The organism is Stutzerimonas nosocomialis (assembly GCF_005876855.1).
GTDB lineage: Bacteria > Pseudomonadota > Gammaproteobacteria > Pseudomonadales > Pseudomonadaceae > Stutzerimonas > Stutzerimonas nosocomialis.
Window position 1 is genome coordinate 53,594 of sequence record NZ_QLAE01000005.1, and the last position, 54,779, is coordinate 108,372.

Here is a 54,779-nt window from a genome sequence, read left to right on the forward strand (position 1 = left end):
TGCATGCCATGGGGCCCAATGTCGCGGGTGTGCTTGGCTCCGCCGTGGCGGCGGGGGTGCTGCTGAACTTCGTGGGTTAGGGTGCGATTGCCCCGCAAAAACTGCACAAAACAAAAAGCCGGCTGCAAAGCCGGCTTTTGACTTCTAACCGATGCTCAGTCTTCTGCAGAAGCCATCTCTGCGTCGTGAGCGATCAGGGCAACCAGTGCGTTTTGCTGTCGGCGGGTGAGCTGGCGGAAACGCTGCAGCAGCTCTCGCTCATGCAGGGACAACTCCGGGCTATCCAGACGCAAGCTCAGCTCATCGTCCAGTACGCCTTCCTGGAAAAGTGTCTGCTCCAGGCGAGCGATGATTTCAGAGTTCATGCTGCGATGATGGTTGCGCGCGACTTCCGCAATACGTTCGCGCATGCCGTCAGGTAGCCGGACCACAAACTTGTCAGCCGTACGGCTGGAATAAACTGCCTGTTTCATAGGGCGCATACTTAACCGGTTAGTCAGAGGGGGCGATGCTGGCGTAGTGCTGCATGTTGTCACGTGTCTGACAATCGATTGCATCCGCCGTTCCGTGCAGCCACGCAAATAACGCAACGCAAACGATTTGCTGGCGTCAATTGTGCGTCAAATACAGCCAGAGTAAAGGCTTTTTGCTATTACTCGTATTTGCCTGTGACCCGATTGGCATCGGGGCTATGAACGACTACGCGATATGCCTCCTGACTCGTCCTGCCATCAACGCAGGACGGGGTCGAACTTGATGCGACGTCCCATGACCATCGAGACGAAAGACAGAACGCCAAACAGGCCCAGTCCGAATTTGACCAAGCCCGACCATGCAGCCTGCTCGGGGCCGAGAAGCGTCAGAACGGCACAGGCGATCGTGAGGGCGAGAAAGCTAAAACCGAGTCGTGACATTTGAAGTCTCCTTTTCGAATGCTTGGCGCTGCTGGTGGTTGCGGTTAGAAAACCCAACGCTGGGTTTGCGCTGGGCGGGATATCTCGACTTCGCTCGTTGTCAGTATCTGAGCGCGTGCGGTGTGCACGGTGCGTTCTGCGAACTGGTGATGGGAAGTTCCCTGCACGGCACTGGTAGATTGTTCCTGCGTCGGCGCATGGAAGACGGCTGCGGCCGTTAGAAGAACAGCTCCGAAAATGTACGGTGAACTCGGCATGGGCGTCTCCGTCGCTCAAATTTGCAATACCGGTGATATTGCAGGCTGCATGCCAGGTCTATTCGTAAAAAAATTCCTTATTTTTCAACAAGTTAGCTCTTATATGGGGCTGGTGCGCATTGCGGTTTGCATGACTGCCTTATTCGGCTCATGCATTTTGCAATGACGGTCGGGCGTGCTGCCCTGGGGAAGGCGAGGAGAGGGCTGACAAAAAAAGTCGGGGCCGTTAACATGCCCGCCGCGTCATGTCCCAGTAGCTCAATTGGATAGAGCATCCCCCTCCTAAGGGGAAGGTTGGAGGTTCGACCCCTCTCTGGGACACCAGTTCGAAAAAAGCCCGTATCAGCGGGCTTTGTCGTTTCTAGAAGTCGTCTTGTCGCGCTTCGCGCTGCAGCTGGTTGACCAGCCGTTCGACCTGCCGTTGGAGCAGCCCGTTCATGCGATAGAAGCGTGCGCCGCACAGGGTGACGGAGCGCTTCTCGTCGAAGTGTACGTGGCGCATCTCGATGGCCGTTTCCATTCGCCCGATCGGCAGCTGTGCCGACAGGCTCTCATACACCTGGCCGGTCTGCAGGTAGCTGTAATCACCTTGTATCGACAGGCGGCAGCCTGTGGCCGAGATGTCCAGGACTCGGCACTGCAGGCCGGCTTTCAGGGTCTTTCCTGACAAGGTGCCGTTGACCGGTTGCCCTTTGAGAATCGCCCGGTAGGCGTTGCGTCGCTGGTGATAGATCGCCTGTTTCGGGATGGGACTCCAGAAGCAGCGCGCGCCCTCCAGTTCGCCGGCCCGTATGGGTTGGTCGTTTTCCCAGGCGATTCGGACCCCTTCGTAATAGCCTTCGATCTCGAACGCTTCGCCATTGGCCATGAAGCGCTCGCCGTCGTTGGGGATCAGCTCATCCAGAGCGATCCAGCCGCTCTCGCGGTTGAGCTCGACGAGAAACGTCTGAAAGCACTGGCTGCGCTCCTTGAAGCGCATGATCAGAGGGATGCGGTTATCTTTCAGCACCTTGAGATTGGCGCAGATTTCCACCGGGGCCTTGAGCACGCGTGGCGGCTGTGGGCCTTCTTCATCGGCAAAGGGGTTGGACACGTTTCTGGCTCTCCGACGCGAACGCGACGCGCAAGCATAATGCCATATCGCCAGTATGTCCTGGCGTTTATGCCTGAGTCAGGGGGCGTTGATAGGCGCTCTTCGCAGCGGTGCCGCGGCTGTCGTAAAGCCCTGGCGCCTCGTTGCCCCGCAGGACTCCAAGCATGCCCTTGACGGCGGTCTGGTTGGCTCGAATCAGCCGGCCGTTGCGCAGGTTGGCGCGTTGGCACTCGTCGAGGATCTGGCCGAGCTCGTCGGACTTCGCCAGGATGGCGTCGCGCAACCCCGACGCCGAGACCAGGCTCTCCAGCCCTGCGCGGCTGCTGGGCAGGTTCTGCGAGGACAGCAGCTTGCCTCGTTGCGCGCCGTGCTGCCCGAGCAGGGCAAGCAAGGGTTGTTTGCGAGCCAGTATTCCTTCCAGCGCCGCGAGATCGCGCTCGCCGAGCGAGCGGAATTCTTCATCGGTGAGTTCGCACAGCTGGTGCGCCAGTGCGATGTCGCCGGTCAGTTGTTCAAGCAGCGCGGTATCCTGCATATCGACCTCTTATCAGGCGCGCAGCTTTCTGAGCGCGCCGTTAACGCTGGGATTCGAAGGCGAGCAGCTTTGAGGCAACGCGCTGGCTGTCCACCTGGTAACTACCGTCAGCGATCGCCTGCTTGAGCTTGGCAACCCGCTCCTGGTCGACTGTGGGCAGATCACGCAATTTGTCGTTCACCTGCTGCATTTTCTGAGCCTCGTCGCTCAGTTGGACGCTTTCTCCAGCCTGGGCGGTCGGCTTGGCCGCCTCGGTGCTGGCCGTTGCCTGGGTGGCCCCAGGGCGTTCGCTGGGCTGAACGCCGCTGCTGCGTCCGGCGCTCGCCGGAGTAGCTGCGTTGTTCGGCCGGTTGAAGTCGATGACCATGTGCAAAACCTCAAAGGAATCAGGACGCTTGCCATGTTTACGGCGCTACCGGGCAAAACTTTAGCTTTTTTTGACGGCTATCGTTTCGCTTGGCCGAATAAGCGCGTGATGGGGAGCTCCAGTCGCGACTGTGCGAGCAGACCGGTATGTCCGAACGGGCTCGTTGACCCTTACACGATCGTATACGGTGCGCTTTTTTCCTCTGGATTTCAATTCGACCCAACCGGCTCGCTGCATTACATGGCGACCTCCACCTGACCGGGGCCGAGCACCCTGGCCCGGACCACGCGCCCGGAGCTCAGATTCTTCACTCTGATCTGCTGGCCCGGGGCACCATCGGCCAGGGCTTCGCCCGGCATGCGGACATTGATCGACGTAGCCCTGGCGCTGATCACCACCTGGTCGCCCTTGCGCACCACCTCGGCCAGTTCCAGGTGTTGAGGTGTCAGCACCTGATCGGGCAGTACGTTGCGGGTCACCTTGGTGCCTATCACCTGGTCCAGGGAACTGAGATACCCTTGCGACAGCAAGCCGACGTCCCGCTCGACCAGGGCGACGTCAGCCAGCGTGACCTCGCCCTGGCGGGTGAGGGGGCGGGTGACCACGACGACATCGCGATAGAGCTTCACCCGCGCCGGTACGAACACGGTCCAGGGCGTGGCGCCGGGGCAGCTGACCCTCACCGTGACGCGGCCCACCGGCTGCGCCGGGCTTTCCAGCCGGGTGGCGAGAGGCTCGGGGCATGACGCCAGCCGCAGGCGTGGGTCGAGCCGGTTCACTTCGACCTCATGGCGCGCAACGATCGCACTGCGCTGCAAATAGTCCGTCACCGCATCCTCAAGAAACAGCTGGGTCGCGTCGATAAGCTGCTCAGGTAGTGTATTGGCGGCGACCGAGCAGGCATGACCGGCCCAGCAGAGGGCTGACAGGGTCAGGCCTTTGCGCAGCACGTGGCGCAGGTGTCGGAAAACAGTCGTTCGATCGTTCATGGCTTCCATCCAAGCAAGGCGCGTGCCGCCTGCTAGGCTGATGGTTGCCCTCGTTTTTTCAACAAGAGGAATACTGGCATGGCCGGTGTATTGGATTCGGTTAACCAGCGTACGCAACTGGTCGGGCAGAACCGGCTCGAGCTATTGCTGTTCCGTCTCGAGGGCAAGCAGCTCTACGGAATCAACGTGTTCAAGGTCAAGGAAGTGCTGCAGTGCCCGCGCCTGACGGTGATGCCGAAGTCCAGCCGGGTCGTGCGTGGCGTCGCCAATATCCGGGGCGGCACCTTGCCGATCCTCGATCTGTCGATCGCCATCGGCAAGTACGAGCTCAACGACCTGTCCAACAGCTTCGTGATCATCACCGAGTACAACACCAAGGTGCTGGGTTTCCTGGTTCGCTCCGTCGAGCGCATCGTCAACATGAACTGGGAAGAGATCCTGCCGCCGCCCAAGGGCACCGGGCGCGACCACTACCTGACCGCCGTGACCCATGTGGATGGCCAGCTCGTCGAAATCATCGACGTGGAGAAGGTGCTCGCCGAAGTCACCCCCGTTTCGGAGGAAATATCCGAAGGCGTGCTCGACGCCGAGACCCGGGTCAAGGCCGTGTCCACCCGCGTGTTGATCGTCGATGACTCCTCGGTGGCCCGCAAACAGGTCACGCGCTGCCTGCAGAACATCGGGGTGGAAGTGACGGCGCTCAACGATGGTCGCGAGGCGCTGACGTTCCTCAAGGCGCTTGCCGACGAGGGCAAGTCGCCAGCACAAGAATTTCTCATGATCATCTCCGACATTGAAATGCCGGAGATGGACGGCTACACCCTAACTGCGGAGATTCGACAGGACCCGCGTATGCATAAAATGCATGTACTCCTGCATACTTCGCTTTCCGGCGTGTTCAACCAGGCGATGGTCAAAAAGGTGGGGGCAGATGATTTCCTCGCCAAATTCCAACCGGACGATCTGGCTGCGCGTGTTGTCGAACTTATCAGGCAGGCGGACGCAAACTGAGGCGAAGCCTCTTTTTCCATCCTTGGCGAGGCGAATCAGTGTCAGGTAATTTGGATTTCGAGCAGTTCCGTATATTCCTGGAAAAGACCTGCGGGATTCTGCTGGGTGCCAACAAGCAGTACCTGGTGTCCAGCCGACTGAACAAGCTGATGGAACAGCAGAAAATCACTACCCTGGGAGAACTGGTCAGTCGTATCCAGACGCAGCCGCGCAGCGGCCTGCGCGAGCAGGTCGTCGATGCGATGACCACCAACGAAACGCTCTGGTTTCGTGATACCTATCCCTTCGAAGTGCTCAAGAGCCGCGTGCTGCCGGAGATGATCAAGGCCTACCCGGCGCAGCGTCTGCGCATCTGGTCGGCCGCCTGCTCGTCCGGGCAGGAGCCGTATTCCCTGGCCATGACGCTCGATGAATTCGAGCGCAGCAACCCCGGGCAGCTCAAGGGCGGCGCGCAGATCGTGGCGACGGACCTCTCCGGCTCGATGCTGACCGCCTGCAAGGCGGCCGAGTACGACAGCCTGGCCATCGGCCGTGGTCTTTCGCCGGATCGTCTGCAGCGTTATTTCGATTCCAAGGGAACCGGGCGCTGGGCCGTCAAGGCGCCGATCAGGAACCGCGTGGAGTTTCGCCCGCTCAACCTGCTGGACAGCTATGCGGCGCTCGGCAAGTTCGACATCGTGTTCTGCCGCAACGTCCTGATCTACTTCTCGGCCGAGGTGAAGAAGGACATCCTCAAGCGTATCCATGCCACGCTCAAGCCGGGCGGTTACCTGTTTCTCGGTGCGTCCGAGGCGCTCAACGGGCTCCCCGAGCTCTATCAGATGGTGCAGTGCAGCCCCGGGATCATCTACAAGGCCAAATGACCTGCGTGCCGGTCGAGTCGTTGCCAGGCAGCGGCAAAAAACCGGCACTCGCGCTTGCCGCTTGCCTTCGAAAGCGGAAAAGCGTTGCCGTTTCTGGCACATCCTTTCGCTTCCTCTGAATAATTTCCTATAAAAACAATGACTTAATCATTTGGCACGTCCTTTGCTGAAGTGGGGTTACGCAGACCCGTAACAGGACGGTCCAGATCATGAGCATCAGTTTCGACAGCGCACTCGGTATCCACGAGAAGGCACTCGGCTTCCGCGCCCAGCGCGCCGAAGTGCTGGCCAACAATATCGCCAACGCCGACACGCCTAACTACAAGGCGCGTGATCTGGACTTCGCCACGGTGCTCGCCGAGCAGAACAATCGCCAAGGCAGCGGTTCGTTCAGCGCGACCCGGACCAGCGCCAGGCACATCGCCGCCGAGGCGATGGACATCGCCGATCCGTCCCTGCGCTTTCGTACCCCCCTGCATGCCTCGCTCGACCAGAACACCGTCGATCTGCAGATCGAGCAATCCAACTACGCCCAGAACGCCATCGACTTCCAGGCCAGCTTCACGCTGCTCAACGGCAAGTTCCGTGGCCTGATGAGTGCCCTGCGCGGCGAATAAGGAGAACAGCCATGTCCCTCAGCAATGTATTCAACATCGCCGGCTCCGGCATGAGCGCGCAGAGCACGCGCCTGAACACCATCTCCAGCAACATCGCCAACGCCGAGACGGTGTCGTCCAGCGTGGACCAGACCTACCGGGCACGCCATCCGGTTTTCGCCACCGTCTTTCAGCAGGCCAGCGGCACCACCAATGGTTCGCTGTTCGCCGAGCAGGACAGCGCCGGCGCCGGGGTCCAGGTGCTGGGCGTGGTCGAGGACAAGAGCGAGCTGATGCCGCGCTACGAGCCCAATCACCCGGCTGCGGACGAGCAGGGCTACGTCTACTACCCCAACGTGAATGTGGTCGAGGAGATGGCCGACATGATCTCGGCCAGCCGCTCGTTCCAGACCAACGCCGAGTTGATGAACACGGCCAAGACCATGCTGCAGAAGGTACTGACCCTGGGTCAGTAATCCGGACGGAAACTCATCATGAGCACTACAGGCAACGTCAGCGGTACCGGGTCGGTTCTCGATCAGTACCAGTTCAACGAAGAACGCACCGTCAAGAAGGACCTCGGCAAGAACGAGTTCCTGGAACTGCTGGTCGCTCAGCTCAACAACCAGAACCCGCTCGACCCGCAGGACAACGGTGACTTCATCGCCCAGCTGGCGCAGTTCAGTACCGTCGAGGGGGTGGAGAAGCTCAACTCCAGCATGGAGACCATCCTGTCCGGCTACCAGTCGTCGCAGGCGCTGCAGGCCTCGTCTCTGGTGGGGCGCAAGGTCATCGTGCCGAGCGACAAGGCGGTGGTCGACACCAGTGAAACCTTCAAGGCCAGCCTGGTGTTGCCGGTGTCCAGCAGCAACGTCTACGTCAACGTCTATGACAGCACGGGCGCGGTGGTCAGCCGCGTCGACATGGGCCAGCAGGAAGCCGGGAACATTTCCTTCATGTGGGACGGCAAGGACAGCAGCGGCAATGTCGCGCCGCCCGGCACCTACCGATTCGAGGCCCAGGCGACCTATGCCGATGGCACCAAGGGGCTCTACACCCTGCTGCCCGCCAACGTCGACAGCGTCACCCTCGGGCAGAACGGCGGAGAGCTCATGCTCAACCTCGCCGGTGTCGGCAGCGTTCCGCTTTCCCAGGTTCAGATCATCGGTCAGTAATCCGCCGGCACTCGGCAAAGGAGCAACCAAATGTCGTTCAACATCGGCCTCAGCGGCATGCGTGCCGCGAGCAAAGACCTCAACGTGACCGGTAACAACATCGCCAACGCCGGCACCGTGGGCTTCAAGCAGTCCCGTGCGGAGTTCGCGGACGTCTACGCGGCCTCCGTGCTGGGTACCGGCAAGATGCCCCAGGGCAGCGGCGTGCTGCTGGCCAACGTGTCTCAGCAGTTCAACCAGGGCAACATCAACTACACCCAGAACGCGCTGGACCTGGCGATCAACGGAAACGGCTTCTTCCAGGTCAGCAACAATGGCGCGGTCAGCTACACCCGCGCCGGTTATTTCGGTACCGATCGCAGCGGCTTTCTGGTCGACAACTTCGGCTACAAGCTGCAGGGCTATTCGGTCGACGGCAACGGCAACCTGCAGAACGGCGTGGTCGGAGACCTGCAGATCCAGACCACCAACCAGGCGCCGAAAGCCACCAGCAAGATCGAAACGGCGTTCAACCTGAACTCCACGCAGAAGGCGCCGACCAGCTGGCAGGCCGCCTACGATGCCGTGGCGAAGACCGCCTACGACCAGGCATACAACGCGGGCGTAAGCGACTACTACGCCTCCCAGGGTATCGATCCGGCGACCGCGACCGAGGCCGAGATGGCGGCGGCCCAGGCCTATGCGACGCCGCTGGCGACCGCGGCGGCCAGCGCGCCGGCGGTGGTGGCCGACGCGACGGCGGCGGGTAACGCCACCTTCAACCCGGCCGACCCGACCAGCTACAACAGCTCGACCTCGCTGAACATCTACGACTCGCAGGGCAACGCCCATGTCATGACGCAGTACTTCGTCAAGACCAGCGCCAATACCTGGGACATGAAGGTGCTGATCGACGGACGCAACCCCGCCGACCCCGCGCAGGAGCCGCCGGAGCCTTATGTCATGGGGCTGACGTTCAACTCGTCCGGCGCACTGACCGACGTGACCAGTTCGGATCCGACCCTGTTCACCGTTGCCCCGGACCTGAAGGTGACCTTGAACGGCGCGGCGGCCGGCGGTACCGGCGGCTGGGTGCCGGCCATCTCCAACGGCGGGACGCCGGCGACCTGGTCGCCCAACGGGGCGCTGGCCAATGCCGAGGGCATCGTCTTCGATTTCACCAAGTCGAGCCAGTTCGCCAGCTCGTTCGCGGTCAACAGCGTGTCCCAGGACGGCTATACCACCGGTGAACTGGCCGGCCTGGAAATCGACGACACCGGCGTGATTTTCGCGCGCTACACCAACGGCCAATCCAAGGTGCAGGGCCAGATCGTCCTGGCCAACTTCGCCAACGTGCAGGGCCTGACGCCGGTCGGCAAGACGCAGTGGGTGCAGTCGTTCGAGTCGGGCGAGCCCATCGTGGGCACGCCGCGCTCGGGTACCCTCGGCGCGTTGCAGGCCGGTGCGCTGGAAGACTCGAACGTCGAGCTGTCCGACCAGCTGGTCAACCTGATCGTGGCGCAGCGCAACTACCAGGCCAACGCGAAGACCATCGAGACCGAAAGCGCCATCACCCAGACGATCATCAACCTGCGTTAACGCTTGAGGCCAGCGGCAACGATTTTTGCCGCTGGCGGCAGTATCCCGCCGTCTTTCTCCTTTCAGGGCCCCTTCGGGGCCTTCTTTTTTATCAAAGCTCTTTCATATCAGTGGCTTGCGTTCTCTGTTTTCGCTTGGCATGCCGCTTGCTAACTACCTCTGCAACAGACCCTTAGCGTCAAACTCGCGTCTGCGGAGGAATTCGATGGACAAGATGCTTTATGTAGCCATGACCGGTGCCAGCCAGAACACGCGGGCACAGCAGGCGCATGCCAACAACCTGGCCAACATATCCACCACGGGTTTTCGCCGCGATTTCGAGCAGGCGCGGTCGATGCAGGTCTTCGGTGACAGTTTTCCGGCGCGCGTCTACGCCATGTCCGAGCGACCCGGGACCGACTTCACGGCCGGTGCCCTGCAGGAGACCGGGCGCGACCTGGACGTCGCGGTCGAAGGGCAGGGCTGGCTCGCCGTGCAGGCGCCCGATGGCAGCGAAGCCTACGTGCGCACCGGCAGCCTGCGCATCGATGCGCTGGGCATGCTGCGCACCGGCGACGGCATGCCGGTACTGGGCAACGGCGGCCCGATCGCGATTCCGCCGGAAGAAAAGATCGACGTGGGCCAGGACGGCACCATCAGCATTCGTGCGCTCGGCGAAAACCCCAACGTCGTGGTGAATGTCGACCGGCTCAAGCTGGTCAATCCCGACCCTGCGCAGCTCGAGAAAGGCCGCGACGGCCTGATCCGCATGAAAGACGGGCAGCCCCTCGAGGCCGACGCCAACGTGCGGGTCACCTCGGGCTTCCTGGAGTCCAGCAACGTCAACGCGGTTTCAGAGATGACATCGATCCTGGCCCTGTCACGGCAGTTCGAACTGCACGTGAAGATGATGCGCACGGCCGAGGAAGACGCCGCCGCCATGGCCCGTGTATTGCAACTGAGCTAATCACCAGCGCGTAGCGCCTGGTTTCCGGCGCACGAGGAGAACATCATGCTTCCAGCACTCTGGGTCAGTAAGACCGGCCTGTCCGCCCAGGACATGAACCTGACGACCATTTCCAACAACCTGGCGAACGTCTCGACCACCGGTTTCAAGCGCGATCGGGCCGAATTCCAGGACCTGCTGTATCAGGTTCGCCGGCAACCCGGCGGCCAGGCCACCCAGGACAGCGAACTGCCGTCGGGCCTGCAGCTGGGTACCGGTGTGCGCATCGCCGGCACCCAGAAGATCTTCACCGCGGGCAGCCTGCAGACCACCGAGCAGCCGCTGGACATGGCCATCAACGGCCGTGGTTTCTTCCAGGTTCTGCTGCCGGACGGCACCGTGTCCTATTCGCGTGACGGCGGCTTCCACATGAATGCCGACGGCCAGATCGTCACGGCCAACGGTTATGCCCTGGAGCCGGCGATCGTCGTTCCGCCGGAAACCCAGTCCTTTACCGTCGGCGAAGACGGCACCGTCTCGGTGACCACCTTCGGTGATCCCCAGCCGCAGATCATCGGCAACATCCAGATCGCCGACTTCATCAACCCGGCCGGCCTGCAGGCGATCGGCGGCAACCTGTTCCTCGAAACCGCCGCCAGCGGCGCGCCGCAGGTCAGCAACCCGGGCCTGAACGGGCTCGGCACCGTGCTGCAGAACACCCTGGAAAACTCGAACGTCAGCGTCGTCGAGGAGCTGGTGAACATGATCACCACCCAGCGCGCCTACGAGATGAATTCCAAGGTGATTTCCACCGCGGACCAGATGCTGGCCTTCGTGACCCAGCAGCTCTAATGATCGATCGACGTTGGCTTGAGGTGTTTATGAGCCGCTCTGCATGTGTCTTCACGCTGATCTCCGTTTCGCTGCTGGCAGGCTGCGTCGCGCCCGCGGCCAAGCCGAACGACCCGTACTACGCTCCGGTCCTGCCGCGCACGCCGCTGCCGGCCGCGCAGAACAACGGGTCGATCTACCAGTCCGGTTTCGAAACCTACCTGTTCGATGACCGCAAGGCGTATCGCGTGGGTGACATCATCACCATCACGCTCAACGAGCGGACCCAGGCGAGCAAGAACACCAGCTCCAAGCTCTCCAAGAGCAGCAGCGCCGACATCGGCCTGGGCTCGCTGTTCGGCGGCGCCGTGTCGATGGCCAACCCGCTCACCGGCAACAGCATGAGCCTGGGCGCCGAGTACGACGCGTCGCGCTCGAGTCAGGGTTCCGGTCAGGCGGGGCAGAGCAACAGCCTGTCGGGCTCGATCACGGTGACGGTTTCCGAAGTGCTGCCCAACGGCATCCTGGCCGTGCGCGGCGAAAAGTGGATGACGCTCAACACCGGCGACGAGCTGGTGCGTATCGCCGGGCTGGTGCGTTCCGACGACATCGCCACCGACAACACCGTGCCGTCGACGCGCATCGCCGATGCCCGCATCACCTATTCCGGGACCGGTGCGTTCGCCGACACCGCCCAGGCCGGCTGGCTGGATCGCTTCTTCATGAGCCCGCTGTGGCCGTTCTGATCAGGTGCAGGCAATGACTTTCCTCAAATCCGTCGCCGTTGCCTTCGTCGCGCTCTGCGCCGCCTCCAGCGTGCAGGCCGAGCGGCTCAAGGACATCGCCACGATCCAGGGCGTGCGCGCCAACCAGCTGATCGGCTATGGCCTGGTCGTGGGCCTCAACGGCAGCGGCGACCAGACCACCCAGACGCCGTTCACCGTGCAGAGCTTCAACAACATGCTCGCGCAGTTCGGCATCAAGGTGCCGGCCGGCGGCAACATCCAGCTCAAGAACGTCGCGGCGGTGTCCATTCACGCCGAGCTGCCGCCGTTCGCCAAGCCGGGTCAGACGCTGGACATCACCGTGTCCTCGATCGGTAACGCCAAGAGCCTGCGCGGCGGCAGCCTGCTGATGTCGCCGCTCAAGGGGATCGACGGCAACGTCTACGCCATCGCCCAGGGCAACCTGGTGGTCGGCGGCTTCGATGCCGGCGGCGCCGACGGCTCTCGCATCACCGTCAACGTGCCCTCGGCCGGCCGCATCCCCGGCGGCGCCCTGGTCGAGCGGGCGGTGCCGAGCGGCTTCAACCAGGGCAATACCCTGACGTTGAACCTGAACCGCCCGGACTTCACCACGGCGAAGAACATCGTCGACCAGATCAACGACCTGCTCGGCCCCGGCGTCGCGCAGGCGATCGATGGCGGTTCGATCAGCGTGGCCGCGCCGCTGGACCCGGGCCAGCGGGTCGACTACCTGTCGATCCTGGAAAACCTCGAGGTCCAGGTCGGCCAGGCAGTGGCCAAGGTCATCATCAACTCGCGTACCGGCACCATCGTGATCGGCCAGAACGTGCGGGTTCAGCCCGCGGCGGTGACCCATGGCAGCCTGACGGTGACCATCAGCGAAGACCCGACGGTCAGCCAGCCCAACCCGCTCTCCGGCGGCCAGACGGTGGTCGTGCCCAATTCCAGGGTGCAGGCCGAGCAGGAAGCCAAGCCGATGTTCAAGTTCGGCCCCGGGACCACGCTCGACGAGATCGTGCGCGCGGTCAACCAGGTGGGCGCCGCGCCCAGCGACCTGATGGCGATCCTCGAAGCGCTGAAGCAGGCCGGCGCGCTTCAGGCCGACCTGATCGTGATCTAAGGAAACGGATATGCAGACTCGACTCGGTGGTGTGAGTGGTGGCGTCGATAGCGGAAGCTACAGCGACCTCAATCGCCTGAACCAGCTCAAGGTGGGCAAGGACCGCGACGGCGAGGCCAACGTCCGCAAGGTCGCGCAGGAGTTCGAGTCGCTGTTTCTCAACGAGATGCTCAAGTCGATGCGCTCGGCCAACGAAGTGCTGGCCAAGGACAACCCGCTCAACAGCCAGGCCACCAAGCAATACCAGGACATGTACGACCAGCAGCTCTCTGTCAGCCTTTCCAAGGAAGGCGGCATGGGCCTGGCCGACGTGCTGGTGCGGCAGATGACCAAGATGAAGGAAGGGCCGAGCCGTCCCAATCCGTTCGCCCAGGTCGCCGAGACCCAGGGCGCCGCCTGGCCGAGCAAGCCGGGTGCGGCGGTCGAATCTTCGCGTGACGATTCGAAGCTGCTCGCCCAGCGTCGCCTGGCGCTGCCCGGCAAGGCGGCCGGGCAGCCTGCCGTGGCCGAGGTCCAGGCCGGCGCCACGGAGGCACGCATGCCTGGCGCGCTGCCGGGCGAGGGCGAAGCTCAACCGCTGGTGGATAGCGATTGGAAGCCGGCCAGGACCTTCGCCGCGCCCGCGGACAAGGGACTCGTGATCAACGGCGTCGAGCCCGGCGCGAGCGGCTCGCCGTCCAAGACCCGTTTCAACTCGGCCGAAGAGTTCATGGCGACCATGCTGCCCATGGCCGAAAAGGCCGCCAAGCGCCTGGGCGTCGAGGCGCGTTATCTGGTCGCCCAGGCGGCACTGGAAACCGGCTGGGGCAAATCCATGATTCGTCAGAAGGATGGCAGCAACAGCCACAACCTGTTCGGCATCAAGGCCACCAACTGGTCCGGCGAATCGGCCCAGGCGCGCACCACCGAATACGTCAACGGCAAGCCGGTCAAGCAGGTCGAGGGGTTTCGCGCCTATAGCTCGTTCGAGCACAGCTTCGACGACTACGTGAACCTGCTGCAGAAGAGCGACCGCTACCAGTCCGCACTCAAGGTGGCCGGCACCTCGGGCGATTCCGAGCGCTTCGTGCAGGAGCTGCAGAAGGCCGGCTACGCGACCGACCCGCAGTACGCTCGGAAGATCAGCCAGATCGCCCGCAAGATGCAGACCTATCAAACCGTCGCCGACGCAGGTTCGGCCGCGATCAAGCAGAGCAGGGGCTAATCCATGGCGGACCTTCTCAACATCGGCCTGTCCGGTCTGGCTGCAAGCAAGACCCAGCTTTCGATCACCGGCCACAACATCAGCAACGTCAACACCCCCGGCTACAGCCGCCAGGATGCCGCCCAGGCGACCCGCGCCCCGCAGTTCAGCGGCGCCGGCTACATCGGCTCGGGCACGACGCTGGTCGAGATCCGCCGCAGCTACAGCGAGTTCCTGACCAACCAGGTGCGCAGCAGTACCGCCTTGTCCAGCGACGTGCAGGCGTACAAGAGCCAGATCGATCAGCTCGACTCGCTGCTGGCCGGCAGCACCACCGGCATCACGCCGGCGCTGCAGAGCTTCTTTTCCGCGATGCAGACGGCCGCCGAAGACCCGGCGAACATGCCGGCGCGCCAGCTGGTGCTGGCCGAGGCCGAAGGCGTGGCGCGGCGGTTCAACACCGTGTACGACCGCCTTTCCGAGCAGAACACCTTCATCAACAAGCAGATGTCGGCGGTCACCGATCAGATCAATCGCCTGGCCGGAAGCATCGGCAGCCTCAACGAGGCCATCTCCAAGGCGTCGGCCAATGGCCAGACCCCAAACGACCTGCTCGACGCCCGCGACGAGGCCGTGCGCCAGCTGTCCACCTACATTGGCGTGACCGTCGTGCCGCAGGACGACAACAGCTTCAACCTCTTCATCGGCAGCGGCCAGCCGCTGGTGGTGGGCAGCTCGGTGGCGCGTCTGGAGGTGGTGCCGGGTGCGGGCGATCCCAATCGTGCGGAAGTCCAGTTCGTCAGTGGAGGCTCGCGCCAGGGCATCACCACGCAGATCACCGGCGGTGAAATCGGCGGGCTGATCCGATACCGCGAAGAGGTGCTCGACAGCACGCTCAATTCGCTGGGGCGCCTCGCGCTGTCATTGGCCGACCAGGTCAACACCCAGCTCGGCGAAGGACTGGACCTCAAGGGCAACGTCGGCTCGGCGCTGTTCGGCGACTACAACCATCCGGACCTGGCAGCGCTGCGCGCCAATGCGTACAGCACCAACAAGTCGTCGGCCAACGCGTCGCTCACCATCACCAACACCAGCTACCTGACCACCAGCGACTACAAGCTCGAGTTCGACGGCAGCAACTACCAGGCGCGCCGACTCAGCGACGGCACGCTGATGAACGTGAGCAACCAGAACGGCGTGCTGACCTTCACCGATTCGCAAGGCCGCGACCAGGGGTTCTCGGTCTCCGTCAGCGGCCTGCCGGCCTCCGGTGATGGCTTCCTGCTGCAGCCCACCCGTCGCGGCGCGTCGGACATCAAGGCGGTACTCGACCAGCCGGATCAGTTGGCGTTCGCCGCGCCGGTGCGTTCCGAGGCCAATGTGCAGAACCGCGGCACCGGTGTGATCGGCCAGCCGGACCTGGTGTCGGCCAGTGCCAGCCCGATCGACCTCGCCGCGATTCAGGCCGGGCTGCCGCAGACCCTGCGCTTCGACGGAACGGGCTTCGTCGATGGTGCCGGCAACCCGGTCGCCGGCCTGGCGCGGGTCCCGGCTGGGGATTTCAGACCCGGTGAAGCCAACACCTACGAGCTGACCCTGAGCCCCGGAAACACAGTGCGCTTCACCCTTAGCGGACGGCCTGAAGCCAACGACAGCTTCACCCTCGGGTTCAACCAGAACGGCGTATCGGACAACCGCAATGCGCTCAAGCTGGTGGACCTGCAGACCAAGCAGACCGTCGGCATCGATCCGAACAGCGGCGTTGCAAGCGGCATGACCTTCACCGACGGCTATGGCCAGTTGGTCGAGCGCGTCGGAACCCTGACGGCCCAGGCGCGCCTCGACGGCGACGCCACCACGGCCATTCTCAAGCAGGCGACCGACAGCCGCGATTCGCTGTCGGCGGTCAACCTCGACGAAGAGGCGGCCAACCTGATCAAGTTCGAGCAGTACTACAACGCCTCGGCACAGATCATTCAAGTTGCCCGCTCTCTGTTCGATACATTGCTCAGCACCTTCAGGTAATAGGCACCGTCATGCGCATCTCTACCTTGCAAGCCTTCAACAACGGTGTCGCCGGATTGCAGCGCAACTACGCGAATGCGACCCGTACCCAGGAGCAGATCAGCACCGGCAACCGCATCCTCACACCCGCGGATGACCCGGTCGCCTCGGTACGCCTGCTGCAGCTGGAGCAGCAGCAGAACGTGCTCAGCCAGTACGACTCCAACCTGAGCGCAGCCAAGAACAGCCTGACCCAGGAAGAAGTGACGCTCAACTCGGTCAACACCATCCTGCAGCGCATCCGCGAACTGACGCTCGAGGCCGGCAACGGTGCGCTGAGCGGCGATGACCGCAAAGCCATCGCCGCCGAACTGGGCGAGCGCGAAAACGAGCTGATGTCCCTGATGAACACGCGCAACGCGCGGGGCGAATACCTGTTCTCGGGTTTCCAGGGCAAGACCCAGCCGTTCGTGATCGAAGGCAACAGCTACCAGTACAAGGGCGACGAAGGCCAGCGGACCCTGCAGATCGCCAGCTCGCTGAACGTTCCCATCAGCGATAGCGGCAAGAGCATCTTCGAGAACATCACCAACGCGGGCCGTCTGGACCGGACGCTGACGGCGCCGGCCGACTCGACCCTGCGGGTTTCCGCTCCGCTGGTCAGCGACGAGGTCGCCTTTTCGGCCGTCGAGGGTTTCCCCGCCGACGGCATCGAACTCGAATTCGGCGCCGACGGCAGCTATTCGATCTACGGTCTGCCACGTACACCGGCCGACACGCCCCTGGTAGCGGACCAGAGGATGGACAACGATCCGAGCAAGCCCGACACGCTGGTCTTCCGGGGCGTGACGCTGCAGCTCAACGGTGCCGCGGTAGGCGGCGAGACCGTACAGGTCGTGCCGCCGGCGGAGCCCCGCGAGAAACAGGGCATCCTCAATACCATCGCCAATCTGCGGGCTGTCCTGGAAGACCCCAAGAGCAGCGACGACGACGTCCGCGATGCTGTGGCGCTGGGCGTGACCAACCTCGATCACGCGATGGTCAACGTCGACGCCGCGCGGGGCAAGATCGGTGCGCGTCTGAACGTGATCGAAACCACCATGACCGACAACCAGGACGTCACGCTGGTCAACAAGTCGGTCCAGGCCGAACTGCGCGAACTCGACTATGCCGAGGCGCTGTCGCGGCTGTCGTTCCAGACCATCATTCTCGAAGCCGCCCAGCAGAGCTACGTGAAGATCAGCAGCCTGAACCTGTTCAACGCGATGCGTTGACGGCCGATTGTGAGGCGGGTCACGAAAGATGTGTGGGCGGATTGACGCGGTCGCTTGGCGTTCTAAGTTAGTGGCGCGGCGCTAGGAAAGTACCGCGCCGTTACCGTTGTCACCCATAAGGATCGTGAAATGAACAGGACGTTTATCCGCGCTGCATCCCTCGCTCTTCTCGCAGGCTTCGCTCTCCAGGGCCAGGCCGCCGACCCCAAACAGGCCAGTGCCGAACCGGCTGCCGCCATCCAGGTGGCCGCGGTCGGCCTCAACACAGCCGATGCCGAAACCCTGACCCGAGAGCTGCAGGGGATCGGCGCAGCCAAGGCCAAGGCCATCGTCGATTACCGCGACACCCATGGCCCCTTCACTTCGGTGGACGAGCTGCTGGAAGTCAAAGGCATCGGCGCCGCGACACTGGAAAAGAACCGCGGCCGCATCAGCTTGCAATAAGGCGAACAGCCTGTAAGAAAAAGCCGGTCATATGACCGGCTTTTTCGTTTGCGCCCTGAACCGCGCTAGGACGGCTGATGCCTGAACGCGCAACCCTTTTTTTTGTCGAAAAGCGAGGAAAAGGCGTTGACAGTGTTACGGTTATGCACATCGCGCCATGCCCTCGGGCAGTCACAGCGATAAAAGCCACAGGACTTATAGGTTATTTTTAACTCCTTGATTTCTCAGTATTTTTTGCGCTGGGCAAAAAATCGTCGATCTGTACGGACCCCGCATCAGGCGGGCGTTTGGGGCAGTCATCCATAATCTGTTCACAAGGTTATCCACAGCTTCGGTGGATAACCTCTGTACGCCATGCGCAGCGGCGCTTTGCGAGAGGTGATCCATGAAAGCACCCTGGAATTTCCTGCGTTATCTGCCCCTGGCGCAACGCGTGCTCAGTCGCGGCCGGCTGCCGTTGTTGCTCATGGCCGTGGCGCGCAAGCGCAAATCGGGCCGCGGCGCGATCAGGGGGATCGGTGACGACCTGCGGACCCTGCAAGCCCTGTGCGTGGCCTGGTGGCGGGGCGAATACCGCGCCGTCAGCACCCAGGCGCTGCTCGCCGTGGTGGCCGGTCTGTTGTACTTCGTCTCGCCCCTGGATGCCATTCCCGACTGGCTGCCGGGCATCGGTTTCCTCGACGACATCGCCGTGCTCGGCTGGGTCATGAACAAGTGGTCCGGCGAGCTCGACGCCTTCCGTGCCTGGCGCCAGGCGCAGAGCCCCACCAAGCAGGCCGATCTGGAGCGCCTGCCGGCTGCAGACGAGGCCAAGGCCTGAGCCAGGGGCGTTTGCCGTCCTGTGTGCTTCTCGGTCTTTTGTGGGCATGGAGGACTGTTAACATCCTGCCCCATTGAAATCGATGGGAGGCGCAGATGAACGTGCAAGTCATCACGCGGGACGGCGAGCCGGAATATGCCGTGCTGCCCTGGGACGAGTACCAGGCCCTGCTCAAGGCGGCCGGGCGGGACGTGCAAGTGGCGGTTGCCGATCAGCCGGCCCGCGACTCGCATCCCTTGCAACAGCTGCGCTCGCTGCGTGAAGCCCGGGGCCGGACGGCAGAGGACCTGGCCCGTTCGGTCGGCATCAGCCCGGCCTACCTGGCGCTGATCGAGGCGGGCGAGCGCGATCCCGACGCGGCCATTCGCCGCTCGCTGGCCCACGCGCTGGGCATCGCCCGTTGGGAGGATGACGCTTGAGCCAGCAGCCTGTACGTATCAGCCGCCAGCACTGGCAGGCTCTGCTCGCCGAGCTGGAGGACGCGCGCAGACAGCGCCACCTGGTGACCTACCGCGCGCTGATCGAGCGCCTCAAGCTGCCTTCCCCGGCGATGCAGATCCTGACTGCGGCGCTGGAGCACCTGGCGGCCCTGGACGCCCACGCCGACCGGCCATTGCGCAGCGCCCTGGTCATCAGTCAGGGAGCCAGCCGCCTGCCACGTCCCGGATTCTTCGAATGTGCCAGTCGCCTGGGACGTTTCATCGGCGCCTCGGACGGCTTCGCCGCAGCCTCCTGGCATGCCGGGGAGGTGGCTCGGGTATTCGAATTCGAATACCCGGAGGTGCCCTGATGCTGCGGGGTATGCGGGCGCGGTTGGGCTATCGCGTGGCGCGCAGGCTGATGGGTTGGCGCTGGGCCGTACAGCAGCCCAAGCTGTGGCGCTGGATGGAGGGGCAATTCTCGCGGATGGCGGCGCTGGGCGACGTGTCGGCGCAAAGCTTCTACGGCCACATCCTGGTATTCCGCGGGCGCGGTTTCGGCGCGCGCAACGAGGGTATCCGACTGCTACGGCTGGCCGCGAAGGCCGGTGATGCCAAGGCGGCCTACCAGATGGGCGCCATCAGCCTCAGCGAGGATGCGAGCCATGGCCCGGACGCGGCGGAAGCGGCGAACTGGTGGGCACTGGCAGCGCAGGCCGGCCACCCCCTGGCGGCAACCCGACTCGCCCAGCTCTATCGCGCCGGAGGCCATGGCCTCAAGGCCGATCCCGAACAGGCCCGCCGCTACGAGGCATGCGCCGCCAAGCTCGGACTCTGAGGCGTGGAGCCTGCCTGCATCAGTTCCAGGCTGTTGCCCGGCGTCGCCTTGGCCTGACGCTTGGCCTGCGAGGCCAGATGTGCGAGCCCATCGGGGTCCAGGTCCGCCGAATCGCTTCCTACCCGAACCGCCCCGATGGACAGTGACAGCAAGGGGAAATGCTCAACGGTGCCCTGGCGGCTCATGCCGACGAAACCCTCGGCGGCCAGGTGTTCGTTGCGGTATAGGGGCAGGCAGCGTGCCTGGAAGGCGCCGAACAGCTCGGTGAGCCGCGCCTGCCAGTCCTGGGAGCACAACACCAGCATGAAGTCGTCGCCACCGATGTGGCCGACGAAATCGCAGCGCGGGTCGATCTGCTCGGTCTGGCACTGGGCGAGGGAAAGCAGGACCTGGTCGCCTTTCGCATAGCCATAGAGGTCGTTGAAAGGCTTGAAGTGATCGATGTCGACATAACAGACCACGGCCTCGCCGCCCTGCTTGAGCAGGCGTGCCAGGCATTGCTGGATGGGGACGTTGCCGGGCAGCAGGGTCAGCGGGTTGGCGTGTCGCGCCTGCTGGATCTTCATCTCGGTGATCAGCTTGAGCACGTCTATGACCCGTCCGAGGCCCAGATAGCGGCCGTCCTGGGTGATGATGAAGTCGTCCTCGATGCGCTGGCGCGCCCGGCTGGTCAGCAGCCGGCTGACCTGCTGCATCGAGTGCGACACCTCGACGGCCAGGAACTCCTCGCTCATCAGTCGGCTGATGGGCTTTCGCGCCAGCAGGTCCTTCGCGTAGGGCTTGAGCAAGGCTTCGGACAACAGGCTGCGCTGCACGATGCCCACCGGCCGCCGATCGTCGTCCAGAACCGCGAGGGCATTGAGGTTGGCCTGCAGGCGGAACACGTCGAGCACGTCCGAGATCGGCTGGTCCTGCGAAACGCCGGCCTGCTGCACGAGCAGGGGCGAAAGGTCGCCGGTTTCCTCGAGGAAGTCGCTGTCGGCGGTCGGCGCCTTGGGCAGCAGGTTGGCGAAGTCGACGCTCGGGCTGGTCTCGGGACGACCGATCAGGTAGCCCTGCACCAGGTCGACGCCCATCTCCTGCAGTACGAACAGCTCCTGCTGCAGCTCGATGCCTTCGGCGATGACCTCGGCGCGCGAGGCGCGGGCTATCTTCAGTATCGAGTCGACGAACTCCCGCTTCACGGCGTCCCGGTGGATGCCATCGATGAAGTAGCGGTCGATCTTGACGTAGTCGGGACGCAGCTCAGACCACAGCCTCAGGCTTGAATAGCCGGCCCCCAGATCGTCCAGTGCGATCGAGAAGCCCATCGCGCGGTAGTGGCGAAGGGCGTTGTCGAGCAACTGGAAGTCGTCGATCGGGGTCTGTTCGGTCAGCTCGATGACCACCTGGCTGGGCGATATGCCGAAGCGTTGCAAGAACTCCAGCGTCTTGCCGGGCTTGTGGGTGATGTCGAGCAGGGATTCGGGGGAGGCGTTGAGGAACAGTTTGCCCTGCAGCCCTTGTGCGTCGAAATGACGGCAGGCGCTCTCGCGACAGGCGAGCTCCAGGTCGTTCAAACGTCTGGCATGGCGCGCGGCGGAAAAGAGCGTGACCGGGGAGTGCAGGCAGCTGTTGGACGGGCCGCGGGTCAGGGCCTCATAGCCGATGACCGCCTGCTGGGACAGCGAGACGATCGGCTGAAACAGCGTGGTGAGGTCTCCGTGAGCAAGGATCCGGGCCAGGTTGCTCAACTGCTCGGTGACGGTCATGGTTTCGGTCCATCGGCAAAAGAAAAGGGGCCCTGGAAGGCCCCTGATCATTTCACTTCACCGTGATGTCATTTTGATGACAAGTGTCAGCGTGTCGTCTGGTGTTGCGCCATCGCCGAACTCAAACCCAGGAAGTCCAGCAGGATGCGACCGCTCTCGGTGAGGTAGGCATCGTCCTCGGGCTTCTTCGGTTTTTCCGCTTCCGCCAGCGCGGCGGCTTCGTCCTCTTCCTCGATCTTCTTCAGCGGCTCTTCGCCCTTGGACGTGCGCAGTGCGTTCTCCAGCGCCAGCTGGCGCTCCTCGATCGCTTTCTGCTGCGCCCGGCGTTTTTCCTCGTTGAGGCTGACCGTGGTCTCGTGCATCAGCTCCTGGGAAAGTGCGAGGCGGTCGCGGGTGAAGACGAAGTCCGGATTCTTTTCCGAGCGCGCCTCATGGCGAGCGGTGAGCTCGGCGAGGAACGGCTTGAAGGGGTTGAACTCCGGATTGATCGCCGCGCGGATGCTGTCCCAGGGCATGGCCTCGGGCAGGGCGCTTTCACCGATCTCCTTGGTGTCCACGTTGGCCGGATAGGAAATGTCCGGGATCACGCCCTGATGCTGGGTGCTCTGACCGGAAACCCGGTAGAACTTGGCCAGGGTGAGCTTGAGCTCGCCATGGTTGAGCGGCTGGATGGTCTGCACCGTGCCCTTGCCGAAGGTCTGGCCACCGAGGATCAATGCACGGTGGTAGTCCTGCATGGCCCCGGCGAAGATCTCCGAGGCGGACGCCGAAAGGCGGTTGACCAGCACGGCCAGCGGGCCGTCGTAGTAGGTGCCTGCGCTGTCGTCGGCGAGTACGTCGACGCGGCCGTCGCTGTTGCGCACCAGCACCGTCGGGCCTTGCTCGATGAACAGGCCGGTCAGCTCGGTGGCTTCCTGCAGCGAACCGCCACCGTTGTTGCGCAGGTCGATGACGATGCCGTCGACCTTTTCTTCCTGCAGTTCGCCGATCAGTTTCTTGACGTCGCGCGTGGTGCTCTTGTAGTTCTTGTCGCCGGCCCGCAGCGCCTTGAAGTCGAGGTAGAACGCGGGGATCTCGATCACCCCGAGCTTGTAGTCCTGGCCTTCATGATTGAGCTTGAGCACCGATTTCTTCGCGGCCTGCTCCTCGAGTTTCACCGCTTCGCGGGTAATCGAGACGACGCGGCTGGTCTGGTCGTTCGGTGCGTTGCTCGCCGGAATCACTTCCAGGCGCACCGTCGAGCCCTTGGGCCCGCGGATCAGCTTGACCACCTCGTCCAGGCGCCAGCCGATCACGTCGACCATTTCCTCGTTGCCCTGGGCCACCCCGACGATGCGGTCGGCCGGGGCGATCTGCTTGGTCTTTTCCGCAGGCCCCGCCGGAACCAGGCGCACCACCTTGACGTGCTCGTTGTCGCTCTGCAGCACCGCGCCGATGCCTTCGAGCGACAGGCTCATGTTGATGTCGAAGTTCTCCGCGTTGTCCGGCGACAGGTACTGGGTATGCGGGTCGTAGGACTGCGCGAAGGCATTGATGTAGGTCTGGAAGACGTCTTCGCTGCGGGTCTGTTCGAGGCGCGACAGCTGGTTCTTGTAGCGCTTGGTCAACAGCTCCTGGATGGCGTCGGGCTCCTTGCCGGCGATCTTCAGGCGCAGGACCTCGTCCTTGACGCGCTTGCGCCAGAGGTCGTCCAGTTCGGCGACGTCCTTCGGCCAGGCCGCTTTCTCACGGTCGATGAGCAGCTCTTCGTCGACGGTGAAGTCGAAGCCGTCGACGCCTTTTTCCAGCGTGCCGAGGGCGAACTGGAGGCGCGACTGCAGGCGCTCGAGGTGGCGACGATAGATGGTGAAACCCGGGTCCAGGTTGCCGTTCTTCAGGAAGTCGTCGAAGTTCCTGCGCCACTTGCCGAACTCATTGATGTCCGACTCCATGAAGTAGCTGCGCGAGGGGTCGAGCATCTTCAGGTAGCTGTCGAAGATTTTTTCCGAGCGGGCATCGTTGAGCGGCGGCTTGTTGTAGTGGTGGCGCTTGAGCAGCTCGACCACGTTGAGGCTGGCGATCACCTGATCGCGGTCCGGCTGCAGGTACTCCCAGTTCTGGATCGCGGCAGGCTTGGCCAGCGCGACGGTCGCATTGACGCTCAGCACCAGCGCGAGCAACGTGACGCTCAGCGAGCGGGTCAGGGAAGGGCGGCTTGAGGCAAAGGGATAACGCATAGTAGGCCATCAATTGAAGCGCCGGATGCGTTACCGGTCCGGCGGTGTAGATCTTCAACCCGAAGGTTCGGGCAGTTGGGCAGCGAGTCGGCCGGCACCTGGCGAACAGCAAAACGCGCTTATGGGTGTCTATAGGAGTCTCGATCACCGGCCCGGGTTCGGGCGCGCCGCTGTGTGTAAGCTGCGCTTTTCAACTATCGATTTCAACACAGCGGTGTCTCGTCCGGGTTCCGGACCGCATAAACGGGACGCAGGCACGGCTCACTATGGAGGCAGCATGAAGGCATTGCAAGGCATCGAGGGGCATCTGGAGTGGGTCGACAGGCCCGAGCCGGCCTGTGGCCAGGGGCAGGTCCGTATCCAGGTCGCGGCGGCGGGAATCAATCGTGCCGACCTGCTGCAGCGGGCCGGCCACTATCCGCCGCCGCCCGGTGTCACCGATACCCTTGGCCTGGAATGCGCCGGGGTGATCACCGAGGCGGGGGCGGGCAGCCGCTGGAAAGTGGGCGATCGGGTCTGCGCGCTACTGGCCGGCGGTGGGATGGCCGAGCAGGTGGTGGTGGACGAACGGCACGCGATGGCGATTCCTCTGGGCCTGAGTCTGACCGAGGCCGCGGCGGTGCCTGAGGTTTATGCCACCGCCTGGCTGAACCTGTACCGGCTGGCGGCGCTCAAGCCGGCGGAGAAGGTTCTGCTGCATGCCGGCGCGAGCGGGGTGGGGACCGCGGCCATCCAGCTGTGCAAGGCCTTCGGCAATCCCTGCTGGGTCAGCGTCGGGTCGGCCGAGCGGCTGGCCTATTGCGAAGGCCTGGGGGCCGAGGGTGGCGTCGTGCGCAGCGTCGATCTGGAAAGCCTGCGTGACTTCGCGCCCTTCGATGTGATCCTCGATCCGGTGGGCGCCAATTACGCGCCGCTCAACCTGCAATTGCTCGGCCTGGATGGGCGCTGGGTGATCATCGGTCTGATGGGCGGACGCATCACCGAACTGGATCTGGCCAAGCTGCTCGGCAAGCGGGTCCAGATCACCGGGTCGACGCTGCGTAGCCGGGATGCGGAGTACAAGGCCGAGCTGATCGCCGATCTCGAAGAGAAGGTCTGGCCGCTGTTCGCCGATGGCACGCTCAAGCCACAGCTGGAGCGCTGCTTCCCGATCGGCGATGCGCAGGCGGCGTTCGCGGCGCTGGAAAGCAATACCGTGTCGGGCAAGATCGCGCTGGTGATCGACGACGCGCTGAGCTGAGGGCGAGGTCGGGCGGCGGTGTCGCTGCCCGACCGGCCGGGTCAGGGCAACCGCGCGGTGGTATAGAAGGCGGTAAGCACCTTGACCAAGTGGGCGAGATCCTGGCTCCCGGCCAGCTCGCGGATCGAATGCATGGCGAAGGTCGGCAGGCCGATGTCGACGGTGCGCACGCCCAGCTGGCCAGCGGTGATCGGGCCGATGGTCGAGCCGCAACCCATGTCGCTGCGGGTGACGAAGCTCTGTACCGGCACTTCTTCGGCCAGACACAGATGGCGGAAGAAGCCGGCCGTCTCGCTGTTGGTGGCGTAACGCTGGTTGCTGTTGACCTTGATGACCGGGCCGGCGTTGAGCTTGGGGCCGTGGTTGCCGTCGTGCTTGTCGGGGTAGTTGGGGTGCACGGCGTGGGCGTTGTCCGCCGAGATCAGCAGCGAGCGGTTGATGACCCGGACGAAGCCGTCGCCTTCGGGAAGAACCCGGCGCAGCACCTGCTCCAGGAAAGGCCCGTCGGCGCCGCACATGGAGGTCGAGCCGATTTCCTCGTGGTCGGTGCACACCAGCACGCAGGTTTCGTCTTCACCGGCCTTCAGCAGCGCCTGCAGACCGGCGAAGCAGGACAACAGGTTGTCCAGGCGCGCACCGGCGACGAAATCGCCGTTCAGGCCGATCACCGCCGCGGGCTGGGTGTCGTAGAAGCTCAGCTCGTAGTCGAGCACCGCGTCGGCCAGCAGGCCGTGCTCGCGGCTCAGCTGCTCGGCCAGCAAGGCGCGGAAGTCGAGGCTTTCCTGGCTGGCGACCTGGGCCAGAATGGGCGGCAGCTCGTTCTGGGCGTTGATCGCCCAGCCCTGGTTGGCTTCGCGGTTGAGGTGGATGGCCAGGTTCGGAATGGTGGCGATCGGCAGCTTGAAGTCGATCAGCTGGCTTTCGATCAGCCCGTCCCGGCTGAAGGTCACGCGGCCGGCCAGCGACAGGTCGCGGTCGAACCAGGGCGCGAGCAGCGCGCCGCCGTACACTTCGACGCCCAGTTGCCAGAAGCCCTGGCGCTGGAGTTCGGGATGGGGCTTGACCCGCAGGCAGGGGCTGTCGGTATGGGCACCGACCAGGCGCACGCCGGATTCGAGCGGCGGCGTGCGGCCCAGGCGAAACGCGATGATGGCCGAATCGTTGCGGGTGACGTAATAGCGTCCACCGACTTCGACATGCCAGGGCTCACCCTCGTGCAGCGGCTTGAAACCGGCGGCCTGTAGGCGCTGGGCGAGGCTGGCGGTGGCATGGAAGGGGGTTGGCGAGGCCATGAGGTAATCGATCAGGCCCTGATTGAGTTCTTCGCGCATAGAGACTCCCGACTGCAATCGCGCCAGTTTATCCCATCACGCCCGCTCGCAGCGGGGGCGAATGCATCCTTTGGATCAGCGTTCGGCGATGATGTGAAACAGATGCCAATGCTTGGCACGGCCAAGAGCCGTGACGCCGGTGCGATCGATTTCCTCGATGTCGACCCACGCCCAACCGTCGAACAAGGCCTGTACCTGCTCCCGGCTGTGGATGCTCAACTGGGGCGAGGCCCACTGGTCGCGCTCGCCAAATAACTGCCCGGCGAACAGGCCGCCATCCTCCAGGGCCGAACTGATCCGCTGCCATAGCGAATCGAAGTGGTCCGGCGCGCAGAACGGCAGCGCGAAGCTGCTGTTGATCAGGTTCGCCGACGGCAGCTGCAGGGTCTCGAAGCGCTCGCAATGCGTGATCAGTCGGGCCGCGTCGCAGGCCGGAACCTGATCGCGCAGGCGGGACAGCGCCTCGGCTTCGGCGTCGCAGGCCCGAACCTGCCAGCCGCGCCGCAGCAGTTCTAGGGTGTCGCGACCCACGCCGCAACCCAGGTCCAGCGCCAGTCCCGGGCCTCGCGCCCAGCGCGTCAGTGCGCGTTGCAGCGTCCCGACCGCCGGCAGGCTCTGGGTGGCGTCGTAGAAACCGGACCAGGTCACGCCGGGATCAGAACGGCGCCGGGCTGTCGAAGCGCAGCCGTTCGCCGGTCGTCGGGTGGGTGAGGGTCAGCATGCTGGCGTGCAGGCACAGGCGCTCGTGGGCGGCCAGCGCCTGGTCGTGGGCGTAGAGACGATCGCCCAGAAGCGGATGGCCGATGGACAGCATGTGGACCCGCAGCTGATGGGAGCGGCCGGTGATCGGGGTGAGTTCGACGCGGCTGTAGTGACCGCAGCGTTCGAGCACCCGCCAGTAGGTCAGCGCATGGCGGCCCAGCTCGTGGTCGACCACGTGGCGGGGCTTGGTTGGAGGGTCGTAGCGCAGGGGCAGGTCGATGCTGCCGCTGTCCTGCGCCGGTTCGCCCCAGCACAGCGCCGTATAGGCCTTCTCCGTTTCGCGGTCGTGGAACTGGCGCGACAGCTCGCGGTGGCTGTCGGCGTCGCGGGCCAGGACGATCAGGCCGGAGGTTTCCCAGTCCAGCCGGTGGACGATGCGCGCCTCCGGATAGCCGTTTTCCTGCAGGCGGGTGACCAGGCAATCGCGGTTGTCTTCGGCGCGACCCGGCACGGACAGCAGGAGGGTCGGCTTGTCGATGACCAGGATGGCGGCGTCCTGGTGGATGATGCGGATAGTGCTGAGCGGCATGGCAAGCCCGAAAATGAAACGGCGGCCCTCGCAGTCTGCGGGGCCGCCATTGTTCTGCGTCAGTGGCTCGTTCGCGTCTGGCGCGACGTCACCGATCCGGCAGGGTGATGTTGAGCTCCAGGATCGAGCAGTTGCCCTGGTCTTCCAGGGCGACCTGGACCTGATCGCTGTCGATGTTGACGTACTTGCGGATCACCTCGACCAGTTCTTTCTGCAGGGCCGGCAGGTAGTCCGGCTCGCTGCGCTGGCCACGCTCGTGGGCGACGATGATCTGCAGGCGTTCCTTGGCGATCGCAGCCGGGGTTTCCTTCTTCTTGCGCTCACGGAAGAAGTCGAAAAGATTCATTCGCGACCTCCGAACAGTCGTTGCAGGAAGCCGGGCTTCTTGATGTCGAGGAAGCGGTGCGCGACTTCCTTGCCCAGCAGGCGGTCAACGGCATCGCTGTAGGCCTGTCCGGCATCGCTCTGGTCGTCGAGGATCACCGGGATGCCCTGGTTGGAGGCCTTGAGCACGGCCTGGGACTCGGGAATGACGCCGAGCAGGCGGATCGAGAGGATTTCTTCGACGTCTTCCACGCCGAGCATCTCGCCCTTGGTCACGCGCTCGGGGTTGTAGCGCGTCAGCAGCAGGTGTTCCTTGATCGGCTCCTGGCCGCTTTCGGCGCGGCGCGACTTGCTGGCCAGCAGGCCGAGCATGCGGTCGGAGTCGCGTACGGAGGAGACTTCGGGGTTGGTCACGACGATGGCTTCGTCGGCGAAGTACATCGCCAGGTGGGCGCCTTTCTCGATACCGGCAGGGGAGTCGCAGATGACGTATTCGAAATTTTCGGCCAGTTCGGTAATGACCTTCTCGACGCCTTCGACGGTCAGGGCGTCCTTGTCGCGGGTCTGGCTGGCGGCCAGCACGTAGAGGTTCTCGAGGCGCTTGTCCTTGATCAGTGCCTGGGTCAGGGTCGCATCGCCCTGGATGACGTTGACGAAGTCGTACACCACGCGTCGTTCGCAGCCCATGATCAGGTCCAGGTTGCGCAGGCCGACGTCGAAATCGACGATGACGGTCTTGTGCCCGCGCAGGGCGAGGCCGGTACCGATGGCAGCGCTGGTGGTGGTTTTGCCGACGCCACCCTTACCGGAAGTGACTACGAGGATCTTGGCCAAGGTGATTCACCCTAAAATATGAAAATGTCGGGTCCGTCGCCTTTTTGGAGGACAGAGCGCCGTTTGGTGCTTGTAAATTCGCGGCAGTATCCGTTAAAGGCGGGTGATGTTCAACACGTCGCCGGACAGCCCGATGCGTACGGCTTCACCCCAGAGAGGATCGCGTCGGATGTCCTCGGCGACCTTGTACTGACCCGCGATGGAGACCATTTCCGCCGTCAGTTGCTGGCAGAAAATGCGAGCGTTGACGTCGCCTTTGATACCGGCGAGCGCGCGACCCCGTAATGGGGCGTAGACATGGATGTTGCCATCGGCGAGAAGTTCCGCGCCGGGGCTGACCGGAGCGAGCACGATCAGGTCGCCGCCTTGCGCATAGATCTGCTGGCCGCCGCGAATCGGCGTGGTGACGACCCGGCTCGGGCGGTAGACCGGTTCTGCCGGCGCGGCGGGTTTGGCCGGCTCGCCGTCGTGCGGGTCGATCTTGCGTTCGCGCGCGCCGGAGGGCGGCAGCACGGGCAGGTCCAGCGCGCTGGCGGCGCCGATGTGGGCCGCGTGGCTGGCCCGGATGGCGAGGGTGCGCAGGCCGTGGCGACGGCAGACGCTCATCAGCTCGGCCAGGTCGAATCGCTCGTCGGCCTGGGGCAGCTTGTCCAGCGCCAGCACCAGGGGGGTATTGCTGAAGAAGTTAGGCGCCTGCGCGACTTTGCGCGCCAGTTGCTGGTCCAGGCGTTCGGGATCGTTGTCGGCCAGCTCCAGGACGGTGATGGCGAGCATGCTGCCCTTGAGCTGGAATACGGGATCTTGGTCGAGAGGATCGGCTTGGCTCATGGTCTGCCTGCTGCGGTAAATGGCGAGGACTTATAGCGGTCACGACGCGGACCTGCAAGGGCAAGCGGCCCGCATCAGGCCCGTGGGCGGGCGTGTCCGGACGACCGGAGAGCGATCCGGGCCGACCCGTTTGCGCGTTTGCCGTTAGAATGCATGGCTTTCCATCCGGTTCGAGCGTTTCATGGATCGCCCCCGCTTCAGTCGCAAGTTCCTCCATCCGCGTTTCTGGCCACTCTGGGCGGGGCTCGGCCTGCTCTGGCTGCTGGTGCAGCTGCCTTATCCGGTGCTCCTGATGCTGGGTCGTCTGCTGGGGGCGCTGATGTACCGCGTCGCCCGTTCGCGTCGCCACATCGCGCGGCGCAACCTGGAGTTGTGCTTCCCGGAAATGGCCCTGGCCGACCGCGAGCGGCTGCTGCGCGAGAACTTCGCCTCCACGGGCATCGCCTTCTTCGAAATGGCGATGAGCTGGTGGTGGCCCAAGGCGCGCCTGCAGCGCCTGGCCAGGATCGAGGGCCTCGAACACCTGCAGCAGGCCCAGGCGCAAGGGCAGGGCGTGATTCTGATGGCGCTGCACTTCACCACCCTGGAGATCGGCGCGGCGCTCCTGGGCCAGCGACACACCATCGACGGGATGTACCGCGAGCACGACAATCCGTTGTTCGACTTCATCCAGCGTCGCGGCCGGGAGCGCCACAACCTGGACGCTTCGGCGATCGAGCGCGAGGACGTGCGGGCCATGCTCAAGGTCCTGCGTGCCGGCCGCGCCATCTGGTATGCGCCCGATCAGGATTACGGCCGCAAGCAGAGCCTGTTCGTGCCGCTGTTCGACATCCCGGCGGCAACCGTCACGGCGACCACCAAGTTCGCGCGGCTCGGGCGTGCCCGGGTGTTGCCCTTCACCCAGGAGCGGCTCGCCGACGGCAGTGGCTATCGGCTGGTGATCCATCCGCCGCTGGAGGACTTCCCGGGGGAAAGCGAGGAGCAGGATTGCCTGCGCATCAACCAGTGGGTCGAGCAGGCGGTGCGCCAGTGCCCGGAGCAGTATCTCTGGGCGCACCGGCGCTTCAAGACGCGTCCGGAAGGCATGCCCAGCCTGTATCGCTGAAGCCGGGCCGGGTGTCCCGGCGCTTGCCGGACACCCGCTGCCTCACTCGTCGATCTGCAGTTTGCGCGCTCGCGTATAGACGTACCGCACCTTCTCGTACTCGAACGGCGAGTTGAGCTGGCCATAGCGGAAGTTGGTGGTGTAGCGGGTGTCCACGGCGCGCAGCGCGGTGAGCTCCAGGTGCCCGCCGCTCATTTCCCCATAACTCAGGAAGTTGATCTGCCGCTCGGTGCCGAAATCCGCGACCAGACCCGTGGTATCGCGCAGGTTGGAGGGACCGAACGCGGGCAGGATCAGGTACGGGCCATCCGGCACACCATAGAAGCCCAGGGTCTGGCCGAAGTCCTCGGGTTGGCGCGGCAGGCCCATGCGGGTCGCCGGATCCCAGAGACCACCGACGCCGATGATGGTGTTGAACAACAGCCGGGCGGTGGTATCCATCGCGCGTTTGCCCTTGAGCTGCAGCACGCTGTTGACCAGGTTGGTGACGTCGCCCAGGTTGTCGAAGAAGTTGCTCACGCCGCTGCGCACCACGCGCGGCGTGACCTTCCGGTAACCGCTCACGACCGGCAGCATGACCCACTGATCGAGCCGGTAGTTGAAGTGGTACATCCGCCGGTTGACCGACTCGAACGGGTCGTAGACCTCCAGCGCCTCGAAGGTGGCGCGTTCGAACTCATGCTGGTCCAGGCCCGGGTTGAATTCCAGGTTCCGGAGCGGGTGGGTGAAGCCGTCCTCGTCGACGTAGCGGGTCTCGGCATGGGCGACCGCGGTGGCCAGAAGCAGGGGCAACAGCAGAAGGGATCTAGCCACGGAAGAACTCCAGCATGTGTTCGGCGTTGACGCGGTAGTTGAGGTTGCCGCAGTGGCCTCCATACGGGTAGAGCGTGAATCGGTCGCCGAAGGTGCGGCGCAGGAACCCGATGTCGCCGGGCCCGAGGATGATGTCGTCGGCGTTGTGCATCACCGAGATCTTCGGGCTGTCGCGCAGGTAGTCTTCCAGCGCATAGAGGCTGACCTGCTGGACCAGCTGGGTCAGGCTGCCGCCGTCGTATTGCGCGCGCCACATCGGGATCAGCTGCTGGGTCATGTAGCACTCGAAGTCGCACAGCAGCGAGCGGCGGAAGAACGGCTCGAGGCTGGTGCCTTCGGTGATCGGATGCTTCGGCGGAATCAGGATGCCGCGGCGATTGATCAGGTCCGAGGTGAAGGCGATGTCGGCGGCGGAGAAGCGGAACGAGGTGCCGATGAGCATCGCCATCTCCTCGTCGCTCAGGCGCACGGGGGACTGCTGAAAGTCGAACAGCATCGCTTCGTCCAGGTTGATGTTGCCCTGGTACCGGAAGTAGCGGGTGAGCTTGTCCATCACCAGCTCATAGAAGGTGGTCTGCTTGTCGATGCCCTTTACGCGCGTCTGCACCAGCTTGTCGAGGTTGCGAATCGAGGTCTGCAGGTTCACCGGCGGGTTGAGCAGCAGCACGCGCTTGAAGTCGAAGCTGTGGCGCGTTTCGTCGAGGCGGCTGACGAAGGCGGCGTGCAGCGCGCCGAGGCTGTAGCCGGTCAGGTGGAACTCGGTGACCGGCAGATCGTGTTGCTGCGCGCGCACGGCCTGCATGACCCGGTAGAGGTCCTTGGCGTCGTCCTCGCTCAGACCGGGCGTGGCGTAGCGGGACGCAGCGGCCATGAAGTCGTAGCTGGTCGGCGACGACAGCTGGACCACGTGGTAGCCGGCGCCGTAGAAGATTCGCTTGAGCGATTCGGAGAGACCGCTGGAGTAGTGTCCCCCGGTGCCGGCAATGATGAAGATCAGCGGCGCGGGGCCTTTCTGGCGCGCCACGCGGTAGCCCAGCCGGGTGACCGGCCAGAAGTTCGGCGGCAGGGTGAATTCCCGCTCCGGACGCAGCCTGAGGCTGTAGTCGGCCTGATCGATGTCTTCATCGCTGGGCACGACCGCCCGCAGATCCGGCGGAGTGGTGGCGATCGTCGCTTCGAAGGGGTTGGTGAGGGGGTAGGCATAGTCGCCGGCATCTATATCCCGCGCGAACAACGATGCGCTGGTGAGCAGGCTGCCCAGCAGCAGCGTGAGTGACCAAAACCTGAGCATAAAGTCCCTTTCGGTAACAGCCCATTGGGGAGAGCGCCTTGCGGCAGTGAGTCCGGCTGGCAACCGGTCGACCTGTCGTATGACCCGCGCCATGGCGCAGAGTGCCGCTTCCCTCGTTCGGCTGCAATGCTCGGGGCGACCGCCTCACGCCTGGTGATGCAGCCAGGCGTGAGGCGGTATCTGGCCTTTGGCACCCTTGGTTTCGAAGCGTTGCCAGATTTTTTCGTGGAAATAGAAACCCACCGAATTGCACAGCGGCTCGATGGCGGCCACCAGCCCGCCGATGGCCAGGCTACCGGTCAGCGCATAGGTGACCGAAAAGGCGATGCAGAAGTGCATGATGGTGAAGGTGACGGTCTTGAGCATGACGACCTCGAAGCAATACCGATGCGATTGCAGAAAGGCTAGGCCGTCTCGTTGTCACGATGAAATGGTCGATGTATATCGCCGGAATAGATGGCGATAATCGGCCTGGATGCTTCGATAGTTTTGTGCGAAGGCGCTCCGGTGTCCCGGATGGCGAACCGACGCGGGAGATGAGATGACTGATCGACTGGCCGCCGATGCGATTGTGGTGGTGCACCTGCTGTTCATCCTCTTCGTCCTGTTCGGCGGGCTGCTGGTGCTGCGCTGGCCGCGCCTGGCCTGGTTGCACCTGCCTGCGGTGGCCTGGGGCATCCTGGTCGAGGTGCTGCATCTGAACTGCCCGTTGACGCCCTGGGAGAATCACTTCCGTCTCGCCGCCGGGCAGGGCGGTTACGACGGCGGCTTCGTCGAGCACTACCTGATCCCGCTGATCTATCCGGCCGCCCTCACGCCGCAGATCCAGCTGTGGCTCGGGGCGCTGGTCGCCGCGCTGAACGCCGCGATATACGGCTACCTGCTGCATCGCCGTCGTCGTCACGGGCGAGTTTGCCGGGGTCATTCAGCGCCCTGATGAAGGCTGGCGCCGGGGTTTCCTTCGCTACACTCGCCGAACCACAAGAACAGAAGGCTTCCCCCGATGCAGAACCGCATGATGATCACTGGCGCCGGCTCCGGTCTGGGCCGCGAAATCGCGTTGCGCTGGGCCCGGGAGGGCTGGCGGCTGGCGCTCTCGGATGTGAACGAGCAGGGGCTCGCCGAAACCTTGCGAATGGTTCGCGAAGCCGGTGGCGACGGGTTCACCCAGCGCTGCGACGTGCGCGACTACAGCCAGCTGATCGCGCTGGCCCAGGCGTGCGAGGAAAAGCTGGGCGGCATCGATGTCGTGGTCAACAACGCCGGCGTGGCCTCGGGCGGCTTCTTCGACGAGCTGTCGCTGGAAGACTGGGACTGGCAGATCTCGATCAACCTGATGGGCGTGGTCAAGGGGTGCAAGGCCTTCCTGCCGCTGCTGCAGGCCAGCAAGGGCGCCATCGTCAACATCGCCTCGATGGCCGCGCTGATGCAGGCGCCGGGCATGAGCAACTACAACGTGGCCAAGGCGGGCGTCGTCGCGCTCTCCGAGAGCCTGCTGGTCGAACTCAAGCCCGAGGGCATCTCGGTGCACGTGGTCTGCCCGTCGTTCTTCCAGACCAACCTGATGGACTCCTACCGGGGCCCGACGCCGAACATGAAGACCCAGATCAGCAAGCTGCTCGAGGCCTCGCCGATCACCGCGGCGGACATCGCCCAGTACATCCACGAGGGGATGGCGCGGGGCGACTTCATGATCCTGCCCCATGACGAAGGCCGCATGGCCTGGAAGGTCAAGCAGCAGAACCCCCAGGCGATCTACCAGGAAATGTTCACCCTGACCGAAAAGAAGCGCGCCAAGGCCCGTGCCCTCTGATCGATAGCTTGCTCATGAAACGGCCGGGGAGTAGGGTGGCCGCCCCGGTTATTTCTGCAGGCTTCGGTTGCCCCCGTGAACGTCCCTACGCGTCTCCTGCTCATGCCCGCGCTGGTGCTGGCCGCGGTCAATCTGCGTCCCGGCATCACCTCCTTCGCCCCGCTGATCGAGCGCATTGCGACCGAGCTGCAGCTCAGCCGCGGCCTGATCAGCCTGACCACCGCGGCACCGGTGCTGCTGATGGGCTTCCTGGCCCCGCTGGCGCCACGGCTGGCGGTTCGTTTCGGGCTGGAGCGCACCATCACGGCCTGCCTGTTGACCCTCTGCATCGCCCTGCTGCTGCGTCTGTTCAGCCACCACGCCGGGTTGCTGATCGCCACCGCGGTGCTGCTGGGAGCCGCGATTGCGATCGCCGGCCCGCTGCTGTCGGGCTACATCAAGCGCCATTTCCGCGAGCGCATCGGCAAGACCGTCGCCTGGTTCTCGCTGAGCATGGCGATCGGCGGGACGCTGGGCGTGGTGCTCACCGCTCCGATCGCCCATCTCCTGGGCGAGCGGTGGAACCTCGGGCTGGCGGCCTGGGCGATTCCCGCGGTGCTGGCGCTGCTGGTCTGGCTGAAAGTGCCCAACCAGCCCGAGCCCTCGACCCAGGGCCCTGCCGGGCTGCCCTGGCGTGAGCCGCGGGCCTGGCTGGTAAGTGTCTTCTTCGGGCTCCAGGCCGGACTCTTCTACGCCCTGGCGACCTGGCTGGTCGCCCGTTACAGCGAAGTCGGTTTCAGCGTGCTGCGTGGCAACGCGTTTTTCAGCGGCTTCATGCTGATCGGCCTGCCCAGCGCCTTCGTGATGCCCTGGCTGGCCCAGCGTTTCGGACGGCGCCACCTGATGCTCCTGGGCTGCAGCCTGGTCGCGCTGTTCTGTCTGTCGGCCATCACCTGGTGGCCAGGCACGCAGCCGATGCTCGTCTGCATGTTGCTGGGTATCGCTCTGAACGGCAGCTTTTCCCTGGCGCTGGCCCTGCCCATGTACGAAGCCGGCTCGCCCCTGGCGGTAAGCCGTCTGACCGCGATGATGTTGTGCGCCGGCTACGGGCTGGGCGGCCTCGCGCCCATGCTCGCGGGCCTGGGGCGTGACCTGGGCGGCGACTACCGCGCGCCGTTCGCGGCCCTGGTGGTGGTCGCGGCGACGATGTCGGTGCTTAGCTTTTTCCTGCGGCCCCGGCGCGACGCCGGCCCGCTCGTCTAGCATGGAAGCTGTGGCGCGGTTCACCTCCTGCCGTGGCGCGCATGACCGCTGCGCGCCGCTGTGTTAGAACGCTGCGCACGCGGCGACCCACACCCTTTTGACCGTCTGCCTGGAGTGTTCGAGTGGAGTCAGAATCCATCGTCTATGGCTGCATCCGTGATTGGCCCTCGGCGGATGACGAGCAGCGTCGTCAGCGCCGGCTGGCCAATCTGCGCGCGCTCGAGCAGCTGCCACAGGGCGAGGGCTGGCCATTCATCGGACGGGAGATGTTTTCCTTCTGCCCCCAGGAAGACATCGGTCTCTACCAGACCCAGGTGATCCACTTCGGCGCCAGCTACCGCGCGGTGGAATACGAGTGGGCGTTGTGGGTGGAAAACTTCGAGGCGCTGCTCAAGCAGCTGTACTGGACCGGTGCGGTGGTGCACCTGGAAACCGAGCTCAACGGTACCCACACCTTTCGCTGGGAGACCGATTCGGGTTCCCACAGCCCCAACGACAGCAGCCTGCGCATGCGCTGTTCGTGGGAACGCGAGAGCGGGCTGGTCGGCTGATCAGTCCTCCAGCCATTCGCGCGGGACGTCGCGCTTGAGCGCGAGCTGGCACTGGCTGCTGTCCGGATCGAACACGATCACCGCTTCGCCCTTGTCCAGGGCACGGCGGACCCGCTCCACGCGGGTGATCAGCGGCGTTTCGTCGCCATTGTCGGTGCCGTCGCGGGTGACGAAGTCTTCGATGAGGCGGGTAAGGGTGTCGGCTTCGAGCTGATCGTGGGGAATGAGCATGGCGCGGGAATACCTGGCGTGCGGATGCGCCTACTTTAACCCGGCTTCGGCGGTTCCCAGCGTACTCTCCGTTTCGCGCAGGTAATGATCGAGCCGTTCGTGCAGCGCCAGGTGGTCGAAGGGTTTGCCGAGAAACTCGTTCATGCCGGCGAGGGTGCCGCGCTCGCGCTGTTCCTCCGGCAGGTGCGCGGTCAGTGCGATGATCGGCACCGGCGCCAGGCCGAGCTGTGCTTCGAGCGCCCGGATCTGGCGGCTGGCCTCGAAGCCATCCATTTCCGGCATCTCGCAGTCCATCACGATGGCCTGGATCGCGCTCGGCGCGCCGCGGTAGAGATCCAGTGCCTGCTGGCCGTTGTCCACCAGCTCGACCCGGTAGCCGCGTTTTTCCAGGAAGCCCCGGACCACCATCTGATTGACCGGATTGTCTTCGGCCACCAGCACGCAGGGCTGCTCGTCGCCGGACCGTTGCCGGGCAGGAGGTGGTGGAGGCGGCGGGGTGCAGGACGCGTCGCTGTCCGCGAACAGGCCGTGGAGCGCCTCGCGTAGCGGGGCGATGGCCAACGGCAGCGCCACGCTGACGTCGACGGGGCGCGGGGGCGTTCGGTCGTTGGGGGCATCGAGCAACAGCAACGGCGCTTGCGGGGGCTGGCAGTACTCCAGTGCCTCGAACCACTCGCTGGGCTGACCCGGCAGCGGAGCTACCAGCACCAGCAGGTCGTGGCTGTCCAGCTGTTCGAGGCAATCGGCCAGGGTCCGGGCCTTGTCGCAGTGCATGCCCCAGCGTTGAAGCAGGCATGCCAGCGCGTCCAGCGCCTGCGGGTCGGACGACGCGAGCAGTGCACGGCGTGCGGCCAGCCGCTCGGCGAGGGGATCGGCGGGTTGCTCGAGGTCGGGCGATGGCAGGGAGAGCAGAAAGCGGCTGCCCTCGCCGGGCGTGCTCTGGACCTCGATGGTGCCGCCCATCAATTCCACCAGTTCCTTGCTGATGGCCAGCCCCAGGCCGCTGCCGCCGTAGCGTCGGCTGGTGCTGGAGGTCTCCTGGGCGAATGATTCGAACAGTTGCGGTACGGCGTTCGGGTGGATGCCGATACCGGTGTCGATCACGGCGAACAGCAGGCGCATCGGGCCATCGCCATCGCGGCTCCGGCTGACCTTCAGGGCGACGTGCCCGTTTTCGGTGAACTTCACGGCGTTGCTCAGCAGGTTCAGCAGGACCTGTTTCAACCGTGTCGGATCGCCGCGCACCATCCGCGGAACGCCGGGATCGAGGCTGATGTAGAGCCCCAGCTGCTTTTCCTGCGCCTGCGCCGTGAACAGGCTCGTGGCCTCGGAGACCAGGGTCTCGAGGTCGAACTCGATGTCCTCGAGCACCAGCTTGCCGGATTCGATCCGGGCGTAGTCGAGGATGTCGTTGATCACCGTCATCAGCGAGCGGCCGGAGCTGGAAATGGTATCGACGTAGAAGCGCTGGCTGCCGTCCAGACGGGTCTCGCGCAGCAACTGGAGCATACCCAGCAGGCCGCTGAGCGGGGTGCGGATCTCGTGGCTCATCTTCGCCAGGAAGCGGCTCTTGGCCTTGTTCTCGATGCGTGCCTGGGCCGCGGCCTGGCGCGAGCGGTAGCCTTCCTCCTTGAGCTGGTTGATGCGGTCGGCCAGGCCGATCGACAGCGTGATCAGCTCGATGGCGACGCTCACCTTGACCACCGAACTGCCATAGACGCCGAACAGCTCGAAGCCCAGCGAGCCGGCGGTGACGATGATGAAGGAGGCCAGCAGGATGCCCCAGGCGAGGATGTAGTAGGAGCCGTAGCGCACCCCGCGATGCCAGGCGTAGGCGCCGGTCAGCAAGAGGCCGATCGAGGTGCCGAGTACGGCGAGGCTGGCCAGGATGCTCCAGGTCTGCAGGGGAATCAGCAGACCGGCGACGAGCCCGGCGAACGAGATCAGGACCACGCCGCGCAGCAGGCGGTCCAGGCGCGGGAAATGTTCGCGGGTATGCAGGAAGTGGCGGCTGAACTGTACCGAGGTGAAGCAATGCGTGAGCATCAGCAGGTAGATGAGCACGCCGTGGACCGTGCCCAGTCCGGGCAGCACCTTGAACAGCAGCCCGTCGAAGCTGGCCGCGAACAGGCCGATGTTGAGGTTGTAGACCAGGTACCAGAAGTACGCCGGCTCACGCAGCGAAAGGAACAGGAAGAGGTTGTAGCAGAACATCGCCAGCAGGATGCCGTAGAAGCCTCCGTAAAGCGCCGTAGTGCGTTCCTGGGCGGCGGCGCTGGCGCCGTAGGTGCTGAAATAGAGCGGTACGAACAGGCTGCTGGTGCTGTGAACCTTCACCAGCAGGGTGGTCGGCCCCGGCGCCAGCTCGACCGGGAACCAGAAGTTGCGCACCTTCACGGCACGCTGTTCGAAGGGATAGTCGTCGCCGGCCAGTTGATGGGCCAGGCGCCCCTGCGCATCCACGACGTACAGTTCGATATGGTCGAGCAGCGGGTAGTTGATCTCGACGAAGCCGCGCACGCTGTCGGTGCGAGGGTTGTCCAGGCGGACCCTGAACCACCAGGTCGAATCGTTCTTGCCCTTGTTGACGTGGCGGCTGTCGACCGGCTGGAAGCGCTCGGGCGCCAGCGCCAGGACCTGGGCGGCGTCGAGACGCCCCCCGGGGTCCTCGAACGATTCGGCCCACTGGCCCAGCGGCAGGCGAAAATCGCCGGACGGCAGGCTCAGGGTGTCGGCGGCCCAGCAGCCGACACTCAGGCAGAGCAATAGCAGGGCCAGTCCATAGCGCGCCATATTCAATCCATGAAGAAAGTCGGGGCAACTTTGCCGCCATGTACGTCCCGCGGCAATGCCTGCCGGTCCGAACCTAGCGCCTAGTCACGAATGCAATTCTAACGGTCGGGGTCGTCGGACCTGCCGACCAGCGTTTCGACCGCCGGTACCCGGGTATCGTTCTCCATCTGCGCCTCGTGCTCCAGCTGGTGGCTGAAGCGCTCCAGCGAGTCCTTGCCGGCATGCGCGTCGCTGGCGAAAACCGGCGGGCTGAGCAGGTAGGCGCTGATCAGCTGGGTGATCGCGGCCAGGCTGTCGATATGGGTGCGTTCGTAGCCGTGGGTCGCGTCGCAGCCGAAGGCGAGCAGGGCGGTGCGGATGTCGTGCCCGGCCTCGACGGCCGATTGCGCATCGCTGTGATAGTAGCGGAAAAGGTCGCGACGTACCGGGATCTCGTGTTGCCCGGCCAGCTTGAGCAGGTGCCTGGACAGATGGAAATCGTACGGGCCGCCCGAATCCTGCATCGCCACGGTGACCGCATGTTCGGTGGACTGCTGGCCCTTGGCGCTGGGGGCGATGTCGATGCCGACGAACTCGCTGACGTCCCAGGGCAGGGCACCGGCGGCACCGGAGCCGGTTTCCTCGGTGATGGTGAACAGTGGGTGGCAATCGATCGGCGGCTCGCGACCGCTGTCGACCACGGCCTTGAGCGCGGTCAGCAGCGCGGCGACACCGGCCTTGTCGTCCAGGTGGCGGGCGCTGATGTAGCCGCTTTCGGTGAATTCGGGCATCGGGTCGAAGGCGACGAAATCCCCGATGTTGACCCCCAGGGCGACGGTTTCCGCACGGCTGTAGGTGAAGGCGTCCAGGCGCAGCTCGACGTGGTCCCAGCTGATCGGCATCTCGTCGACCGCGGTGTTGAAGGCATGGCCGGAGGCGAGCAGGGGCAGGACGCTGCCGCGAATCACGCCTTGGTCGGTGAACACGCTGACCCGGCTGCCCTCGGCGAAGCGGCTCGACCAGCAGCCCACCGGCGCCAGGCCCAGCCGGCCGGTGTCCTGGATCTCGCGGACGATCGCGCCGATGGTGTCAACGTGGGCGGCGACCGCGCGGTCCGGGCTGTAGCGACGGCCCTTGAGGGTGGCGCGGATGGTGCCGCGGCGGGTCAGCTCGAAGGGAATGCCAAGCTCCTTAAGGCGCTCGGCGACATACCGGACGATGGTGTCGGTGAAACCGGTCGGGCTCGGGATGGCGAGCATCTCCAGCAGGACGCGCTGCAGATAATTCAGGTCGGGTTCGGGCAGTTTCGCAATCATGGGGTCTCCTTGGGTGGCGCGTAGCGCCGGGTCGGGAGGTAGCGGCGAGGGCGGTTCGCCGTCGATGGCATACGACGCGAGGAACGCGCCGCGAGCGGGTGCTCGCGGTGTCCCAGGGGGCGCCGTCGCGTCAGTTGCTGGTGTGGCTGAGCGGGAACAACAGGTCGATGAAACGCTCGGCGGTCGGCTGCGGCTGGTGGTTCGCCAGACCGACGCGCTCGTTGGCTTCGATGAACACGTACTCGGGCTGATCGGCCGCCGCAACCATCAAGTCTAGTCCGACCACCGGGATGTCCAGCGCACGGGCCGCCTTGACGGCCGCTTCCACGAGGGTCGGATGCAGGATGTCGGTGACGTCCTCGAGGGTGCCTCCGGTGTGCAGGTTGGCCGTACGGCGCACGGCCAGGCGCTCGCCTTCGGCCAGCACGCTGTCGAAGTCGTAGTTCGCCGCACGGATGCAGCGGTTGGTTTCCTCGTCGAGCGGGATGCGGCTTTCACCGCCGGTGGCCGCCATCCGACGACGGCTCTGCGCCTCGATCAGCGCGCCGATGGTGTGATGGCCGTCGCCGATGACCTCGGCGGGCCGGCGAATGGCGGCGGCAACCACTTCGAAGCCGATGACCACGATGCGCAGATCCAGGCCCTCGTGGAAGCTCTCCAGCAGCACCCGGCTGTCGAAGTGTTCCGCGCGACGAATCGCCTCTTCCATTTCATCGGCGTTGCGCAGGTCCACCGCGACGCCCTGGCCCTGTTCGCCGTCGACCGGCTTGACCACCACGCTGCCATGCTGCGCGAGGAAGGCGGCATTGTCGGCCGCCGCGCCCGCGAGCTGCTGGGCCGGCAACCGAAGCCCGGCGCGCGTCAGGGTGCGATGGGTCAGCCGTTTGTCCTGGCAGAGGGTCATGCTGACGGCGCTGGTCAGGTCCGACAGCGATTCGCGGCAGCGCACCCGGCGACCGCCATGGGTCAGGGTGAACATGCCCGCTTCGGCATCGTCGACATGCACCTCGATGCCCCGTCGACGGGCTTCGTCGACGATGATCCGGGCGTAGGGGTTGAGGTCCGCTTCGGGGCCGGGGCCGAGGAACAGCGGCTGATTGAAGCTGTTCTTGCGCTTGACCGTGAAGGTCGGCAGGTCGCGGAAGCCCAGCTTGGCGTAGAGCGCCTTGGCCTGCAGGTTGTCGTGCATCACCGACAGGTCGAGGTAGGCCAGGCCGCGTCCCATGTAGTGTTCGACCAGATGCCGCACGAGCGCTTCGCCCACGCCGGGGCGCGGACAGTTCGGCGATACGGCCAGGCACCAGAGGCTGCTGCCGTTTTCCGGATCGTTGAACGCCTTGTGGTGGTTGATGCCCATCACGCTGCCCAGGATCTGCCCGGTGTCTTCGTCCTCGGCGACCCAGAACACCGGGCCGCCTTCCTCGTAGGGAGTGCAGCGCGTCGGGTCCACCGGCATCATCGAGCGCGACTGGTACAGGCAATTGATCGCTTCCCAGTCGTTCTGGCACTGGGTGCGGCGGATGGCGAAGCCCCGGAAACGGCGTTGCGCCGGGCGGTAGTCGGTGAACCACAGCCGCAGGGTGTCGGAGGGGTCGAGGAACAGCTGCTGGGGCGCCTGGGCCAGGACCTGCTGGGGCGCCGCCACGTACAGCGCGATGTCGCGGTCGCCCTGCTGCTCGTTGAGCAGGTCGCTGGCGATCATGGCCGGGTCCGAATAGGTATGGCCAACGAGAATCCGCCCCCATCCGCAGTGGAGGATCACCGGGCTTTCGGGGTGAGCCTGCCCGTCTTCCGCGAAACGTGCCTGCAACCTCTGGTAGGTGGGCGCCTGGCCGCGCAACAGACGCTGACCATAAGCTTGAGACTTCTGCATGGTGCGTTTCCTTAGAGGCCCTGTTCAGTCAACCAAAGGTTGACCGCCGCCAGCTGCCAGAGTTTGGAGCCGCGCAGCGGGGTGAGCTGGCCATGCGGGTCGGACAGCAGGGCGTCGAGCATCTGCGGCTGGTACAGGCCACGGTCCTGGCTCGGGTCGAGCAGCAGCTCGCGCACCCAGTCCAGCGTGTCGCCCTGCAGGTGCTTGAGCCCGGGGACCGGGAAGTAACCCTTGGGCCGATCGATGACCTCGGCCGGGATGACCTGACGGGCGGCCTCCTTGAGCACGTACTTGCCGCCCTCGGGCAGCTTGTACTGCGCCGGGATGCGCGCCGAGAGTTCGGCCACCCGATAATCCAGGAATGGCGTGCGCGCTTCCAGGCCCCAGGCCATGGTCATGTTGTCCACGCGCTTGACCGGGTCGTCGACCAGCATGACCGTGCTGTCGATGCGCAGCGCCTTGTCGACCGCCGCCTCGGCGCCCGGCTGGGCGAAGTGCCGGCGCACGAAGTCGCCGGAGAAGTCGCCCTGGGCCCATTGCTTCTGGACCGTCTGGGTGTATTCCTCGTAGCTGCGATCACGGAAGGCCGCGAGGTACGCCGCCACCGGGTCCTGTGCCCCGTCGACCTGGGGGTACCAGTGATAGCCGGCGAACAGCTCGTCGGCACCCTGGCCGCTCTGAACGACCTTGCAATGCTTGGCCACTTCGCGCGAGAGCAGGTAGAAGGCGATGCAGTCATGGCTGACCATCGGCTCGCTCATGGCGCGGAAGGCCGCCGGAAGCTGTTCGAGGATTTCCTTTTCCTGGATGCGCAGCTGGTGATGACGGGTCTGGAAGTGGTTGGCGATGATGTCCGAATACTTGAACTCGTCGCCGCGCTCGCCGCCCGCATCCTCGAAGCCGATGGAGAAGGTCAGCAGGTTCTCCGCCGCGCCGGCTTCGCGCAGCAGGCCGACCAGCAGGCTCGAATCGACGCCGCCGGAAAGCAGCACGCCGACGTCCACCGCGGCGCGCTGACGGATGCTCACGGCTTCGCGCATGGTGGTCAGGACGCGGTCCTTCCAGTCTTCGAAGGTGTAGTTCTGCTCGTCCGGCCTGGCGCCGAACGCCAGTGTCCACCAGGTCTTGGTGGTGGTCTTTCCCTGGGCGTCGATGCGCATCCAGCTGGCCGGCGGCATCTTTTCGATACCGGCGATCAGGGTGTCGGGCGCCGGCACCACGGCGTGGAAGCTCATGTAGTGATTCAGCGCGACCGGGTTGATGACCGGGTTGATGTCGCCGCCTTGCAGGAGCGAGGGCAGGCTGGAGGCGAAGCGCAGGCGCTGGTCGGTACGCGAGAGGTACAACGGCTTGACGCCGAGACGGTCGCGGGCGATGAACAGCTGCTGCTTGTCGCGCTCCCAGATGGCGAACACGAACATGCCGTTCAGGCGCGGCAGCAGGGCTTCGCCCCAGGCGTGGAAGCCCTTGAGCAGCACTTCGGTGTCGCCGTCGGAAAAGAACCGATAGCCGAGCGATTCGAGTTCGGCGCGAAGCTCGGGGTAGTTGTAGATCGCGCCGTTGAAGACCATCGACAGGCCCAGCGCAGAGTCGACCATCGGCTGGCCGGAGGCCTCGCACAGGTCCATGATCTTCAGCCGACGATGGCCCAGCGCGAGCGGGCCGTGGCTGTGGAAACCGCACGCGTCGGGGCCGCGCGAGGTCAGGTGATGGGTGATGCGTTCGATCGCGGCCAGGCTGGCCGGTTGGTTATCGAAGCGTAGTTCTCCAGCTATTCCGCACATAATCCTTACCGGTTCTCCGTTGGGGTGTGGGCGTGCTCGTTCAGCACTTTTTTACCTAACCAAATCGACACTTTCATGTCAAAGTAGTTCGCTGTATGTTTTTGGCAAGAATTACCGCTCCGTAGCGGTTCGGAATCTTATGACTGAAACTAAATCATCCCCCCGGGAAGCCTACGCGCTTTCGATATTCCAGGCCCTGCGGCGCCTGCAGCAGGCGGCCGAGGTGCATGCCAAGCGGTTGTCGCGCTATGGCGGACTGACGCCGCTGCAGCAGCTGATCCTGCAGGTCCTGGCGGTGGAGAAAGAGCTCACGGCCAGTCAGCTGGCGCGTTTCGTCAGTCTGTCGCAGGCCTCGCTGTCGGGTGTGCTCGAGCGTCTGGAGGGGCGGGGGCTGATCAGCCGGCGACGTGACGAGCAGGACCGGCGCAAGCAGTGGCTGCACCTGGATGAGCCCGGACGCGAGGCGCTACGCGATGCGCCGTCCCTGCTGCCCGAGCACGTTCTCGAGCGCTTCGCCGCGTTGCCCGAGTGGGAACGCCATTCGATTCTCGCGGCGCTGCTGCGCGCGGCCGAGCTGTTCGACTCGGCCGAGCTGGTGGAGCAGGCCTAGAGTCGAAACCCCTCGACGATGTGCTCGGCCAGGGTTTCGCTGATCTGCGACTGGCGGCCGTTGCGCAGCAGCACGATGCTGCAGCCGGGCAGCGCAGGCAGGCCCTGGGCCTCGTCGAGAATGCGCAGCTGCGGCGGGATCACGCTCTGCAGCTGGGCGGTGACCGCAAGGCCCGCGCTCACCACCGCGACGATCGCCGCCAGGCTCGGGCTGGTGTAGGCCATCCGGTAATCGATTTCCCGGGCGTCCAGTGCGTTGCATGCCCAGGCGCGGCAGAAGCAGTCCGAGTTGAACATCGCGAGCGGCAGCGGCCGCTGTTCATGCAACTCGAAACCCGGCGCCTCGGCCCAGACGAAGCGTTCCTGGCGCAGCAGCTGGCCGATTTCGGTGCCCGGTTCGCGGGTGACGATGGTCAGGTCCAGGTCCTTGCGCTGCAGCAGCAGGGTCGAGGGTTCGCAATGCACCTCCACCTGAACCAGCGGAAAGCTCTGCGCGAAGCGCGACAGGATGCCCGGCAGAAAACGCATCACGTAGTCGTCCGGCGTGCCGATGCGCACGGAACCGACCATGTGCGGCTCGCGCAAGGTGTTGATCACCTCGCCATGCAGCTTGAGGATGCGCCGCGCGTAGCCCAGCAGCACCTGGCCTTCGGCGGTGAGCCGCACGCCACGGCCGTCGCGCTCGAAAAGATCTCGCTGCAGCACGTCCTGTTCGAGCCGCTTCATCTGCATGCTGATGGCCGACTGGGTTCGATTGACCGCCTCGGCGGCACGGGTGAAGCCACCGTGATCGGCGATGGCGACGAAGCTGCGCAGCAGTTCGGTGTCGATACTCGGGTAGGTCGCCATGCATCAATCTCTCAGATGAGTCGAATCAGGAAGATTCGTTGGATTGATATTAATCCGGCGCCGAGACTGTTTTCCATCCCCACAGGAGGATGGACAGATGAAAAACGACAAAGGTGTTTCGCTTCGCGGATGGAGGGTGCTGCGTCGGCAACTGGTGCGCTGGTGGCAACTGCATGAGCAGCGCCGTCAGCTCGCCGCGCTGGATGACGCGGCGCTGAAGGATCTGGGCCTGAGCCGGGCCGACGTGTTCGCCGAAAGCGAACGGCCGTTCTGGGACGACCCCCTGGGTTCGCCGCCGCGCCAGAAGAAAGCCAGCGGCGGCTTCGACGAACGCTGCCAGGCGCTGCACGGCGGTTAGCCCGGCAGCAGTTTCTGAACGCCCAGCGACAGGCTCACCGCCACCAGCATCAGCGCGAACAGACGTTGCAGGACACTGCTGTTCAGGCGCTGGGCCAGCCGGTTGCCGGTGAGCACGCCACAGGCGCCGCCGGCGGCCAGGCCGCCCAGCAGCAACGCCGGCGGATGCGCGCCGCTAAGATAAATCAGGAAGCCGCCGCCGCTGACCAGGGCGATCACCCCCATCGAGGTCGCCATGGCGCTGAGCAGTGGCAGCGGGGTGAACCAGAGCAGGGCCGGCACGATGAGAAAGCCGCCGCCGACCCCCATCAGACCGGACAGCACGCCCACGCCCAGGCCGATCAGTACCAGCACCCCGGTGCGCTCATGCTCGACGACCCGCGCCGGCAGGTTGGCGCCGCGCCACATGCGACGGGCCGACCAGAGCACCAGCAGGCAGAACGCGACGATCAGCGCCTTTTCCGGGACGAAGCGCCCCAGCCATTGACCCAGCGCGTTGCCCGGCAATCCGAAGACCACCAGCAGCGCCAGCGGGCGCCAGGCTACCTGGCCCTGGATCGCGCGCGGGACGGCTCCGACCAGCGCGGACATCGCCACCGCGCCCAGGCTCACGCCGATCGCATCGCGCAACGGCAACTGCAGGCTGAGCAGCAGGGGCAGGGCGACGAGCGAGCCGCCCGCGCCGGTCAGGCCGAGCAGCAGGCCCAGCACCAGGCCGATGCCGAGCGCCTCGATCAGCAGCAGCTCCATCAGTTCGAACCGTACGGGCAGAGGGGGATTCGGCCGGCGTCCGCGGCGCAGTCAGCGGGAGAGGCGAGGGGGTGAAGCGCTTCGCTCATGGGCGTCCTTAATGGGATGGCACTGGGCGGACCGGATCGGCCGCCGTTCGACAGTATGGAGGGCCTGCGCGGATCGACGTTCGCATCTGCGCCGGTTTTGGTTCTGCGCACGTCGCCTCAGCCGCGGATCAGCCTGCGCAGCAGGAAGCGGTTGGGGTGGCAGGCCTCGGCCAGCTCCCGGGGCAGCGGCAGCGGGTCGCCGTCGATCCAGCCCGCCAGCAACTCACCGGACAGCGGCGCGGTGATCAGGCCGCGCGAGCCGTGGGCGGTGTTGACGAACAGCCCTTCCTGCCAGGGGCAGGGCACCTGGGGGACCCGCCGCGCATCCTTGCCCAGCACCGAGTAGGCTTCGGCGAAACGCCCGGCTTCGGCGAGCGGGCCGATGATCGGCAGGTAGTCGGGGCTGGTGCAGCGAAAGGCGACGCGACCTTCCAAGCTGGCGAGAGGGCGCGCGTCCAGCCGCAGGCGCTGATGGAGGTCCGGCGAGATCGCCTCCAGCATGTCCAGGTTGGAGCGGTGTTCGGCTTCGCTGGGTTCGAGCCCCGTCTGCTGGAAGTCGAAGCTGGCGCCGAGGGTGTGTTCGCCTTGCCAGGCGGGCGCCACGTAGCCTTCGGCGCAGAGCACGGTACGCAGCGCGGTGCTGCGTTCGGTCGCCGGAAGGCGGGTGATCTGCCCGCGAATGCGCTTGAGCGGCACCCAGGCGGTCTGCTCGAAGCGCGCCACGTCCGCCGCGCCGGCGAGCACCACCACCGGCGCTTCGGCCAGCAGGCGCTCGCCCGCGCGTGCCTGCCACAGCTCGCCATGACGCTGCAGCTGCAAGGCTTCGCAGTGGGTGAGCAGCTCGATGTCGGGGTGGTTAGCCAGCTGGCGCGCCAGTGCTGGCGGATGCACCCAGCCGGCGCTGGGGTAGAACAGCCCGCCGCAGGGCAGGCCGAGCCCGCTCAGCGCTTCGGCCTGGGTGCGATCCAGCGGCTGCAGCAGCCCGGGAAAGGCGCCGGCGAGCTTGGCCTGGCGTGCGCGCTCCTTCTCGTCGAAGGCCAGCTGCAGGACGCCGCAGTCGTCCCACTCCTGGCCGCGGGTCAGCCGTTCGAGCAGCCGGCGGGTGTAGCCGAAACCGCTGACGATCAGCCGGGACAGCGCCGTGCCGTGTGCCGACAGTTTCAGGTAGAGCACGCCCTGGGGGTTGCCCGAACCTTCGCTGGCCACCGCCGCGTGACGTTCCAGCAGCGTCACCTGCCAGCCGCGGGCGGCCAGGCTTGCGGCGCTGGCGCAGCCCGCGAGCCCCGCGCCGATCACCAGTGCCTTGCGCGCGCCCTGATGGGGGCTTGGCCGTGCATACCAGGGCGCGGCGCGGTCAGGCGACGAGCCGACGAACCGGCCGCTGAGCATTTCCCACTTGGTGCCGAACCCCGGCACGCGGCGCATGGCGAAGCCCGCCTCCACCAGCGCGCGTCGCACCACGCCTGCGCTGGTGAAGGTGGCCAGCGTGGTTTGCGGGCCGGACAGCCGCGCCAGTTCGGCGAACAGCGGCGGTTGCCACATCTGCGGGTTCTTCGCCGGCGCGAAGCCGTCGAGGAACCAGGCGTCGACGCGCGCATCCAGGCGCGCCAGGCATTCGGTGGCATCGCCCACCAGCAGCGTCAGGGTGACCCGGCCGCCGTCGAGGGTGAAGTGCTGGAAGCCGGGGTGTATCGCCTCGTACTGCTCGATCAGCGCGTGCGACTGACGCGCGAGATCCGGCCACAGGCTCAGGGCGCGCGTGAGGTCGGCGCGGGTCAGCGGATGTTTCTCGACGCTGATGAAGTGCAGGCGCGCAGCGGCCGGCGCGGTGCGCTCGAACAGCTGCCAGGCGCAGAGGAAGTTCAGCCCGGTGCCGAAGCCGGTCTCGCCGATCACCAGCGAGCGGCCCGGCGTCAGCGCGGCGAAGCGCTGCGCCAGGGCATTGGGTTCGAGGAACACGTGCCGCGTTTCGTCCATCCCGGCGGTACGGGAGAAGTACACATCGCCATACTGGCGCGACTGCGGCACGCCGTTTTCGTCCCATTCGAGCTCGGCGTGCTGGAATCCGGGAGAGGCGGGGCGGTCGGACATAGGTAATGGCATCCTCGTGGGGGGATGCAATTCTAGAGTCAATTCGTGCCGGATGGGCACGAAGCCGTTGGGGGAGCCAGATGTTCGAATCCGCGGAAATCGGTCATGCGATCGACAAGTCGACCTATGACGCCGAAGTGCCGGCGCTGCGCGAGGCGCTGCTGGACGCGCAGTACCGGCTCAAGGAGCAGGCGCGCTTTCCGGTGCTCATCCTCATCAACGGCATCGAGGGTGCCGGCAAGGGCGAGACGGTGAAGCTGCTCAGCGAGTGGATGGACCCTCGGCTGATCCGCGTCGAGAGCTTCGACATGCGCAGCGACGAGGAGCTGGCCCACCCGCCGAGCTGGCGTTACTGGCGCAAGCTGCCACCCAAGGGGCGCATGGGGGTGTTCTTCGGCAACTGGTACAGCCAGATGCTGCAGGACCGCGTCCACGGCAAGATCAAGGACAAGGAACTGGAGCTGGCGCTGGGGCGCGCGGAGCGAATGGAGCGCATGCTCTGCGACGAGGGCACGCTGATCTTCAAGCTCTGGTTCCACCTTTCCAAGCAGCAGATGAAGGCGCGGCTGCAGACCCTCAAGGCCGATCCGCTGCACAGCTGGAGGATCAGCCCGCTGGACTGGCAGCAATCGAAGACCTACGACAAGTTCGTCCGCCACGGGGAGCACGTGCTGCGCCGCAGCAGCCGCGAATACGCGCCCTGGTACGTCATCGACGGCTCCGACGAGCGTTATCGCAGCCTCACGGTGGGGCGGATCCTGCTCGAAGGCATGCAGGCGGCCCTGGCCGACAACTCCAGCGTGGCCCCGGCGCCGCATGCGGCGCCGATGGAGGCGAGCTTCGAGGGGCCGAACTTGCTCGACAGGCTGGACCTGAGCCAGTCGCTCTCAAAGGAGGCCTACAAGCAGCAGCTGATCGAGGAGCAGGCGCGGCTCTCCAGGCTGTTTCGCGACCCCCGGCTGCGCGAGCGCGCCGTGGTGGCGGTGTTCGAAGGTCACGATGCCGCCGGCAAGGGCGGGGCGATACGCCGGGTCACCGGCGCGCTCGATCCGCGCATGTACCGCATCGTCCCGGTCTCGGCGCCCAGCGAGGACGAACGCGCCCAGCCCTGGCTGTGGCGCTTCTGGCGCAACGTGCCGGAACGCGGCAACTTCACCATCTTCGACCGCTCCTGGTACGGGCGCGTCCTGGTCGAGCGGGTCGAGGGCTTCTGTTCGCCCGCCGACTGGCTGCGCGCCTACGACGAGATCAATGATTTCGAGGAGCAGCTGGTCGATGCGGGCGTCGTCCTGGTGAAGTTCTGGCTGTCGATCGATCCGGACGAGCAGCTGGCCCGTTTCAAGGCCCGGGAAACCAATCCGCTCAAGCGCTTCAAGATCACCGAAGAGGACTGGCGCAACCGCGAGAAGCTGGGCGAATACAGCATGGCCGTGAGCGACATGGTGGACCGCACCAGCACCGAAATCGCCCACTGGACGATGGTGGAAGCCAACGACAAGCGATTCGCCCGGGTCAAGGTGCTGCGCACGCTGAACGAGGCGCTCGAACGGGCCATCGAGTGAGGCCCGGCCTGCGATGGCCATCCATATATGGCTTGAATGGTCGTCGCCCGGCCGGCGAACGCGCGCTTATGCTGGCCGTCACTCCTAACAAGAACTCCGAGGTGTGCCATGCGCGAAGTGGTAATCGTCGATAGCGTCCGGACCGGCCTGGCCAAGTCCTTTCGCGGCAAATTCAACATGACCCGTCCCGATGATATGGCGGCCCATTGCGTCGACGCCCTGCTGGCGCGCAACGACCTCGACCCGGCGCTGGTGGAGGACTGCATCGTCGGTGCCGCGTCCAACGAGGGCGCCCAGGGTTTCAACATCGGCCGCAACGTGGCGGTGCTGTCCCGGCTGGGCACGGCCTGCGCCGGCATGACCCTCAACCGTTTCTGCTCCTCGGGCCTTCAGTCGATCGCCATCGCGGCCAACCAGATCGCCTCGGGCTGCTCCGACGTGATCGTGGCCGGCGGCGTGGAGTCGATCAGCCTGACCCTCAAAAGCAAGAACACCGAGCACCTGTACAACCCGATCATCCAGGAGCGGATTCCGGGTATCTACCACAGCATGGGCCAGACCGCCGAGCTGGTCGCGCGGCGCTACAACGTCACCCGCGAGCAGCAGGACCGCTTCGCGCTGCAGAGTCAGCAGCGTACGGCGCGTGCCCAGGCCGAAGGGCTGTTCGACGACGAGATCGTGCCGATGAGCGTGCGCTACAGGGTCGAGGACAAGGCCACCGGCGAGCAGAAGATTCTCGAAGGCGTGGTGGATCGCGATGACTGCAACCGTCCGGACACCACCTATGAAAGCCTGGCCGGCCTCAAACCGGTGTTCGCCGAAGACGGCTCGGTGACCGCCGGCAACGCCTCGCAGCTCTCCGACGGTGCCTCGATGACGCTGGTGATGAGCCTGGACAAGGCGCTCGAACTCGGCCTCAAGCCGCGCGCCTTCTTCCGCGGGTTCACCGTGGCCGGCTGCGAGCCCGAGGAGATGGGCATCGGGCCGGTGTTCTCGGTGCCTCGGCTGCTCAAGGCCAAGGGCCTTGCGATCGACGACATCGACCTCTGGGAGCTCAACGAGGCCTTCGCCTCGCAATGCCTGTACTGCCGCGACACGCTCGGGATCGACAACGAGAAGTACAACGTCGACGGCGGCTCGATTTCCATCGGGCATCCGTTCGGCATGACCGGCTCGCGCGCCGCCGGGCATCTGGTGCGTGAACTGCAGCGGCGCAACCTGCGCTACGGCGTGGTGACCATGTGCGTCGGTGGCGGCATGGGTGCTTCGGGTCTGTTCGAAGCGGTGCGCTGAGTCTCGCCGGCGGTGACGAACCCGCGCTTCGGCGCGGGTTTTTCGTCAGAGCGCCGCGGGGCCGTACAGTCGCAGGACGCAAAAGGTCGCAACTGTGCCTGTGACACTCCCGTATCCGCCCTAGAATGCCAGCCTGGCGGCGTCGCCCCTCGGCGCCCGGTAACGAGGCCCATATGCATATTTCCTCGGGGCGCTGGCTCTACGGTTTTTCCCTCGCACTGCTCACCGCCTTTCTCTGGGGCGTACTCCCGGTCAAGCTCAAGCAGGTCCTGCAGGTGATGGACCCGGTGACGGTCACCTGGTATCGCCTGCTGGTCGCCGGCAGCGTCCTGCTGGCCTTCCTCGCCGCGACACGGCGGTTGCCCTCGTTCCGCCCGCTCGGGCGCACCGGCCTGGCCCTGGTGCTGCTGGCCGTCTGCGGCCTGACCACCAACTACGTGCTCTACCTGATGGGCCTCAACCTGTTGACGCCGGGCACCACGCAGCTGGTGCTGCAGGTCGCGCCGATCCTGTTGCTGCTCAGCAGCCTGGTGATCTTCAAGGAACGTTTCAGCCTCGGCCAGGGGCTCGGCTTGCTGGTGCTGCTGGCCGGCTTCGCGCTGTTCTTCAGCGAGCGGCTGGTCGAGCTGTTCTCCTCGCTCGGGGCCTATACCCTCGGGGTGCTGACCGTGCTGGCGGCCGCCGCCTGCTGGGCCTTCTACGGGCTGGCCCAGAAGCAGCTGCTGACGGTGTGGAGTTCGCTGCAGGTGATGATGGTGATCTACCTGTCCTGCACCGCGTTGCTGACGTTCTGGGCGCATCCGCTGCAGCTGCTGGAGCTGAGCCCGTTGCAGGGCTGGCTGCTGGCGGCCTGCTGCCTGAACACCCTGATCGGCTACGGGGCCTTCGCCGAAGCCCTGGCGCACTGGGAGGCGTCGAAGGTCAGCGCGACCCTGGCGGTGCAGCCGCTGTTCACCTTCGCCGCGGTGGCCGTCGCGGCGCTGCTCTGGCCGAGCTACGTGCAGCCCGAGGAGATCGACTGGGTCGGCTACCTGGGCGCCTTCCTGGTGATGGCCGGTTCGGCCATCACGGCCCTCGGCCCGTCGCTGCTGGCCAGCTGGCGCGCACGCAAGGCCACGCCGCTGGTGGGTTGAACGGGCAGGGCGCCCGTTCGGCGGTTCGCTCAGGCGCCCTTGCCGGGCTCGAGCATGGTTTCGGGGCGAACCCACTGATCGAACTCCTCGTCGGTCAGGTGGCCGAGTTCGAGCGCCGCTTCGCGCAGGGTCTTGCCTTCGCCGTAGGCCTTCTTGGCGATTTCCGCCGCCTTGTCGTAGCCGATGTGCGGGTTCAGCGCGGTGACCAGCATCAGGCCACGCTCCAGATGCTCGGCCATCCGCTCGGCGTCCGGCTCCATGCCCACCACGCAGTGGGTATTGAAGTTGCGGCAGCCGTCGGCCAGCAGCCGGATCGACTGCAGCACGTTATGGATGATCACCGGCTTGAACACGTTCAACTGCAGGTGGCCCTGGCTGGCGGCGAAGCCGACGGTCATGTCGTTGCCCATCACCTGACAGGCGAGCATCGACAGCGCTTCGGACTGGGTCGGGTTGACCTTGCCCGGCATGATCGAGCTGCCCGGCTCGTTGGCCGGCAGTCTCACTTCGGCAAAGCCCGCGCGCGGGCCGGAGCCGAGCAGGCGCAGGTCGTTGGCGATCTTCATCAGCGCCACGGCGAGGGTCTTCAGCGCGCCGGAGAGCGCCACCAGCGGCTCGTGGCCCGACAGCGCGGCGAACTTGTTCGGCGCCGAGACGAAGGGCAGGCCCGACAGCGCGGCCAGTTCGGCGGCGATGGCCTCGGCGAAGCCGTGCGGCGAGTTCAGCCCGGTGCCCACCGCGGTACCGCCCTGGGCCAGCTCGTACACCGCCGGCAGCGCATTGCGGATGGCCCGCTCGGCGATGTCGAGCTGGGCGACGAAGGCCGAAAGCTCCTGGCCGAAGGTCACCGGCGTGGCGTCCATCATGTGGGTGCGGCCGGTCTTCACCAGCCGGCTGTGGCGTGCCGCCTGCTCGGCCAGGCCGCCGGACAGTTCGGCGATGGCCGGCAGCAGCTGCTCGTGGACGGCCTTGGCCGCCGCGATGTGCATGGCGGTGGGGAAGCAGTCGTTGGAGCTCTGGGCGCGGTTGACGTGGTCGTTCGGATGCACCGGGCTCTTGCCGCCGCGCACGTTGCCGGCCAGTTCATTGGCACGCCCGGCGATGACTTCGTTGACGTTCATGTTGCTCTGGGTGCCGCTGCCGGTCTGCCAGACCACCAGCGGGAACTGGTCGTCGTGCTGGCCGGCCAGCACCTCGTCGGCGGCCTGCTCGATCAGCCGGGCGATGTCCGGCGGCAGTTCGCCGATGCGGTCGTTGACCCGGGCGGCGGCTTTCTTGATCAGCGCCAGCGCGTGCAGCACCGCGATCGGCATGCGCTGGTCGCCGATTTCGAAATTGACCAGCGAACGTTGCGTCTGCGCGCCCCAATAGGCGTTTTCCGGGACTTCGACGGATCCCAGGCTATCGGTTTCGGTACGTGTCATGGACCTCAGCTCCCGGTTGGATGTGGCAGTTTAG

General features: G+C 65.2%; 55 protein-coding genes, 1 tRNA gene and 1 pseudogene (1 of these 57 cut by a window edge). 31 read left to right on the top strand and 26 right to left on the bottom strand.

Annotation, left to right across the window (positions count from 1 at the left end; genetic code table 11):
- Positions 1-80, top strand: the 3' end of a protein-coding gene (locus tag DN824_RS04375) for a sodium ion-translocating decarboxylase subunit beta (protein ID WP_138407122.1). The gene continues 1,057 nt to the left of window position 1, outside the view; 80 of the gene's 1,137 nt are visible here — the last part of the coding sequence; the start codon falls outside the window, past its left edge; the stop codon is at positions 78-80.
- A gap of 75 nt (positions 81-155) precedes the next feature.
- Here the strand turns inward: DN824_RS04375 and DN824_RS04380 are convergent, their stop codons facing one another.
- Together DN824_RS04380 and DN824_RS04385 are read right to left on the bottom strand one after the other, a co-directional pair.
- Positions 156-482, bottom strand: a complete 327-nt coding sequence (locus tag DN824_RS04380; protein WP_138407244.1) for an Arc family DNA-binding protein — start codon at positions 480-482, stop codon at positions 156-158.
- 249 nt (positions 483-731) lie between these two features.
- A complete protein-coding gene (locus tag DN824_RS04385) occupies positions 732-914 on the bottom strand; it encodes a PA3371 family protein (protein ID WP_138407123.1) in 183 nt (60 codons plus the stop codon).
- Positions 915-1,418: 504 nt separating this feature from the next.
- Between DN824_RS04385 and DN824_RS04390 the strand changes: the two genes are divergently transcribed.
- Positions 1,419-1,495 (top strand) — tRNA-Arg (locus DN824_RS04390).
- A gap of 37 nt (positions 1,496-1,532) precedes the next feature.
- On the opposite strand, the gene DN824_RS04395 is transcribed toward DN824_RS04390, so the two are convergent.
- From DN824_RS04395 to flgA, 4 genes are all read right to left on the bottom strand, one after another.
- Positions 1,533-2,264: a flagellar brake protein gene (locus DN824_RS04395; protein ID WP_138407124.1), complete on the bottom strand. Its 732-nt coding sequence runs from the start codon at positions 2,262-2,264 to the stop codon at positions 1,533-1,535.
- A gap of 67 nt (positions 2,265-2,331) precedes the next feature.
- Positions 2,332-2,799 (bottom strand): flagella synthesis protein FlgN, encoded by a 468-nt coding sequence (locus DN824_RS04400; RefSeq protein WP_138407125.1) that lies wholly within the window; start codon positions 2,797-2,799, stop codon positions 2,332-2,334.
- 40 nt (positions 2,800-2,839) lie between these two features.
- Positions 2,840-3,166, bottom strand: a complete 327-nt coding sequence (gene flgM / locus DN824_RS04405; protein ID WP_138407126.1) for a flagellar biosynthesis anti-sigma factor FlgM — start codon at positions 3,164-3,166, stop codon at positions 2,840-2,842.
- Between the two features lie 236 nt (positions 3,167-3,402).
- Positions 3,403-4,155: a flagellar basal body P-ring formation chaperone FlgA gene (flgA, locus tag DN824_RS04410; RefSeq protein WP_138407127.1), complete on the bottom strand. Its 753-nt coding sequence runs from the start codon at positions 4,153-4,155 to the stop codon at positions 3,403-3,405.
- Positions 4,156-4,233: 78 nt separating this feature from the next.
- Here flgA and DN824_RS04415 point away from each other — a divergent pair, with 78 nt between their 5' ends.
- The 18 genes from DN824_RS04415 (at position 4,234) to DN824_RS04500 (ending at position 19,982) form a co-directional block, all read left to right on the top strand.
- Entirely contained in the window at positions 4,234-5,166 is a 933-nt protein-coding gene (locus DN824_RS04415; protein WP_138407128.1) for a chemotaxis protein CheV, read from the top strand.
- A 38-nt stretch (positions 5,167-5,204) separates the two neighbouring features.
- Complete coding sequence (gene cheR, locus DN824_RS04420; RefSeq protein ID WP_241666555.1) at positions 5,205-6,029, top strand: protein-glutamate O-methyltransferase CheR; 825 nt, start codon at positions 5,205-5,207, stop codon at positions 6,027-6,029.
- A gap of 209 nt (positions 6,030-6,238) precedes the next feature.
- Entirely contained in the window at positions 6,239-6,646 is a 408-nt protein-coding gene (flgB, locus tag DN824_RS04425; RefSeq protein ID WP_138407130.1) for a flagellar basal body rod protein FlgB, read from the top strand.
- A gap of 11 nt (positions 6,647-6,657) precedes the next feature.
- A complete protein-coding gene (gene flgC, locus DN824_RS04430) occupies positions 6,658-7,101 on the top strand; it encodes a flagellar basal body rod protein FlgC (RefSeq protein WP_138407131.1) in 444 nt (147 codons plus the stop codon).
- Between the two features lie 18 nt (positions 7,102-7,119).
- Positions 7,120-7,800, top strand: a complete 681-nt coding sequence (gene flgD / locus DN824_RS04435; protein WP_138407132.1) for a flagellar hook assembly protein FlgD — start codon at positions 7,120-7,122, stop codon at positions 7,798-7,800.
- 30 nt (positions 7,801-7,830) lie between these two features.
- Positions 7,831-9,378, top strand: coding sequence for a flagellar hook protein FlgE (locus DN824_RS04440; protein WP_138407133.1), 1,548 nt, complete (start codon positions 7,831-7,833; stop codon positions 9,376-9,378).
- A 205-nt stretch (positions 9,379-9,583) separates the two neighbouring features.
- The gene (gene flgF / locus DN824_RS04445; RefSeq protein ID WP_138407134.1) at positions 9,584-10,324 is read left to right on the top strand and encodes a flagellar basal-body rod protein FlgF; all 741 of its coding nucleotides are present in this window, start codon (positions 9,584-9,586) and stop codon (positions 10,322-10,324) included.
- A 45-nt stretch (positions 10,325-10,369) separates the two neighbouring features.
- Positions 10,370-11,155, top strand: a complete 786-nt coding sequence (flgG, locus tag DN824_RS04450; protein WP_138407135.1) for a flagellar basal-body rod protein FlgG — start codon at positions 10,370-10,372, stop codon at positions 11,153-11,155.
- 29 nt (positions 11,156-11,184) lie between these two features.
- Positions 11,185-11,880: a flagellar basal body L-ring protein FlgH gene (flgH, locus tag DN824_RS04455; protein ID WP_138407136.1), complete on the top strand. Its 696-nt coding sequence runs from the start codon at positions 11,185-11,187 to the stop codon at positions 11,878-11,880.
- A 13-nt stretch (positions 11,881-11,893) separates the two neighbouring features.
- Complete coding sequence (locus DN824_RS04460) at positions 11,894-13,000, top strand: flagellar basal body P-ring protein FlgI (RefSeq protein WP_138407137.1); 1,107 nt, start codon at positions 11,894-11,896, stop codon at positions 12,998-13,000.
- A 10-nt stretch (positions 13,001-13,010) separates the two neighbouring features.
- The gene (flgJ, locus tag DN824_RS04465) at positions 13,011-14,204 is read left to right on the top strand and encodes a flagellar assembly peptidoglycan hydrolase FlgJ (protein ID WP_138407138.1); all 1,194 of its coding nucleotides are present in this window, start codon (positions 13,011-13,013) and stop codon (positions 14,202-14,204) included.
- A gap of 3 nt (positions 14,205-14,207) precedes the next feature.
- On the top strand, positions 14,208-16,208 hold the full coding sequence (gene flgK / locus DN824_RS04470; protein WP_138407139.1) for a flagellar hook-associated protein FlgK: 2,001 nt from the start codon (positions 14,208-14,210) through the stop codon (positions 16,206-16,208).
- Positions 16,209-16,219: 11 nt separating this feature from the next.
- Positions 16,220-17,461 carry a flagellar hook-associated protein FlgL gene (gene flgL, locus DN824_RS04475; protein ID WP_138407140.1) on the top strand — a complete coding sequence of 414 codons (1,242 nt, stop codon included), beginning with the start codon at positions 16,220-16,222 and terminating at the stop codon, positions 17,459-17,461.
- A gap of 129 nt (positions 17,462-17,590) precedes the next feature.
- Positions 17,591-17,905, top strand: a complete 315-nt coding sequence (locus tag DN824_RS04480; protein ID WP_138407141.1) for a ComEA family DNA-binding protein — start codon at positions 17,591-17,593, stop codon at positions 17,903-17,905.
- A gap of 385 nt (positions 17,906-18,290) precedes the next feature.
- Positions 18,291-18,725, top strand: a complete 435-nt coding sequence (locus tag DN824_RS04485; RefSeq protein ID WP_138407142.1) for a YkvA family protein — start codon at positions 18,291-18,293, stop codon at positions 18,723-18,725.
- 95 nt (positions 18,726-18,820) lie between these two features.
- Positions 18,821-19,144: a helix-turn-helix domain-containing protein gene (locus tag DN824_RS04490; protein WP_138407143.1), complete on the top strand. Its 324-nt coding sequence runs from the start codon at positions 18,821-18,823 to the stop codon at positions 19,142-19,144.
- Positions 19,141-19,515: a hypothetical protein gene (locus tag DN824_RS04495; protein ID WP_138407144.1), complete on the top strand. Its 375-nt coding sequence runs from the start codon at positions 19,141-19,143 to the stop codon at positions 19,513-19,515. The genes DN824_RS04490 and DN824_RS04495 overlap by 4 nt, the downstream gene beginning before the upstream one ends.
- The gene (locus tag DN824_RS04500; RefSeq protein WP_138407145.1) at positions 19,515-19,982 is read left to right on the top strand and encodes an SEL1-like repeat protein; all 468 of its coding nucleotides are present in this window, start codon (positions 19,515-19,517) and stop codon (positions 19,980-19,982) included. Before DN824_RS04495 ends, DN824_RS04500 begins: the two co-directional genes overlap by 1 nt.
- Here DN824_RS04500 and DN824_RS04505 read toward each other — a convergent pair.
- Together DN824_RS04505 and DN824_RS04510 are read right to left on the bottom strand one after the other, a co-directional pair.
- Positions 19,949-21,733 carry a bifunctional diguanylate cyclase/phosphodiesterase gene (locus DN824_RS04505; protein ID WP_138407146.1) on the bottom strand — a complete coding sequence of 595 codons (1,785 nt, stop codon included), beginning with the start codon at positions 21,731-21,733 and terminating at the stop codon, positions 19,949-19,951. The genes DN824_RS04500 and DN824_RS04505 overlap by 34 nt on opposite strands.
- Before the next feature lie 86 nt (positions 21,734-21,819).
- Positions 21,820-23,949 carry a carboxy terminal-processing peptidase gene (locus tag DN824_RS04510; protein WP_174236471.1) on the bottom strand — a complete coding sequence of 710 codons (2,130 nt, stop codon included), beginning with the start codon at positions 23,947-23,949 and terminating at the stop codon, positions 21,820-21,822.
- Positions 23,950-24,226: 277 nt separating this feature from the next.
- On the opposite strand from DN824_RS04510, the gene DN824_RS04515 reads away from it, so the two are divergent.
- Complete coding sequence (locus DN824_RS04515) at positions 24,227-25,189, top strand: NAD(P)H-quinone oxidoreductase (RefSeq protein WP_138407147.1); 963 nt, start codon at positions 24,227-24,229, stop codon at positions 25,187-25,189.
- 41 nt (positions 25,190-25,230) lie between these two features.
- Here the strand turns inward: DN824_RS04515 and DN824_RS04520 are convergent, their stop codons facing one another.
- The 6 genes from DN824_RS04520 to minC form a co-directional block, all read right to left on the bottom strand.
- Positions 25,231-26,520 carry a M18 family aminopeptidase gene (locus DN824_RS04520; protein WP_138407148.1) on the bottom strand — a complete coding sequence of 430 codons (1,290 nt, stop codon included), beginning with the start codon at positions 26,518-26,520 and terminating at the stop codon, positions 25,231-25,233.
- A gap of 75 nt (positions 26,521-26,595) precedes the next feature.
- A complete protein-coding gene (locus DN824_RS04525) occupies positions 26,596-27,168 on the bottom strand; it encodes a class I SAM-dependent methyltransferase (protein WP_138407149.1) in 573 nt (190 codons plus the stop codon).
- A 7-nt stretch (positions 27,169-27,175) separates the two neighbouring features.
- Positions 27,176-27,811, bottom strand: a complete 636-nt coding sequence (locus DN824_RS04530; RefSeq protein WP_138407150.1) for an RluA family pseudouridine synthase — start codon at positions 27,809-27,811, stop codon at positions 27,176-27,178.
- An 88-nt stretch (positions 27,812-27,899) separates the two neighbouring features.
- Positions 27,900-28,157 (bottom strand): cell division topological specificity factor MinE, encoded by a 258-nt coding sequence (gene minE, locus DN824_RS04535; protein ID WP_138407151.1) that lies wholly within the window; start codon positions 28,155-28,157, stop codon positions 27,900-27,902.
- On the bottom strand, positions 28,154-28,969 hold the full coding sequence (gene minD / locus DN824_RS04540; RefSeq protein ID WP_138407152.1) for a septum site-determining protein MinD: 816 nt from the start codon (positions 28,967-28,969) through the stop codon (positions 28,154-28,156). Before minD ends, minE begins: the two co-directional genes overlap by 4 nt.
- A 93-nt stretch (positions 28,970-29,062) precedes the next feature.
- On the bottom strand, positions 29,063-29,797 hold the full coding sequence (gene minC, locus DN824_RS04545; RefSeq protein ID WP_138407153.1) for a septum site-determining protein MinC: 735 nt from the start codon (positions 29,795-29,797) through the stop codon (positions 29,063-29,065).
- 181 nt (positions 29,798-29,978) lie between these two features.
- Here minC and DN824_RS04550 point away from each other — a divergent pair, with 181 nt between their 5' ends.
- The gene (locus DN824_RS04550) at positions 29,979-30,902 is read left to right on the top strand and encodes a lipid A biosynthesis lauroyl acyltransferase (protein ID WP_138407154.1); all 924 of its coding nucleotides are present in this window, start codon (positions 29,979-29,981) and stop codon (positions 30,900-30,902) included.
- Between the two features lie 42 nt (positions 30,903-30,944).
- Here the strand turns inward: DN824_RS04550 and DN824_RS04555 are convergent, their stop codons facing one another.
- The 3 genes from DN824_RS04555 to DN824_RS04565 all read right to left on the bottom strand — a co-directional run bounded on the left by DN824_RS04555 (position 30,945) and on the right by DN824_RS04565 (position 33,372).
- Positions 30,945-31,700, bottom strand: coding sequence for an MlaA family lipoprotein (locus DN824_RS04555; RefSeq protein ID WP_138407246.1), 756 nt, complete (start codon positions 31,698-31,700; stop codon positions 30,945-30,947).
- 7 nt (positions 31,701-31,707) lie between these two features.
- Positions 31,708-33,006, bottom strand: coding sequence for an alpha/beta fold hydrolase (locus tag DN824_RS04560; protein ID WP_138407155.1), 1,299 nt, complete (start codon positions 33,004-33,006; stop codon positions 31,708-31,710).
- 144 nt (positions 33,007-33,150) lie between these two features.
- On the bottom strand, positions 33,151-33,372 hold the full coding sequence (locus DN824_RS04565; RefSeq protein WP_138407156.1) for a DUF2061 domain-containing protein: 222 nt from the start codon (positions 33,370-33,372) through the stop codon (positions 33,151-33,153).
- A gap of 175 nt (positions 33,373-33,547) precedes the next feature.
- Here DN824_RS04565 and DN824_RS04570 point away from each other — a divergent pair, with 175 nt between their 5' ends.
- The 4 genes from DN824_RS04570 to DN824_RS04585 all read left to right on the top strand — a co-directional run bounded on the left by DN824_RS04570 (position 33,548) and on the right by DN824_RS04585 (position 36,612).
- A complete protein-coding gene (locus tag DN824_RS04570) occupies positions 33,548-33,943 on the top strand; it encodes a DUF2784 domain-containing protein (RefSeq protein ID WP_138407157.1) in 396 nt (131 codons plus the stop codon).
- A gap of 66 nt (positions 33,944-34,009) precedes the next feature.
- Positions 34,010-34,819, top strand: coding sequence for an SDR family oxidoreductase (locus DN824_RS04575; RefSeq protein ID WP_138407158.1), 810 nt, complete (start codon positions 34,010-34,012; stop codon positions 34,817-34,819).
- 102 nt (positions 34,820-34,921) lie between these two features.
- Positions 34,922-36,061: an MFS transporter gene (locus tag DN824_RS04580; RefSeq protein ID WP_138407247.1), complete on the top strand. Its 1,140-nt coding sequence runs from the start codon at positions 34,922-34,924 to the stop codon at positions 36,059-36,061.
- Between the two features lie 122 nt (positions 36,062-36,183).
- The gene (locus DN824_RS04585) at positions 36,184-36,612 is read left to right on the top strand and encodes a hypothetical protein (RefSeq protein WP_138407159.1); all 429 of its coding nucleotides are present in this window, start codon (positions 36,184-36,186) and stop codon (positions 36,610-36,612) included.
- Here the strand turns inward: DN824_RS04585 and DN824_RS04590 are convergent, their stop codons facing one another.
- The 5 genes from DN824_RS04590 to DN824_RS04610 all read right to left on the bottom strand — a co-directional run bounded on the left by DN824_RS04590 (position 36,613) and on the right by DN824_RS04610 (position 44,588).
- Positions 36,613-36,843 carry a YheU family protein gene (locus DN824_RS04590; protein WP_138407160.1) on the bottom strand — a complete coding sequence of 77 codons (231 nt, stop codon included), beginning with the start codon at positions 36,841-36,843 and terminating at the stop codon, positions 36,613-36,615.
- A gap of 30 nt (positions 36,844-36,873) precedes the next feature.
- Positions 36,874-39,636 (bottom strand): hybrid sensor histidine kinase/response regulator, encoded by a 2,763-nt coding sequence (locus tag DN824_RS04595; protein WP_138407161.1) that lies wholly within the window; start codon positions 39,634-39,636, stop codon positions 36,874-36,876.
- A 98-nt stretch (positions 39,637-39,734) separates the two neighbouring features.
- Positions 39,735-40,931, bottom strand: a complete 1,197-nt coding sequence (locus DN824_RS04600) for an osmoprotectant NAGGN system M42 family peptidase (RefSeq protein WP_138407162.1) — start codon at positions 40,929-40,931, stop codon at positions 39,735-39,737.
- Positions 40,932-41,061: 130 nt separating this feature from the next.
- Positions 41,062-42,804, bottom strand: coding sequence for an N-acetylglutaminylglutamine synthetase (gene ngg, locus DN824_RS04605; protein WP_138407163.1), 1,743 nt, complete (start codon positions 42,802-42,804; stop codon positions 41,062-41,064).
- Positions 42,805-42,815: 11 nt separating this feature from the next.
- Positions 42,816-44,588, bottom strand: a complete 1,773-nt coding sequence (locus tag DN824_RS04610) for an N-acetylglutaminylglutamine amidotransferase (RefSeq protein ID WP_138407164.1) — start codon at positions 44,586-44,588, stop codon at positions 42,816-42,818.
- Positions 44,589-44,727: 139 nt separating this feature from the next.
- Between DN824_RS04610 and DN824_RS04615 the strand changes: the two genes are divergently transcribed.
- A complete protein-coding gene (locus DN824_RS04615; RefSeq protein ID WP_138407165.1) occupies positions 44,728-45,198 on the top strand; it encodes a MarR family winged helix-turn-helix transcriptional regulator in 471 nt (156 codons plus the stop codon).
- Here DN824_RS04615 and DN824_RS04620 read toward each other — a convergent pair.
- Positions 45,195-46,046: a LysR family transcriptional regulator gene (locus DN824_RS04620; protein WP_138407166.1), complete on the bottom strand. Its 852-nt coding sequence runs from the start codon at positions 46,044-46,046 to the stop codon at positions 45,195-45,197. The genes DN824_RS04615 and DN824_RS04620 overlap by 4 nt on opposite strands.
- A 97-nt stretch (positions 46,047-46,143) precedes the next feature.
- Between DN824_RS04620 and DN824_RS04625 the strand changes: the two are divergent.
- Positions 46,144-46,332 (top strand): annotated as a pseudogene (locus DN824_RS04625) (DUF1127 domain-containing protein); the annotation flags it as partial.
- 68 nt (positions 46,333-46,400) lie between these two features.
- Here DN824_RS04625 and DN824_RS04630 read toward each other — a convergent pair.
- Complete coding sequence (locus tag DN824_RS04630; RefSeq protein WP_138407168.1) at positions 46,401-47,153, bottom strand: sulfite exporter TauE/SafE family protein; 753 nt, start codon at positions 47,151-47,153, stop codon at positions 46,401-46,403.
- Positions 47,154-47,359: 206 nt separating this feature from the next.
- Positions 47,360-49,333, bottom strand: coding sequence for a bifunctional tRNA (5-methylaminomethyl-2-thiouridine)(34)-methyltransferase MnmC2/FAD-dependent 5-carboxymethylaminomethyl-2-thiouridine(34) oxidoreductase MnmC1 (gene mnmC / locus DN824_RS04635; protein WP_138407169.1), 1,974 nt, complete (start codon positions 49,331-49,333; stop codon positions 47,360-47,362).
- An 80-nt stretch (positions 49,334-49,413) separates the two neighbouring features.
- On the opposite strand from mnmC, the gene pap reads away from it, so the two are divergent.
- From pap to DN824_RS04650, 3 genes are all read left to right on the top strand, one after another.
- A complete protein-coding gene (gene pap / locus DN824_RS04640) occupies positions 49,414-50,895 on the top strand; it encodes a polyphosphate:AMP phosphotransferase (RefSeq protein ID WP_138407170.1) in 1,482 nt (493 codons plus the stop codon).
- Positions 50,896-51,003: 108 nt separating this feature from the next.
- A complete protein-coding gene (locus DN824_RS04645) occupies positions 51,004-52,188 on the top strand; it encodes a thiolase family protein (RefSeq protein WP_138407171.1) in 1,185 nt (394 codons plus the stop codon).
- Between the two features lie 173 nt (positions 52,189-52,361).
- Positions 52,362-53,321: a DMT family transporter gene (locus DN824_RS04650; RefSeq protein WP_138407172.1), complete on the top strand. Its 960-nt coding sequence runs from the start codon at positions 52,362-52,364 to the stop codon at positions 53,319-53,321.
- 29 nt (positions 53,322-53,350) lie between these two features.
- Here DN824_RS04650 and DN824_RS04655 read toward each other — a convergent pair whose 3' ends face one another.
- Positions 53,351-54,745, bottom strand: a complete 1,395-nt coding sequence (locus DN824_RS04655; protein WP_138407173.1) for a class II fumarate hydratase — start codon at positions 54,743-54,745, stop codon at positions 53,351-53,353.
- Positions 54,746-54,779 lie beyond the last annotated feature (34 nt).

Excerpts from the sequence above, each read along its gene's own strand:
- DN824_RS04575 (WP_138407158.1), top strand. The coding sequence starts at position 34,010 with ATGCAGAACCGCATGATGATCACTGGCGCCGGCTCCGGTCTGGGCCGC.
- minC (WP_138407153.1), bottom strand. The coding sequence starts at position 29,797 with ATGAGCCAAGCCGATCCTCTCGACCAAGATCCCGTATTCCAGCTCAAG.
- DN824_RS04515 (WP_138407147.1), top strand. The coding sequence starts at position 24,227 with ATGAAGGCATTGCAAGGCATCGAGGGGCATCTGGAGTGGGTCGACAGG.
- DN824_RS04480 (WP_138407141.1), top strand. The coding sequence starts at position 17,591 with ATGAACAGGACGTTTATCCGCGCTGCATCCCTCGCTCTTCTCGCAGGC.
- DN824_RS04560 (WP_138407155.1), bottom strand. The coding sequence starts at position 33,006 with ATGCTCAGGTTTTGGTCACTCACGCTGCTGCTGGGCAGCCTGCTCACC.
- mnmC (WP_138407169.1), bottom strand. The coding sequence starts at position 49,333 with ATGTCCGACCGCCCCGCCTCTCCCGGATTCCAGCACGCCGAGCTCGAA.
- DN824_RS04530 (WP_138407150.1), bottom strand. The coding sequence starts at position 27,811 with ATGCCGCTCAGCACTATCCGCATCATCCACCAGGACGCCGCCATCCTG.
- DN824_RS04500 (WP_138407145.1), top strand. The coding sequence starts at position 19,515 with ATGCTGCGGGGTATGCGGGCGCGGTTGGGCTATCGCGTGGCGCGCAGG.
- DN824_RS04520 (WP_138407148.1), bottom strand. The coding sequence starts at position 26,520 with ATGCGCGAAGAACTCAATCAGGGCCTGATCGATTACCTCATGGCCTCG.
- DN824_RS04645 (WP_138407171.1), top strand. The coding sequence starts at position 51,004 with ATGCGCGAAGTGGTAATCGTCGATAGCGTCCGGACCGGCCTGGCCAAG.
- ngg (WP_138407163.1), bottom strand. The coding sequence starts at position 42,804 with ATGCAGAAGTCTCAAGCTTATGGTCAGCGTCTGTTGCGCGGCCAGGCG.
- DN824_RS04595 (WP_138407161.1), bottom strand. The coding sequence starts at position 39,636 with ATGGCGCGCTATGGACTGGCCCTGCTATTGCTCTGCCTGAGTGTCGGC.
- DN824_RS04600 (WP_138407162.1), bottom strand. The coding sequence starts at position 40,931 with ATGATTGCGAAACTGCCCGAACCCGACCTGAATTATCTGCAGCGCGTC.
- DN824_RS04630 (WP_138407168.1), bottom strand. The coding sequence starts at position 47,153 with ATGGAGCTGCTGCTGATCGAGGCGCTCGGCATCGGCCTGGTGCTGGGC.
- DN824_RS04620 (WP_138407166.1), bottom strand. The coding sequence starts at position 46,046 with ATGGCGACCTACCCGAGTATCGACACCGAACTGCTGCGCAGCTTCGTC.
- flgL (WP_138407140.1), top strand. The coding sequence starts at position 16,220 with ATGCGCATCTCTACCTTGCAAGCCTTCAACAACGGTGTCGCCGGATTG.
- DN824_RS04485 (WP_138407142.1), top strand. The coding sequence starts at position 18,291 with ATGAAAGCACCCTGGAATTTCCTGCGTTATCTGCCCCTGGCGCAACGC.
- DN824_RS04440 (WP_138407133.1), top strand. The coding sequence starts at position 7,831 with ATGTCGTTCAACATCGGCCTCAGCGGCATGCGTGCCGCGAGCAAAGAC.
- flgC (WP_138407131.1), top strand. The coding sequence starts at position 6,658 with ATGTCCCTCAGCAATGTATTCAACATCGCCGGCTCCGGCATGAGCGCG.
- DN824_RS04460 (WP_138407137.1), top strand. The coding sequence starts at position 11,894 with ATGACTTTCCTCAAATCCGTCGCCGTTGCCTTCGTCGCGCTCTGCGCC.
- flgJ (WP_138407138.1), top strand. The coding sequence starts at position 13,011 with ATGCAGACTCGACTCGGTGGTGTGAGTGGTGGCGTCGATAGCGGAAGC.
- DN824_RS04380 (WP_138407244.1), bottom strand. The coding sequence starts at position 482 with ATGCGCCCTATGAAACAGGCAGTTTATTCCAGCCGTACGGCTGACAAG.
- flgF (WP_138407134.1), top strand. The coding sequence starts at position 9,584 with ATGGACAAGATGCTTTATGTAGCCATGACCGGTGCCAGCCAGAACACG.
- DN824_RS04415 (WP_138407128.1), top strand. The coding sequence starts at position 4,234 with ATGGCCGGTGTATTGGATTCGGTTAACCAGCGTACGCAACTGGTCGGG.
- DN824_RS04615 (WP_138407165.1), top strand. The coding sequence starts at position 44,728 with ATGACTGAAACTAAATCATCCCCCCGGGAAGCCTACGCGCTTTCGATA.
- flgK (WP_138407139.1), top strand. The coding sequence starts at position 14,208 with ATGGCGGACCTTCTCAACATCGGCCTGTCCGGTCTGGCTGCAAGCAAG.
- flgG (WP_138407135.1), top strand. The coding sequence starts at position 10,370 with ATGCTTCCAGCACTCTGGGTCAGTAAGACCGGCCTGTCCGCCCAGGAC.
- flgB (WP_138407130.1), top strand. The coding sequence starts at position 6,239 with ATGAGCATCAGTTTCGACAGCGCACTCGGTATCCACGAGAAGGCACTC.
- flgD (WP_138407132.1), top strand. The coding sequence starts at position 7,120 with ATGAGCACTACAGGCAACGTCAGCGGTACCGGGTCGGTTCTCGATCAG.
- DN824_RS04505 (WP_138407146.1), bottom strand. The coding sequence starts at position 21,733 with ATGACCGTCACCGAGCAGTTGAGCAACCTGGCCCGGATCCTTGCTCAC.
- DN824_RS04490 (WP_138407143.1), top strand. The coding sequence starts at position 18,821 with ATGAACGTGCAAGTCATCACGCGGGACGGCGAGCCGGAATATGCCGTG.
- DN824_RS04650 (WP_138407172.1), top strand. The coding sequence starts at position 52,362 with ATGCATATTTCCTCGGGGCGCTGGCTCTACGGTTTTTCCCTCGCACTG.
- DN824_RS04580 (WP_138407247.1), top strand. The coding sequence starts at position 34,922 with ATGCCCGCGCTGGTGCTGGCCGCGGTCAATCTGCGTCCCGGCATCACC.
- minE (WP_138407151.1), bottom strand. The coding sequence starts at position 28,157 with ATGAATCTTTTCGACTTCTTCCGTGAGCGCAAGAAGAAGGAAACCCCG.
- DN824_RS04385 (WP_138407123.1), bottom strand. The coding sequence starts at position 914 with ATGTCACGACTCGGTTTTAGCTTTCTCGCCCTCACGATCGCCTGTGCC.
- DN824_RS04400 (WP_138407125.1), bottom strand. The coding sequence starts at position 2,799 with ATGCAGGATACCGCGCTGCTTGAACAACTGACCGGCGACATCGCACTG.
- flgM (WP_138407126.1), bottom strand. The coding sequence starts at position 3,166 with ATGGTCATCGACTTCAACCGGCCGAACAACGCAGCTACTCCGGCGAGC.
- DN824_RS04610 (WP_138407164.1), bottom strand. The coding sequence starts at position 44,588 with ATGTGCGGAATAGCTGGAGAACTACGCTTCGATAACCAACCGGCCAGC.
- flgA (WP_138407127.1), bottom strand. The coding sequence starts at position 4,155 with ATGAACGATCGAACGACTGTTTTCCGACACCTGCGCCACGTGCTGCGC.
- DN824_RS04510 (WP_174236471.1), bottom strand. The coding sequence starts at position 23,949 with ATGCGTTATCCCTTTGCCTCAAGCCGCCCTTCCCTGACCCGCTCGCTG.
- DN824_RS04570 (WP_138407157.1), top strand. The coding sequence starts at position 33,548 with ATGACTGATCGACTGGCCGCCGATGCGATTGTGGTGGTGCACCTGCTG.
- DN824_RS04550 (WP_138407154.1), top strand. The coding sequence starts at position 29,979 with ATGGATCGCCCCCGCTTCAGTCGCAAGTTCCTCCATCCGCGTTTCTGG.
- flgH (WP_138407136.1), top strand. The coding sequence starts at position 11,185 with ATGAGCCGCTCTGCATGTGTCTTCACGCTGATCTCCGTTTCGCTGCTG.
- pap (WP_138407170.1), top strand. The coding sequence starts at position 49,414 with ATGTTCGAATCCGCGGAAATCGGTCATGCGATCGACAAGTCGACCTAT.
- DN824_RS04565 (WP_138407156.1), bottom strand. The coding sequence starts at position 33,372 with ATGCTCAAGACCGTCACCTTCACCATCATGCACTTCTGCATCGCCTTT.
- DN824_RS04590 (WP_138407160.1), bottom strand. The coding sequence starts at position 36,843 with ATGCTCATTCCCCACGATCAGCTCGAAGCCGACACCCTTACCCGCCTC.
- DN824_RS04655 (WP_138407173.1), bottom strand. The coding sequence starts at position 54,745 with ATGACACGTACCGAAACCGATAGCCTGGGATCCGTCGAAGTCCCGGAA.